The sequence below is a fragment of the Bacillus sp. FJAT-27231 genome, assembly GCF_001183975.1.
Classification (GTDB): domain Bacteria; phylum Bacillota; class Bacilli; order Bacillales; family Domibacillaceae; genus Pseudobacillus; species Pseudobacillus wudalianchiensis.
Window position 1 is genome coordinate 1015777 of the sequence record NZ_LFZU01000001.1, and the last position, 57671, is coordinate 1073447.

At 41.8% G+C, this 57671-nt stretch carries 61 protein-coding genes and 3 riboswitches (1 of these 64 running past the window's edge); of the genes, 43 read left to right on the forward strand and 18 right to left on the reverse strand.

The features are described 5' to 3' along the window. Positions 1-10: 10 nt before the first annotated feature. The 7 genes from AC623_RS04795 to AC623_RS04825 all read left to right on the forward strand — a co-directional run bounded on the left by AC623_RS04795 (position 11) and on the right by AC623_RS04825 (position 4467). Positions 11-799, forward strand: coding sequence for a basic amino acid ABC transporter substrate-binding protein (locus tag AC623_RS04795; RefSeq protein WP_156187102.1), 789 nt, complete (start codon positions 11-13; stop codon positions 797-799). 72 nt (positions 800-871) lie between these two features. Next, complete coding sequence (locus AC623_RS04800; RefSeq protein WP_049661037.1) at positions 872-1528, forward strand: amino acid ABC transporter permease; 657 nt, start codon at positions 872-874, stop codon at positions 1526-1528. Continuing rightward, positions 1525-2247, forward strand: a complete 723-nt coding sequence (locus tag AC623_RS04805; protein ID WP_049661039.1) for an amino acid ABC transporter ATP-binding protein — start codon at positions 1525-1527, stop codon at positions 2245-2247. The genes AC623_RS04800 and AC623_RS04805 overlap by 4 nt, the downstream gene beginning before the upstream one ends. Before the next feature lie 170 nt (positions 2248-2417). Further along, positions 2418-2840, forward strand: a complete 423-nt coding sequence (locus tag AC623_RS04810) for a PaaI family thioesterase (RefSeq protein WP_049661041.1) — start codon at positions 2418-2420, stop codon at positions 2838-2840. Continuing rightward, positions 2837-3601 carry a 3-oxoacyl-ACP reductase FabG gene (fabG, locus tag AC623_RS04815; RefSeq protein WP_049661043.1) on the forward strand — a complete coding sequence of 255 codons (765 nt, stop codon included), beginning with the start codon at positions 2837-2839 and terminating at the stop codon, positions 3599-3601. The genes AC623_RS04810 and fabG overlap by 4 nt, the downstream gene beginning before the upstream one ends. Before the next feature lie 15 nt (positions 3602-3616). After that, the gene (locus tag AC623_RS04820) at positions 3617-4066 is read left to right on the forward strand and encodes a MaoC family dehydratase N-terminal domain-containing protein (RefSeq protein ID WP_049661046.1); all 450 of its coding nucleotides are present in this window, start codon (positions 3617-3619) and stop codon (positions 4064-4066) included. Further along, on the forward strand, positions 4063-4467 hold the full coding sequence (locus AC623_RS04825; protein WP_049661051.1) for a MaoC/PaaZ C-terminal domain-containing protein: 405 nt from the start codon (positions 4063-4065) through the stop codon (positions 4465-4467). Before AC623_RS04820 ends, AC623_RS04825 begins: the two co-directional genes overlap by 4 nt. A 61-nt stretch (positions 4468-4528) precedes the next feature. Here the strand turns inward: AC623_RS04825 and speD are convergent, their stop codons facing one another. The 6 genes from speD to AC623_RS04855 all read right to left on the reverse strand — a co-directional run bounded on the left by speD (position 4529) and on the right by AC623_RS04855 (position 7774). Then, positions 4529-5341, reverse strand: a complete 813-nt coding sequence (gene speD, locus AC623_RS04830; protein ID WP_049661053.1) for an adenosylmethionine decarboxylase — start codon at positions 5339-5341, stop codon at positions 4529-4531. 209 nt (positions 5342-5550) lie between these two features. Further along, positions 5551-6108 carry a hypothetical protein gene (locus AC623_RS04835; protein WP_049661057.1) on the reverse strand — a complete coding sequence of 186 codons (558 nt, stop codon included), beginning with the start codon at positions 6106-6108 and terminating at the stop codon, positions 5551-5553. 62 nt (positions 6109-6170) lie between these two features. Further along, positions 6171-6614 carry an Hsp20/alpha crystallin family protein gene (locus AC623_RS04840; RefSeq protein ID WP_049661062.1) on the reverse strand — a complete coding sequence of 148 codons (444 nt, stop codon included), beginning with the start codon at positions 6612-6614 and terminating at the stop codon, positions 6171-6173. Between the two features lie 43 nt (positions 6615-6657). Beyond that, complete coding sequence (locus AC623_RS04845) at positions 6658-7143, reverse strand: Hsp20/alpha crystallin family protein (RefSeq protein WP_049661065.1); 486 nt, start codon at positions 7141-7143, stop codon at positions 6658-6660. Between the two features lie 21 nt (positions 7144-7164). Further along, positions 7165-7407 (reverse strand): spore germination protein, encoded by a 243-nt coding sequence (locus tag AC623_RS04850; protein WP_049661067.1) that lies wholly within the window; start codon positions 7405-7407, stop codon positions 7165-7167. A gap of 124 nt (positions 7408-7531) precedes the next feature. After that, positions 7532-7774: a spore germination protein gene (locus AC623_RS04855; protein WP_049661069.1), complete on the reverse strand. Its 243-nt coding sequence runs from the start codon at positions 7772-7774 to the stop codon at positions 7532-7534. Between the two features lie 1030 nt (positions 7775-8804). Between AC623_RS04855 and AC623_RS04860 the strand changes: the two genes are divergently transcribed. The 4 genes from AC623_RS04860 (at position 8805) to megL (ending at position 13054) form a co-directional block, all read left to right on the forward strand. Then, entirely contained in the window at positions 8805-9599 is a 795-nt protein-coding gene (locus AC623_RS04860; RefSeq protein WP_049661071.1) for an NUDIX domain-containing protein, read from the forward strand. 30 nt (positions 9600-9629) lie between these two features. Beyond that, complete coding sequence (locus tag AC623_RS04865) at positions 9630-10175, forward strand: cysteine hydrolase family protein (RefSeq protein ID WP_049661073.1); 546 nt, start codon at positions 9630-9632, stop codon at positions 10173-10175. Between the two features lie 21 nt (positions 10176-10196). Then, on the forward strand, positions 10197-11663 hold the full coding sequence (locus AC623_RS04870; protein WP_049661075.1) for a nicotinate phosphoribosyltransferase: 1467 nt from the start codon (positions 10197-10199) through the stop codon (positions 11661-11663). 191 nt (positions 11664-11854) lie between these two features. Next, positions 11855-13054, forward strand: coding sequence for a methionine gamma-lyase (gene megL, locus AC623_RS04875; RefSeq protein WP_442853558.1), 1200 nt, complete (start codon positions 11855-11857; stop codon positions 13052-13054). A 73-nt stretch (positions 13055-13127) separates the two neighbouring features. On the opposite strand, the gene AC623_RS04880 is transcribed toward megL, so the two are convergent. Together AC623_RS04880 and AC623_RS04885 are read right to left on the reverse strand one after the other, a co-directional pair. Then, on the reverse strand, positions 13128-13265 hold the full coding sequence (locus AC623_RS04880; RefSeq protein ID WP_049661079.1) for a zinc ribbon-containing protein: 138 nt from the start codon (positions 13263-13265) through the stop codon (positions 13128-13130). 92 nt (positions 13266-13357) lie between these two features. Then, entirely contained in the window at positions 13358-14917 is a 1560-nt protein-coding gene (locus AC623_RS04885; RefSeq protein WP_049661081.1) for a sensor domain-containing diguanylate cyclase, read from the reverse strand. A 346-nt stretch (positions 14918-15263) separates the two neighbouring features. Here AC623_RS04885 and AC623_RS04890 point away from each other — a divergent pair, with 346 nt between their 5' ends. The 3 genes from AC623_RS04890 (at position 15264) to AC623_RS04895 (ending at position 17618) form a co-directional block, all read left to right on the forward strand. Beyond that, positions 15264-15989, forward strand: coding sequence for a DsbA family oxidoreductase (locus tag AC623_RS04890; protein ID WP_049661084.1), 726 nt, complete (start codon positions 15264-15266; stop codon positions 15987-15989). Between the two features lie 137 nt (positions 15990-16126). After that, complete coding sequence (locus AC623_RS20915) at positions 16127-16315, forward strand: Na+/H+ antiporter NhaC family protein (protein ID WP_082174329.1); 189 nt, start codon at positions 16127-16129, stop codon at positions 16313-16315. A gap of 136 nt (positions 16316-16451) precedes the next feature. Then, positions 16452-17618 carry a saccharopine dehydrogenase family protein gene (locus tag AC623_RS04895; protein ID WP_049661087.1) on the forward strand — a complete coding sequence of 389 codons (1167 nt, stop codon included), beginning with the start codon at positions 16452-16454 and terminating at the stop codon, positions 17616-17618. A 69-nt stretch (positions 17619-17687) separates the two neighbouring features. Here the strand turns inward: AC623_RS04895 and AC623_RS04900 are convergent, their stop codons facing one another. The 4 genes from AC623_RS04900 to AC623_RS04915 form a co-directional block, all read right to left on the reverse strand. Further along, positions 17688-18854, reverse strand: a complete 1167-nt coding sequence (locus AC623_RS04900) for a Ger(x)C family spore germination protein (RefSeq protein ID WP_231603373.1) — start codon at positions 18852-18854, stop codon at positions 17688-17690. Next, positions 18851-20362, reverse strand: a complete 1512-nt coding sequence (locus AC623_RS04905) for a spore germination protein (RefSeq protein ID WP_082174330.1) — start codon at positions 20360-20362, stop codon at positions 18851-18853. Before AC623_RS04905 ends, AC623_RS04900 begins: the two co-directional genes overlap by 4 nt. Further along, on the reverse strand, positions 20328-21452 hold the full coding sequence (locus tag AC623_RS04910; RefSeq protein ID WP_049661091.1) for an endospore germination permease: 1125 nt from the start codon (positions 21450-21452) through the stop codon (positions 20328-20330). The genes AC623_RS04905 and AC623_RS04910 overlap by 35 nt, the downstream gene beginning before the upstream one ends. Before the next feature lie 123 nt (positions 21453-21575). Then, a complete protein-coding gene (locus tag AC623_RS04915; RefSeq protein WP_049661094.1) occupies positions 21576-21830 on the reverse strand; it encodes a hypothetical protein in 255 nt (84 codons plus the stop codon). Positions 21831-22049: 219 nt separating this feature from the next. Here AC623_RS04915 and AC623_RS04920 point away from each other — a divergent pair, with 219 nt between their 5' ends. The 7 genes from AC623_RS04920 to thiW all read left to right on the forward strand — a co-directional run bounded on the left by AC623_RS04920 (position 22050) and on the right by thiW (position 29069). Then, positions 22050-22895: a MurR/RpiR family transcriptional regulator gene (locus tag AC623_RS04920; RefSeq protein ID WP_049661099.1), complete on the forward strand. Its 846-nt coding sequence runs from the start codon at positions 22050-22052 to the stop codon at positions 22893-22895. A 68-nt stretch (positions 22896-22963) separates the two neighbouring features. Continuing rightward, a complete protein-coding gene (locus AC623_RS04925) occupies positions 22964-24094 on the forward strand; it encodes a M20 peptidase aminoacylase family protein (RefSeq protein WP_049661101.1) in 1131 nt (376 codons plus the stop codon). 6 nt (positions 24095-24100) lie between these two features. Then, positions 24101-24916, forward strand: a complete 816-nt coding sequence (locus AC623_RS04930) for a GNAT family N-acetyltransferase (RefSeq protein ID WP_231603375.1) — start codon at positions 24101-24103, stop codon at positions 24914-24916. A 16-nt stretch (positions 24917-24932) separates the two neighbouring features. Further along, positions 24933-26042, forward strand: coding sequence for an o-succinylbenzoate synthase (gene menC, locus AC623_RS04935; RefSeq protein WP_049661104.1), 1110 nt, complete (start codon positions 24933-24935; stop codon positions 26040-26042). A gap of 98 nt (positions 26043-26140) precedes the next feature. Next, entirely contained in the window at positions 26141-27214 is a 1074-nt protein-coding gene (locus AC623_RS04940) for a YkvI family membrane protein (RefSeq protein WP_049661109.1), read from the forward strand. A 201-nt stretch (positions 27215-27415) separates the two neighbouring features. Beyond that, positions 27416-28327, forward strand: a complete 912-nt coding sequence (locus AC623_RS04945; RefSeq protein ID WP_049661112.1) for a superoxide dismutase — start codon at positions 27416-27418, stop codon at positions 28325-28327. Positions 28328-28397: 70 nt separating this feature from the next. After that, positions 28398-28506, forward strand: a riboswitch (TPP riboswitch). Between the two features lie 65 nt (positions 28507-28571). Then, entirely contained in the window at positions 28572-29069 is a 498-nt protein-coding gene (thiW, locus tag AC623_RS04950; protein ID WP_049661115.1) for an energy coupling factor transporter S component ThiW, read from the forward strand. On the opposite strand, the gene AC623_RS04955 is transcribed toward thiW, so the two are convergent. Further along, positions 29066-29461 (reverse strand): hypothetical protein, encoded by a 396-nt coding sequence (locus tag AC623_RS04955; protein WP_049661118.1) that lies wholly within the window; start codon positions 29459-29461, stop codon positions 29066-29068. The genes thiW and AC623_RS04955 overlap by 4 nt on opposite strands. A 149-nt stretch (positions 29462-29610) precedes the next feature. Continuing rightward, positions 29611-29715: riboswitch (TPP riboswitch) on the forward strand. Between the two features lie 109 nt (positions 29716-29824). Between AC623_RS04955 and AC623_RS04960 the strand changes: the two genes are divergently transcribed. The 10 genes from AC623_RS04960 (at position 29825) to AC623_RS05005 (ending at position 39776) form a co-directional block, all read left to right on the forward strand. Continuing rightward, positions 29825-31174 (forward strand): acetylornithine deacetylase, encoded by a 1350-nt coding sequence (locus AC623_RS04960; protein WP_049666257.1) that lies wholly within the window; start codon positions 29825-29827, stop codon positions 31172-31174. A 53-nt stretch (positions 31175-31227) separates the two neighbouring features. Next, the gene (tenA, locus tag AC623_RS04965; protein WP_049666260.1) at positions 31228-31902 is read left to right on the forward strand and encodes a thiaminase II; all 675 of its coding nucleotides are present in this window, start codon (positions 31228-31230) and stop codon (positions 31900-31902) included. After that, positions 31874-32671, forward strand: a complete 798-nt coding sequence (locus AC623_RS04970; RefSeq protein ID WP_049661122.1) for an ABC transporter ATP-binding protein — start codon at positions 31874-31876, stop codon at positions 32669-32671. Before tenA ends, AC623_RS04970 begins: the two co-directional genes overlap by 29 nt. Then, positions 32668-33420 carry an ABC transporter permease gene (locus AC623_RS04975; protein WP_049661125.1) on the forward strand — a complete coding sequence of 251 codons (753 nt, stop codon included), beginning with the start codon at positions 32668-32670 and terminating at the stop codon, positions 33418-33420. Before AC623_RS04970 ends, AC623_RS04975 begins: the two co-directional genes overlap by 4 nt. Further along, positions 33417-34424, forward strand: coding sequence for an ABC transporter substrate-binding protein (locus AC623_RS04980; RefSeq protein WP_049661129.1), 1008 nt, complete (start codon positions 33417-33419; stop codon positions 34422-34424). Before AC623_RS04975 ends, AC623_RS04980 begins: the two co-directional genes overlap by 4 nt. A gap of 95 nt (positions 34425-34519) precedes the next feature. Then, on the forward strand, positions 34520-35332 hold the full coding sequence (locus AC623_RS04985; protein ID WP_049666263.1) for a uroporphyrinogen-III synthase: 813 nt from the start codon (positions 34520-34522) through the stop codon (positions 35330-35332). A 185-nt stretch (positions 35333-35517) separates the two neighbouring features. Then, on the forward strand, positions 35518-36327 hold the full coding sequence (gene thiM / locus AC623_RS04990) for a hydroxyethylthiazole kinase (RefSeq protein WP_049666267.1): 810 nt from the start codon (positions 35518-35520) through the stop codon (positions 36325-36327). A 14-nt stretch (positions 36328-36341) separates the two neighbouring features. Then, positions 36342-37166, forward strand: a complete 825-nt coding sequence (gene thiD / locus AC623_RS04995) for a bifunctional hydroxymethylpyrimidine kinase/phosphomethylpyrimidine kinase (protein WP_049661135.1) — start codon at positions 36342-36344, stop codon at positions 37164-37166. Then, on the forward strand, positions 37150-37812 hold the full coding sequence (gene thiE, locus AC623_RS05000; RefSeq protein ID WP_049661140.1) for a thiamine phosphate synthase: 663 nt from the start codon (positions 37150-37152) through the stop codon (positions 37810-37812). The genes thiD and thiE overlap by 17 nt, the downstream gene beginning before the upstream one ends. 146 nt (positions 37813-37958) lie before the next feature. Next, positions 37959-39776 carry a PAS domain S-box protein gene (locus AC623_RS05005; protein WP_049661146.1) on the forward strand — a complete coding sequence of 606 codons (1818 nt, stop codon included), beginning with the start codon at positions 37959-37961 and terminating at the stop codon, positions 39774-39776. Positions 39777-39814: 38 nt separating this feature from the next. Here AC623_RS05005 and AC623_RS05010 read toward each other — a convergent pair whose 3' ends face one another. Beyond that, positions 39815-40549, reverse strand: coding sequence for a YqjF family protein (locus AC623_RS05010; protein WP_049661149.1), 735 nt, complete (start codon positions 40547-40549; stop codon positions 39815-39817). Positions 40550-40715: 166 nt separating this feature from the next. Between AC623_RS05010 and AC623_RS05015 the strand changes: the two genes are divergently transcribed. Further along, positions 40716-41483 (forward strand): TraR/DksA C4-type zinc finger protein, encoded by a 768-nt coding sequence (locus AC623_RS05015; protein WP_049661154.1) that lies wholly within the window; start codon positions 40716-40718, stop codon positions 41481-41483. After that, the gene (locus AC623_RS21355) at positions 41483-41647 is read left to right on the forward strand and encodes a hypothetical protein (protein WP_156186995.1); all 165 of its coding nucleotides are present in this window, start codon (positions 41483-41485) and stop codon (positions 41645-41647) included. The genes AC623_RS05015 and AC623_RS21355 overlap by 1 nt, the downstream gene beginning before the upstream one ends. A 66-nt stretch (positions 41648-41713) precedes the next feature. On the opposite strand, the gene AC623_RS05020 is transcribed toward AC623_RS21355, so the two are convergent. After that, on the reverse strand, positions 41714-43282 hold the full coding sequence (locus AC623_RS05020) for a sodium/solute symporter (protein WP_049661157.1): 1569 nt from the start codon (positions 43280-43282) through the stop codon (positions 41714-41716). Next, complete coding sequence (locus AC623_RS05025) at positions 43279-43647, reverse strand: hypothetical protein (RefSeq protein WP_231603377.1); 369 nt, start codon at positions 43645-43647, stop codon at positions 43279-43281. Before AC623_RS05025 ends, AC623_RS05020 begins: the two co-directional genes overlap by 4 nt. A gap of 136 nt (positions 43648-43783) precedes the next feature. Between AC623_RS05025 and AC623_RS05030 the strand changes: the two genes are divergently transcribed. The 3 genes from AC623_RS05030 (at position 43784) to AC623_RS05040 (ending at position 48413) form a co-directional block, all read left to right on the forward strand. Beyond that, positions 43784-45022: a helix-turn-helix domain-containing protein gene (locus AC623_RS05030; protein ID WP_049661160.1), complete on the forward strand. Its 1239-nt coding sequence runs from the start codon at positions 43784-43786 to the stop codon at positions 45020-45022. A gap of 313 nt (positions 45023-45335) precedes the next feature. Further along, positions 45336-47507, forward strand: coding sequence for a malate synthase G (locus AC623_RS05035; protein ID WP_049661163.1), 2172 nt, complete (start codon positions 45336-45338; stop codon positions 47505-47507). Between the two features lie 138 nt (positions 47508-47645). Further along, the gene (locus AC623_RS05040; protein ID WP_049661166.1) at positions 47646-48413 is read left to right on the forward strand and encodes an IclR family transcriptional regulator; all 768 of its coding nucleotides are present in this window, start codon (positions 47646-47648) and stop codon (positions 48411-48413) included. A 53-nt stretch (positions 48414-48466) separates the two neighbouring features. Here AC623_RS05040 and AC623_RS05045 read toward each other — a convergent pair whose 3' ends face one another. Continuing rightward, the gene (locus AC623_RS05045) at positions 48467-49972 is read right to left on the reverse strand and encodes a DHA2 family efflux MFS transporter permease subunit (protein ID WP_156186996.1); all 1506 of its coding nucleotides are present in this window, start codon (positions 49970-49972) and stop codon (positions 48467-48469) included. Positions 49973-50156: 184 nt separating this feature from the next. On the opposite strand from AC623_RS05045, the gene AC623_RS05050 reads away from it, so the two are divergent. Next, positions 50157-50993 (forward strand): TetR/AcrR family transcriptional regulator, encoded by an 837-nt coding sequence (locus tag AC623_RS05050; RefSeq protein ID WP_049661174.1) that lies wholly within the window; start codon positions 50157-50159, stop codon positions 50991-50993. A gap of 46 nt (positions 50994-51039) precedes the next feature. Then, complete coding sequence (locus AC623_RS05055; protein ID WP_049661181.1) at positions 51040-51849, forward strand: pirin family protein; 810 nt, start codon at positions 51040-51042, stop codon at positions 51847-51849. 58 nt (positions 51850-51907) lie between these two features. Here the strand turns inward: AC623_RS05055 and AC623_RS05060 are convergent, their stop codons facing one another. After that, complete coding sequence (locus AC623_RS05060) at positions 51908-53164, reverse strand: NAD(P)-dependent malic enzyme (RefSeq protein WP_049661183.1); 1257 nt, start codon at positions 53162-53164, stop codon at positions 51908-51910. Positions 53165-53390: 226 nt separating this feature from the next. Here AC623_RS05060 and AC623_RS05065 point away from each other — a divergent pair, with 226 nt between their 5' ends. The 5 genes from AC623_RS05065 to metC form a co-directional block, all read left to right on the forward strand. Then, positions 53391-54176: an ABC transporter ATP-binding protein gene (locus AC623_RS05065; protein WP_049661186.1), complete on the forward strand. Its 786-nt coding sequence runs from the start codon at positions 53391-53393 to the stop codon at positions 54174-54176. Then, on the forward strand, positions 54160-54918 hold the full coding sequence (locus AC623_RS05070; protein ID WP_049661189.1) for an ABC transporter permease: 759 nt from the start codon (positions 54160-54162) through the stop codon (positions 54916-54918). The genes AC623_RS05065 and AC623_RS05070 overlap by 17 nt, the downstream gene beginning before the upstream one ends. Before the next feature lie 26 nt (positions 54919-54944). Further along, complete coding sequence (locus AC623_RS05075) at positions 54945-55946, forward strand: aliphatic sulfonate ABC transporter substrate-binding protein (RefSeq protein WP_049661192.1); 1002 nt, start codon at positions 54945-54947, stop codon at positions 55944-55946. Positions 55947-56015: 69 nt separating this feature from the next. Continuing rightward, positions 56016-56119, forward strand: a riboswitch (SAM riboswitch). A 69-nt stretch (positions 56120-56188) separates the two neighbouring features. Beyond that, positions 56189-57295: a methionine biosynthesis PLP-dependent protein gene (locus AC623_RS05080; RefSeq protein ID WP_049661195.1), complete on the forward strand. Its 1107-nt coding sequence runs from the start codon at positions 56189-56191 to the stop codon at positions 57293-57295. Positions 57296-57300: 5 nt separating this feature from the next. Further along, positions 57301-57671, forward strand: the 5' portion of a protein-coding gene (gene metC, locus AC623_RS05085) for a cystathionine beta-lyase (RefSeq protein ID WP_049661197.1). The gene runs 799 nt beyond the window's last position; the window shows 371 of its 1170 coding nt (coding positions 1-371); the start codon lies at positions 57301-57303; the stop codon falls past the right edge of the window.

Here is a 57671-nt window from a genome sequence, read left to right on the forward strand (position 1 = left end):
TCTCTTCTATGTGGCGGGTTGTGCACTTTTATTATCCGCATGCGGAGGACAGGAAGATTCAGCTGGCAAAGAAAAATCAGAAGACAAAAAGGTTTTACAAGTAGGAACAGAAGCAACCTTTGCTCCGTTTGAATTTATGGATAAAGGGAAGGTAAGCGGTTTTGATGTGGATCTTTTAAATGCAACGGCTGAAGAAGCCGGTTATGAAGTGAATATTGAAAATACCGGCTGGGATGCTATGTTTGCCGGACTTCAAAGCAAACAGCTCGATATTGGTATGGCTGGGGTAACGATTAATGATGAGCGAAAGAAATCCTATGATTTCTCTGTCCCTTATTTCGAATCTACAAGCATGATTGCTTTTAAAGAAGGGACAAAAATTAAAAGTGCCGAAGACTTAAAAGGCAAGAAAGTCGGCGTTCAAAACGGCACAACTGGACAATTCGCTGCGGAAGCGGTTGTTGGAAAGAACGCATCTTCTATTTCTAAATATGAAACAGCGGCACTCATGTTCCAGGCTTTACAGAGCGGTGATGTAGAGACAGCGGTTACCGATATTGCAGTAGCTCTTGAATATGTGAAGAATAACCCGGATAGCGGTATTAAAACGGTTGGGGATGACAAGCAATTCAAGCCAGAGTATTACGGCATTGTATTCCCTAAAGGCAGCGAATATAAAGAAGACTTTGATAAAGCATTGAATGAGCTGTATGACAATGGCAAGTATACAGAAATTTATAAAAAGTGGTTTGGTAAAGAGCCAAACGTAGATACATTAAAAGAAGCAGCTAAACAATAAGGAAAAATGCGGCTGTCCACATAGGCCTGAGCCTTTGGACAGTCGTTTTTGTCCCAGAAAGGGGGAAATAAATTGGATTTTCGTACAGATATCATCGTAGATTATATGCCATTTTTTATTAAAGGAACCCTTTTAACACTAGGGTTGTCCCTAGCCGGAATTTTTATCGGACTTATTTTAGGGTTACTGATTGGATTAGGGAAAATGTCAACAAACAAGTTAGTGCGGTTTCCCTTTGTCTGGTATGTGAACTTTTTCAGAGGAACGCCGTTACTCGTGCAGATTTTGCTCATTCACTTTGGGATAGTGCCACTATTCATGTCACCATCTAACCCAATTGTATCGGCGATTATCGCCCTTTCACTAAACGCATCTGCTTACATTGCAGAAATTTTTCGAGCAGGTATCCAATCCATTGATAAAGGACAAATGGAGGCAGCACGTTCACTCGGTATGAGCCACGTTCAGGCTATGAAGCTCGTTATTTTGCCGCAGGCTGTAAAACGGATGATCCCGCCGCTCGGCAATGAATTTATCGTTTTATTAAAAGATTCATCTCTTGCCGCTATTATTGCCGCGCCGGAATTAATGTATTGGGGCCGTGCCGCTCAAGGGCAGTATATTAGAGTATGGGAGCCGTACATTACGGTCGCAGCCATTTATCTTGTCTTAACGTTGTCGCTAACCTATTTAATGAACTACGTTGAAAGGAGAATGAAAACAGAATGATCTCCGTCAAAAATCTTAAAAAGTCATTTGGTGACAATGAAGTATTGAAAGATATTTCTCTCGAAGTAAAGCCCCAAGAAGTGGTAGTCGTCATTGGCCCATCCGGTTCAGGGAAATCAACTTTTATCCGTTGTTTGAACTTGCTGGAATCTGTTACAGGCGGTCACGTGTACGTAACAGGAAAAGATTTAACAGACAAAAAAACAAACATTAATGAAATCCGTAAAGAAGTCGGTATGGTATTTCAGCATTTTAATTTATTTCCTCATAAGACCATTCTTGAAAACATAACTCTTGCTCCGATGAACGTAAGAGGGATAAAGAAACAAGAGGCTGAAGAAAAAGCAATGGTGCTCTTGAAAAAGGTTGGTCTCTCTGATAAAGCTAAGGCTTATCCAGATTCTTTATCCGGCGGTCAAAAGCAGCGGGTGGCGATTGCCCGTGCTTTAGCGATGGAACCGAAAGTCATGCTATTTGATGAGCCAACATCCGCTCTCGATCCGGAAATGGTCGGCGAAGTTCTTGAAGTGATGAAGCAGCTGGCAAAAGACGGTATGACGATGATCGTGGTGACTCATGAAATGGGATTTGCCCGTGAAGTTGGCGACCGGGTGATTTTTATGGATAACGGTTATATTGTGGAAGAAAATGAACCAGTTGAGTTGTTTTCTAATCCGCAACATGAGCGGACGAAAGCATTTTTAAGTAAAGTACTTTAAACGAAAACGTATCCTGTTTCGCGATAGGGTACGTTTTTTATTTGTTTAAGGTTCCGCTAAATGTTTTTAATTTCCAAAAAAATTAGGTACTATGAGGAGGAAAAGCAGAGTACTTTCAACAGAATAGAGCCCATTTTTTATTTGCTAGATTTCGTGAAGGGGGGAGCAGGTTGCTGCTTGAGGAAATTGTAAACGAGTTTGAGGAATGCCCGTTTCTTCACCATCTTGGGTTAGAAGTGATACGATTCGAAGAAGGGAACGTTCGCATTAAACTCAGTATGAAAGATTGCTTGTTAAATACAAATAAGACTTTACATGGCGGTGTATATGCATCTGTTTTAGATTTTATTCAGAGCATGCAATTACGTTCCGTGACGAAGACTCGTTGTGTAACCACTACTTCGACGATTCACTATATAGCTCCGGTAACGGGAGGCGTCCTGTTTGCTGAAGCAGAGATTATATCAAAGGGGTACAAAACAGCATTCGTTGAAGGGACAATTACAGATCAAGAAGGAAAGTTAGTCGCAAAGGGAACAGGGACATTTAAGTTGATTTATCCTGCTAATACGGATAAGGGGGAGAAGAGATGACAGGGAGATTTATAGGGAGAACGGCTTTTATCACCGGCGGAAGCCGTGGAATCGGCAAAGAAATAGTTCAGCAGTTTGCCAAAGAAGGGGCCAATGTTGCAATAATTGACGTGAATGAACAAGCAGTCAGTGAAATAAAAAACGAGCTGACAGAGAAAGGGTTTCCCATTTTTGCAAAGGCAGGGAGCGTGACGGAACGCGATCAACTAGAGCAGGCTATGCAGGAGGCTTATGAAGCGTTTGGCTCTCTTGATATTCTCGTTAATAATGCGGGGGTGCTTAGAGACAATTTATTATTTAAAATGACAGATGACGATTGGCTGACAGTAATGGATGTTCATTTGAAAGGGGCCTTTTACGCTTGTCGTGCTGTCCAGAAGTATATGGTTGAGCAGCACTATGGAAGAATTGTCAATATATCTTCTACTTCTGCTCTCGGCAATAGGGGGCAGGCTAACTATGCAGCGGCGAAAGCTGGAATTCAGGGGCTGACCAAAACATTGGCTATTGAGCTTGGAAAGTTCGGTATTACAGCTAATGCAGTAGCACCAGGATTTACGGAAACCGCGATGACAAAAGCAACAGCCGATCGAATGGGAATTCCGTTTGAAGAATTAGCGGAAGCCGCCAGCAAACAAATTCCAGCTGGCAGAATTGGAAAGCCCGAAGACATTGCCCACGCTGTTACTTTTTTTGCGGATGAGCGTTCTTCCTTTATTAACGGACAAGTGCTTTATGTAGCGGGCGGACCAAAAAATTAAAAAGGGGATAACAGAATGTTGCGTGAATATATTGGCAAGCAGTCAATAAAGATAAAAAATTATGTGGAAAGAGGAGCAGTTAAAAAGTTTGCTGAAGCGATCAAAGATTTGCATCCCCTTTACCTGGATGAGGCATACGGGAAGCAATCGAGGTATCGTGAAAATATAGCACCTCCTACTTTTCCTATCACATTTGATTATGGAACTATTGCCGACTTACGGTTACCCGATAAGGGGCTGATTCATGGAGAACAAACTTTTCGCTATGAACGCCCGCTTCTTATGAATGAGGAGGTCTATTGCTGGATGGAAGTAAATAACTATGTGGAAAAAAGAGGGGATAACGAAAAGCTAGGGTTTTTATTTTTAACGAAGCATGGCGAAAATGCCTCTGGAAAGCTTCTTTTTTCGGCTAAACAAATTATTATCCTTAATGAAGCTGTCAGAAGGGAGATGCTCGCTTGAAACCGATAGCTGATTATTCACTTAACGGGAATCTTACAGATATACAGCTCGCCCCTGTTACGAGGCTAGACCTTATTCAATATGCTGGTGCTTCAGGAGATTTTAACCCGATTCATACGATTGATGAAGAAGCAGAAAAAGCTGGGCTGCCCGGCGTTATTGCTCACGGCATGTGGACGATGGGCAACCTATCAAAGCTATTCACCCCTTATTATGAGGAAGGATTCATTGAGGAATATTCTATTCGCTTCAGAGACATTGTCCGTTTAGACGATGTTCTCACACTAAAAGCAACATTCCTGAAGAAGGTGCAGAATAAACTGTATTTTGAAGTAATAGCCGTTAACCAGGAGGAGAAAATCGTAGTGAAGGGCCGGGTTGTTTTTACGTTGTATACGTAAATAGGTGCTTCCATATTAAACAAGCCGCTGCTTCATTCTAAGAAGCAGCGGCTTGTTTTCATTATGGCTGGGGGATATTTTGCCCATAAAAGATTTCATCCATCTCAATCTTTAACTTATCGGTAATTTCTTTTATCTCCTGTTCGGAAAGTTCGTCCGGAGAGTGTCCAAATAAATAATTGTCTAAATCAAACTCTCTCAGTTTACATTTTGTATGAAAGATATTCTGCTGATAAACATTCACATCGATCATATCATATTGCTGTTTGACTTCGTCAGGAATATAATTTTGGATCGAGTTAATATCATGGTCAATGAATAGTTTATGACCGCTTTTATCACGGGTAAAACCACGCACCCGGTAATCAATCGTCATGATGTCTGTATCAAAAGAATGAATTAAATAATTTAATGCTTTAAGTGGTGAAATCTCACCGCATGTAGAAACATCAATATCCGCTCGAAATGTGCTAATGCCTTCATAAGGGTGAAATTCAGGGTAAGTATGAACCGTAATGTGACTTTTATCAAGATGCATAGCAACAGAATTAGGCAGCGGACCCGGAGATTCATCGAGTGATTCTGCCGGCACTTCAACGACTGGCCCTTCCGAGACGAGCAGAGTGACGCTCGCTCCTTGAGGAACATAATCTTGCTTAGCAATATTTAATACGTGGGCACCGATCATATTGGCGACCGTTTTTAAAATATTCGTTAAACGCTCTGCATTATATTGCTCATCAATATATTCAATGTAAGCATTGCGTTCTTCTTCTGTAGTGGTGTAACAAATGTCATACATATTAAAGCTCAATGTTTTCGTTAAGTTGTTAAAACCGTGCAATTCAACACGCTGCTCGGGTGTGAGGGACATAACTTTAAGCTCCTTACCTATTAATAGTTAATATGTGATTTGCTGAACTAGCAAATGTGTTTAGTTCTCGTCATCATTAAATTACCCTTTTTCATTTAAATAAAACAGTATATCTTTATCGTCCTGCTTAAGAATTGAAAGAAGAGCTTATTTTGCCGCCTTCGAAGAGTGATATCTGTTTAATTAAGCTAAGGGGTAAGGCTGGCGAGTCATTTTTCAGTGTCTTCGTGTTCTTGTGTGTCTTCAGATTGTCCACTATTTTGCGATTCTTCTTCAGATTGTGTAAGGTCGGAAGCCGTAGTGTAAGCATTGCCAATATGTAGCTTGCCGGTTACCTCTTTAATTCCTAATTGGCCTAAATTAGTGGTCTGTTCATATTTATCTAAAAACACCTGCTCAATAGAGAATTCTTGGAAAACGATGGGATGAGAGGCGGGAGTATTTGGCATGCCGTGTTTTTGAAGGAAGGTGATTTTGTCTTCCAGCTGCTTTATTTGATTTTGAAGGTGGGGGATTTGCACAGTTTCCAGTTCCGCCAATTTTTGTTGGGATTGTTCTAACTGTTGGATCAGTAGCTGATTTTTTTCCAATAACCTTTTTTCTATTCTAGCGGCAATCAGCTTTTCCCAGCCATCAGGAAGGGAGTGGGAAATAATAATTGGATCAGCTGTTTGTTGTTTGATCTTATTCACTTGATTTGTGACATGCTGTATTCGTTGATCAAACCAATGAATGATTGTTGAAAGTTCATGAGGTATATTTGTCACATGCAATCCCCACACTTTTCTTATAGTAAAATCGATCGTGAAAGCTCCTTAATTAAAAGTAACTATTCAATAAACACTCTTTCTTCTTGTATCTTGACACGAAAGTAGCTTAGAAAAAGCAGGCCATTATGAAATCTGGCAGAGACATTTCTGCTTTCAACTGGCTCAGGAAGCTGGATCGTTCTTTTAAATTCACCGTAATAGCGTTCTTTCATTGTATGCTGCATCTCAAAAGGAGCAGAAGACGTCCCTTGAATTGTAAGTGTATTTCCGGAAACGAGCAAATGTACTTCTTCTTTTGTAAATCCAGGCAGTTCAATCACCAATATCACCCTAGATTCATCGATGAACATGTCAACAGGCGGAAATGGCTGTTTCGGTTGTTTCGCAGGAAGATCCCTGTTCATCAATTCTGCCTTGGACGGGTCAAAAACGGAATTCCAGAATTCTCCTGTTTGATAATTTTGGGCAAATTCCATCCATTGTTTAAATTTGTCAATATCCAAAGCGGCCTCCCCCTTGTTTAAAATAAAGGATCAAATGAGAACGCTAATCTAAATGACGAATGTCGATCTCGGTATATTGGAAGTCAACTTCTTTAGGAATCATAATTTGTAAAACCCCATCTTTATAATGAGCCGTTGCTCCTTTTTTCTTAACAATGGCTGGCAGAATAATGACTTTTTCGGACGCAGTCCCAGGTAAGCCTTCCAATATAGCTTGGTTGGACGTATGAAAAACCTTTAAATTCTTAAAGAGAGAAGGATCGGAAATCGGAATCCTAACATATACGGCTTCATGTGTTTCAAAAACTGAGGACTGCAATGAAACAGGTTCTTCCACTGTAGGTGAGATAGTTTGCTGCCTAGGTTCATTTTTTGCTCGATCACCTTCGTTTTCATTCATCTGCCATGATGGAGGCAAAGAAGATGATAAAACGTTTTGAACATATTTCTCTACGTCCCGCTCGTGTAGGTGCTTGAGCCATTTCTGCCAATCATTCGCAGAAGGGAAGGAGGATTGAAAAGGAAACATAGCCGTACCCCTTTCTTTTAATTAAAATTGATTCGTCACAGGCATGGAAGGGTTGGCGATTTGATCTTGATCGCTTATATCACTGTCGAGCATCCCGTTACCCATGCAAGAAGAAGAAGGTGAAAAATCTCCTAATGATATATTGCCGCCAACAAATTTAGTATTGGCCGTATGGCTATTATGGACAACGCCGCCGACATCAATATTGCCATTTTGAGTTACCCCGTTTGTTTTGAGGTTAAAGATGTTAATAACGAAAGGCATCGATTTTCCTCCTTTGGCGCTCTACTAAATACTATATGAGATAAAACGGAAAGAGGTACAGATTATAGGCACACGCTTGATTTTTTAGTCGCTTCAGAAAGCTTTCCTATTTAAAGGCCATTTTTTACATTTGAGCGGAATTAACATTAGCTGGGTTCGCAATATCTCCCATGTCATTTACATCAGGATCAATAAAGACATTTTCCATGTTAGCTTCTGTAGGAGAAATGTCGCCATAGGATGAATTTGATCCTTGCGCTTTTGTGTTAGCTGTGTGGGCGTTATGGAGGGCATCGCCAATATTAATGGAGCCATTATTAGAAACATTGTTAATTTTTAAGCTGTAAATATTAATAATAGAGGGCATAATCACTCCTCCTATTTTAAAATTTGACTTATCTTATGCGTTAGAAAGAAAAAGTATGATAATTGGCAAGTGAGCGGGAGAGAAGACGAGAATATAGGGGGAATATTTACAAAAAATTCTTCTAATTAGTTACAAATATCGACAAACGAGAAAAGCACGCTCCATTCGGAACATGCTTTTCTCGTCCCCATGACAGGGAGTTGCACGCGGAAAATTTTATCCATTGAACAGTCTTTAAAATTTGTTCATCCCGACGAGAAGACTCATCGTCAGATCAACTTACATTACCGATGCAGTTTGTTCATCCGGTGAAGGTGTTTGTAAACCGTTGTTTACTATCCGCTTCGGTGGATTCCCATTAACCTGCACTCCACTTGCACTTTCGCAAAAAACTACACTTACTGATTCAACACTTGCTAATGGAACCTAAATATATCGGTTCCCGACGAGTGTGCCTTTCGTCAGTAAAGCAAATTTTCCGCCAAGGCCGTGCAATTCATCCTTTGAAGTCGCTTGTAAACGCATGTTTACCAGTCCCTTCTTTTGGTAGTTCCGCCTTGTGTTTTTTATTTACCCGGTGTTTTTTATTATAAACCTATTTTAAAAATAAATTTTTTGCGGATTTTGGTCATTTTTTGGGGAACGAATTTTGTTTTATTTTTACTGAAAAACGGTAATTATAGAATAAGAGAATGAAATAATAGTCGAGTAGCCAGAGAGTACTTAATGGAACGTTAAAAATAATTTAACATCATATAAAGGTGGGATTCAACATGAAAATAAAAGTGAAAAGTTGGAGAATGTTAACCGCTCAAGATAAGATGTCTATATTAAAAGCTATCAGTCAACGTCCGAAAGTAAAAAAAGGTGCATAAAGCAAACGACAATATCAGGGGCAGGAGAGCCTCGTTTTTTTTTGTTCTTTTTAGGAAAATAAGAGTTGTTCCGGCTGTTTATTTCGTGTATATTTTGATTAACGATTGATTAATCATTAATAATTTACAAACTATTATCGGGGTGAAAAGCGAGAGTGGTTAAATTTGTTTCCCACAAAGAGGCGTTAGAGGAGTATGATAGTAAGAAGTATCGTACTCCAGATGGTTATACGAGTGATATTGTCATTTTTACAATTAAACAAGATGAAAAAGCGGAATTTTCCGGCTCTCTTCATCTTCTTCTTATTAAAAGATCAATGAAAAACAGCGAAGGCCAGCCAAATGCAGAAGGCGGTAAGTGGGCATTGCCCGGTGGGTTTGTAGCACCGCATGAAACGGCAGATGAAGCAGCTAGGAGAGAGTTGGAAGAAGAAACAGGTTTAAGCGGCATTTATTTAAAGCACTACGCTGTATACGATAAAGAAGGCCGGGACCCGAGAGGATGGATGATCTCGAATGCCTATTATGCTGCGGTACCTGAATATCTATTAGAAAAAAGAAAAGCCGGTGATGATGCGATAGATGTGCAATTATTCAACGTCACAGAAGCCCTTGAATTGCCGCTAGCTTTTGATCATAAAATAATAATTAAAGATGCGTTGAGAAAAATTCAGCTTGAGATGTTACAAACAACACTTGCGAAGGAATTTTTGCCAAAGGAATTTACATTATCCGAGCTTAGGCATATCATTCTATGTGTATCAGGAGATTTAGTCGAAGAGGTTGTGAAGTCTGAACCATTTTTTTGGCGTAAAGCACCAAAGTTTCCTTTCCTTGAAAAAGCGCTTAACGAAGATGGTAGTCCAAAAACAACACAAAGAAATTCAAAGTTCAAAACAACGCTTTATCGGTTTAATGATTACAATCCAATTAAGAGCATTTATAAGTGAAAAACATCACATGAGGAGGAATGGGGAAACATGGTCAAAAAAGCGTTAATTAATGTTGATTACACAATCGATTTTGTGAATGGGGCACTGCCTGTTGGCGAGCCGGCAATCGAAATTGAAGAGGCTATCACTTCGTTAACGGAGGAGTTTCTGGAAAACGGAGATTACGTTATACTAGCTATTGATGTACATATGAAAGAGGATCCTTATCATCCGGAAGCAAAATTATTTCCGCCTCATAATATTGCTGAAACGGAAGGAAGGCGGCTGTATGGGCGGCTTGAAACGGTCTATCAGCAAAACAAGGAAAATGAGCAGCTTTACTATATGGATAAAACTCGTTATTCCGCTTTTGCGGGAACGAATCTGGACATTAAACTTCGGGAACGAGGAATTACTGAAATTCACTTAGTTGGTGTTTGCACAGATATTTGTGTATTGCATACGGCTGTTGATGCATATAACAAGGGGTATTCAATTGTCATTCACCAAAATGCGGTTGCAAGCTTTAATCAGGCGGGTCATGAATGGGCCTTGCATCATTTTCAAGATTGCTTAGCTGCAAAAGTGATTTAATTGTGGAGGGAACAAACAGACATGAACAAGCGTTTTGAAGATGATGGAATGGCCTTGCATACAGATCTCTATCAAATTAATATGGCTGAAACCTACTGGTATGATGGCATCCATAACAAAAAAGCCGTCTTTGAACTTTACTTTAGAAAAATTCCGTTTGGCAATGGGTATGCGATCTTCGCAGGCTTAGAAAGAATTATTGATTATCTAAAAAACTTTCGATTCACAGAAAGTGATATTGATTATTTGCGTCATGAGCTAGGATATAAAGAAGACTTTCTTGCTTATTTAAAAGGAATGACGTTCACCGGCACGTTGAAAGCGATGCGTGAAGGAGAGACGGTTTTTGGCAATGAACCGATCTTAAGATTAGAGGCTCCGCTCGCAGAGGCTCAAATTGTCGAAACGGCTTTGTTGAACATTGTTAACTATCAGACCCTTATTGCGACAAAAGCTTCTCGGATTAAACAAGTTGTCGGCGAAGAGCCAGCAATGGAATTTGGCAGTCGGCGCGCTCATGAGCTAGACGCTGCGATTTGGGGAACGAGAGCAGCTTACATTGGGGGATTTGATGGTACAAGCAATGTACGAGCCGGTAAATTATTCGGTATTCCCGTTTCCGGCACGCATGCTCATTCACTTGTCCAAACGTACAAAGATGAATATACAGCTTTCCATAAATATGCTGAACGACATAAAGACTGTGTGTTTTTAGTCGATACCTATGATACGCTCAAGTCAGGGGTGCCGACAGCTATTAAGGTAGCAAAAGAATTAGGCGATCGTATCAATTTTATTGGTATTCGACTTGATAGCGGCGACTTAGCTTATTTATCAAAAAAAGCAAGAAAGATGCTGGATGAGGCCGGATTCCACAATACAAAAATTATCGCGTCAAATGATTTAGATGAATATACGATCATGAATCTAAAAGCACAAGGCGCTAAAATTGATAGCTGGGGCATTGGCACAAAATTAATCACTGCGTTTGACCAGGCTGCTTTAGGAGCTGTCTATAAGCTAGTTTCCATCGAAAATGAAGAAGGCGTCATGGAAGATACCATTAAAATTTCAGGAAACCCAGAAAAGGTAACAACTCCCGGATTGAAACGTCTATATCGCATTATTAACAAACAAAACGGCAAGTCAGAAGGCGATTATTTAGCAATGGAATATGAAAACCCGGCAGAGGAAGAACGGCTGAAAATGTTTCATCCTGTGCATACGTTCATTAGTAAATTTGTGACTAATTTTGAAGCGCGCGAGCTGCACGAGCCTATTTTCCAGGAAGGCAAGCTCGTTTACGCACAGCCGGATGTTCAGGAAATACGGGCATTTGCTAAAGAAAACCTTCAACTTCTATGGAAAGAACATAAACGTTCTCTCAACCCAGAAGAATATCCCGTGGATTTAAGTCAGGCTTGCTGGGACAATAAAATGAGAAACATCGCAGAAGTTCAGGAAAAAGTAAAAACGACCAGTCAGTAAGCAGCACAGTTAATGTGCTGCTTTTTTATTTAAATGATTCTTAAGACTTAGAGTCGCCATTCTCTCTTTTCTTATCAAGTGGAAATCGCTGTCAAAAATCTTGATTTATTATAAAATAATAGAGACTGACGTTTACAAAAGTATACGACTGAATGAAAGGAGTGGAAAAAGTGAAGGAAAAGTTTACAAACATGGAGACAGCGGTTATCCATTCAGGCTATGATGCAAAAGAGCATCTAGGCAGCTTAGCTACCCCTATTTTTCAAACTTCTACTTTTACCTTCGAAAGCGCTGAGCAAGGGGAGAGGCGTTTTGCGGGAGAAGAGGATGGTTATATTTATTCGAGGCTTGGCAATCCCACGGTAAAGGCTTTGGAAGAAAGGATTGCTGAACTAGAAGGAGCAGAAGCTGGGCTTGCATTTGGTTCAGGTATGGCTGCTGTATCAGCTATACTAATGGCTTTAACAAAGAGCGGTGATCATATCTTATGTTCACAAGGTGTGTATGGATGTACGTTCGGTCTTCTGCAGTTAATGGAGGAAAAATATCAGATCACGCATGATTTTTGCAGCATGGAAACAGAAGAGCAGTTAGAGGCATTGATTCGTTCAGAGACTGCCTGTATTTATGTGGAAACGCCCATTAATCCAACGATGAAATTAATTGATTTAGAGCTAGTTGCCAAAGTAGCTAAAAAACATGGCATTCCAGTTGTTGTCGATAATACCTTTTCATCTCCTTATTTGCAGCAGCCTTTAAAGGCCGGATGCGATATTGTACTCCATAGTGCAACCAAATATATCGGCGGGCATGGAGATGTCATTGCTGGACTTGCAGCTGGAAAAAAAGAATTGATTCATACGATTGCCATGACGACATTAAAGGATGTCGGAGGTGTAATGTCTCCTTTTGATGCGTGGTTATTGCTGCGAGGAATGAAAACGCTTGCAGTTCGCATGGATCGTCATTGCGAGAATGCAGAATACATTGTGGAGCAATTAAAAGAACATCCGGCTGTGCATCAAGTGTTTTATCCTGGCGACGCAGCAGGCGGGGACTATGAAATCATGCAGAAGCAAATGAAAAAAGGCGGAGGGCTCATTTCCTTTGAAATTAATGGCAGCAAGCAACATGCCCAGCAGCTTCTTAATTATCTATCGCTTATTAAAATTGCTGTCAGTCTTGGTGACGCGGAAACACTCATCCAGCATCCGGCCACGATGACACATTCGGGCGTTCCTGAACAGAAAAGAGAGCAAATGGGGATTTCAGACCAGCTGATCCGCTTGTCTGTCGGGCTTGAGGCGAAACAAGACATTTGGGCAGACTTACAGCAAGCGCTTGATCAACTAATGGAAGTGAAAATGCCGATTCGATCTAAGCAAGCATAAGTCAGGAGGGCGTTTCCCTTTCATAACAAGCATGATAAAGCCTCACTCTTCTCCCAGAGTGAGGCTTTATCATTTACACGGCTTCGTATTCAGTTTTATGACATTCCGGACAAGGAGGAAGACGATCTTTATCCTCATCAAGAGTAAGAACTTGTCCGCATTCTTCACATTTATAGTCGCCTTTTCCTGGTGTTTCTCCTGTATGTGGCATAAAAAGCACCTCCTAAATAATCGTTGCTTTGTTTATACCCGAATCGCTTAAAAAGAAACAAGGACCCTCACCTTCAAACTATTTCCTTTTGTTTAACTCAGCGTATGAGAGGTGATTACTTTATTTCTCCCCGTTTGTTTAGCTTTGTAAAGACATTGGTCAGCTAGATGAAGGAGTTGATCTGAAATAATGGCATCGTCAGGAAAGGAGGCTGCCCCAGCGGAAATGGTAATAGCTTTACCGAGAGGACTCGTTGTTTCCTCTAAACGCTTTCTTAATTTCTCAGCTATGTGTTGGGCTAATGGAAGTTCAGCCTGCGGGAGAACAATTAAAAATTCTTCTCCGCCGTAACGGCAGCAAATATCTTCTTCTCGAGTTGTTTCTTCCATCAAATTGGCAAGAAAAATAAGGACTTCATCTCCGGCTGCATGGCCATGCGTGTCATTCACTTTTTTGAAATGATCGATATCAAAGAGAATGATAGAGAATGGCAACTCATTTGCAACAAGCTGTGCAAGACAGTCGTTCATAGATCGGCGGTTATGCAGCCCGGTCAGCGGATCGGTGGAGGATTGCTGCTGAAAGTCGCTTACTCGCTCATGAAGAATATGAAAGCTCGTCATTAGGGACTTTTTGAGCTGAATAGCTTCATAATACCAAGCGTGGATGTTTTGAATATCTTGCTGCCGATTGTTCTCTGAACTATTCTCAGCTAAATGAGCAAGCTGCTGTAAAGGCTGGGTAATTTTTGTTAAGATCAGCCAGATGATGACAAATGAAATAAGAATGAGAGGCAAAGAAGTCCAAAGCATTCGTTCGATCATCGCATTCGAAGGAGCAAGGGCGTTAAAAGTAGGACGCTGTGAAACGACTCCCCAATGAGCGACAGGGATTGTAGCATATCCCGCCAGCATATCCTTTCCTTTTGTATTGATGACTCGTTGAGCGCCACTTTGTCCTTTCATCAATTTTTGAACGACGGGATTTTCAGAAACAACGTCGTTAATCCGGTTGGAGGACTGATGATAAATGATCCGGCCATCTTCGTCTACAACATAAACATAGGAGCCGTCATGGTAAAAGTGTTCCCCTAGCAGCTGATTTAAGATGCTTCTTTCTCTTAAATAAATCGTTCCAGCTACAAAGCCAAGGTACTCATCTTGCTCACTAACAATGGGATAGGAAATCATAATGATGAGTCGTCCAGTAATAGAGATAAACGGTTTAGAAATAAGCGGTTTCTTCTCCTGCAATGCTTGAATCGAGCCGGAAGATGAAAATATTTTATCTTTTAAATTAAGATGTTCAGGTGAAACAGCCAGAATTTTACCAGTATGATCGACTACAGCGACGGAATTAAATATATTTGAGTGGTTTTTTAAACGATTCACTTCGTTTAGGAGCATTTCTTCATTTGTATTCATTGCAGGAGCGACAGTTTGAGCGCTAGTACGCAGAGTCTGCAAAGTAGAATTTAAATAGTCTTCGGTCGTGCTTGCCAACTTTTCAGCATACGATCGGTTCGTTTCGAGTGTGTTCTCCATCAGGGTTTCTCTTTCCATTTGATAGCCGGCATACAGGCTGATAGAAAGAGTAAACAGTACAGCGATAAGGGCAACGAATAGGATTAACCTTTTTAAAGATAATGTCATTAAAAAAATTCCTTCTTTCAGGTTGTTGATGAAAAAATCAGTGTCGTCATTGTTAGCCTGCCTGAAGTATTTATGCTCCTCTTTTCCAATCAATCTATTTCTTATTCACAGTTTTGAAGTTGGACGTTACATCAATAGTTCGTTCAACACGAATAAAAAGATTTACTCTAACTGTCATTTTTAGTAAGAGATTAGTAGAAGAATTCCAAAATAAAATAATAATTGATTTTTTACAGTTTGCCAAGAAGAAATTAAAAGTAGATGAAAATAAAGGGTTATGCTTTTTATTGTCACGTTTGTTAGGTATGATAGGGACTGAAAAGCTGATCTAGAAGGAGTGAGGAAAATGGAAATTAGCATATGGTCAGATTTTGTTTGTCCGTTTTGTTATATTGGAAAACGCCGCTTGGAAGAAGCATTGGACAAGTTTCCGCATAAAGAGAAAGTAACGATTCGTTTTAAAAGCTTTGAGCTTGCACCAGATGCACCGAAAGAAACCTCTAAAACTATTCATGAAGTGCTTGCTGAAAAATACGGAATGAGCATTCAACAAGCAAAGGCGGCAAACGCAAATGTCGCTGAACAGGCAAAAGCTGTCGGATTAACATTTAATTTTGAACGTATGAAGCCGGCAAATACGCTGGCTGCTCATCGTCTCGCCAAATTTGCCGTGGAAAAGGGAAAGGGAGCAGAGATGGCGGAAAGATTATTCAAAGCGTACTTTACTGATTCATTGCCGATAAGTGATGTTGAGACATTAACAGAAATTGCTGAGACAGTCGGATTGAACAAGGAAGAGGTACGGTCGTTTCTAAAAGAAAATCGATTAACTGAAGAAGTGAGAGTGGATGAGGCAGAGGCGCGCCAAATCGGTGTCCAAGGAGTTCCATTCTTTGTGTTCAATAACAAATATGCTGTGTCCGGAGCCCAGCCAGTGGAAGCTTTCACAGCTGCTTTGCAAAAAGTATGGGAAGAGGAAAAGGATGATCCGACATTAAAGACATTATCAGAAGGGGCCAATAATGGAGCCGTTTGTACGGATGAAAGCTGTGATCTTTCCCCTGAAAAATAAAGTTTGCATATTGAGAGCATGACAGCATGCTCTCTTTTTATTTCAGATTACTTATGAAACGGAAAATACAGCTGAAACTTTTGTGAGTTTGACATCCAATTAATTTGCATGAATGATGATATTTTACAATATTTGATATGACCATTCTTTCCTCAACAGGAGCAGGCTGCAATCACATTGATTACGTTATGACACAGCTGCCATATGCTCTTCTGGTTGCCATTTTTACAGGAATTGGTTACATTGTTCTTGGATTGACAGACAGTGTTTTTCTCGGAATCTTAACGATTGCTGTTGAGCTGCTCGTCCTTGTTTTAAGAAAGTGAAAGCTCTAGATCACCACAGCAGATAATCGAGTCATAAACTCAGATATGGTTGAATAATTCTGTTGTTTTAAATCAAGAAATCCGGTTTTGCCTCATATACTTTTATGTAAAAGTAAACAATGAGGAGGGAAGCAACATGCGCGTCTTAGTACTAGGGTCTGGGCTAATGGGAAAAGAAGCGGCAAGGGACTTGGTACAATGTAAAGAGGTCGTGAAAGTGACACTGGCTGATTATGATCTTAAAAAAGCAAAACAGACGTGTAACGTTTTACAATCTCTAAAATTAACCGCAGCTTTTGTGGACGCCTCCAATAAAGAGCAGCTTATTCAGTTAATGAAAGAACATGATGTAGTCATCAATGCCTTATTTTATTCATTTAACGTAGCTGTAGCAAAAGCAGCTATTACAGCGGGGGTGCACTCGGTAGATCTCGGTGGCCATATTGGCCAGGCGACGGACCGAGTGCTGGAAATGATGGAAGAAGCGAAGAAAGCAAGAGTTACACTGATTCCTGACCTTGGTGTGGCGCCGGGCATGATTAATATTTTAGCGGGACATGGTGCAAGCAAACTCGATACAGTAAATTCGATTAAGCTATACGTCGGGGGGATCCCGCTTCGTCCGGAGCCGCCGCTTGAATATAACCATGTATTTTCAATGGAAGGCGTATTTGATCATTATACTGATCCTTCCTTTATTATTAGAAATGGGAAAAAACAAGAAATCCCATCTTTATCAGAAATCGAAACGATTCATTTTGAGAAATTCGGACCGCTTGAAGCCTTCCATACTGCAGGAGGAACATCGACGCTTTCGTATTCTTATCCTGATCTGGATTGCCTGGAGTATAAAACCATTCGTTATCCAGGCCATGCAGAAAAATTCAAGCTGCTTGTCGATCTTAACTTAACCCGCTCGGATTACTTTATTGAGGTGAATGGTGTCCAGGTCAGGCCGAGAGATGTGTTATTAAAAGCGCTTGATCCTATCGTTGACTTAAGAGAGAAAGAGGATGTCGTTCTGCTAAGAGTAGAAACAGAAGGGGAAAAAGCGGGAAGTAAAGCAAGCTATGCATATGAAATGATCACCTATAAAGATACGATTCATCATGTAACGGCCATGGCGAGAGCGACAGCGAACACAATTTCAGTTGTGGCACAGATGATTGCAAATGGGACGATTAAGCAAACAGGTGTTTATCCACCGGAGCAAATTGTTCCTGGTGATCTCTATATTCAAGAAATGGCCAAAAGGGGTGTTATGATTAAGGAAGCAGGACAACAAGAGTCAACCGTACAATAACAAAAGAGGCTGCTATAACGCTTGCTCATTTTTGGCTTTATAGCAGCTTTTTTATTTTAGTCCATACTTTTAATTCAAGGTAGGCTCTTTTCGCTGTTTTTCTCCTTTGACAACTTTAACATGGACGTTTACTTTCGCGAGTGATTGTTCTGTTAATGGAATGGAACCTTGCTGTTGAACTCTTTTCCATGCTTGTACATCCTTTCGATAAAGCGTTTCCGATAAACGCAGCACATCTGCGTCCGCCTTCACACCCGTTTTAAAGGTGTCCTTTACTTCTTTTGCTATTGTTTTCTCTGCTTCATGGGTAATTTCTCTCAAATTGACAGAGTGGCTTATCTCTCTTAAATTAGCTTGTGCCTTTATCTGTATTTCAAAACGAATATCCTCTTTTCTAATAATTGGTTCAATATGTACAGCGAGGTGATGAATTAATATACTCGTATTCTGATGTTTCCCTTTTTTTATCCGCAGATCTTCTCTATTTAAATCCTTGTTTATCCACTTTAAACCTGCTGCCTCCTTTGGGGATAAGCTGCGTTTAAATGAATTTGCAGTAACGATCGCTGCTCCTTGCCATTGGATCGTATTTCGTTTTCCACTGTTTGTTTTCCAGTCCTTTTCATCGACGCCGACCAATGGAATAACAGCTTCATGCGGCGGTTCATTTAAAAATATGAGGAGCTCTCTCAAATCTACTGGTTTTAATAAGGAACGCTGGTCATAAGTCGCATAAGGGTCACTTAATCTAGAAAGAGCGGTAGAAAGCTCCATTACCGGTACGGCTGTCAATAATTTGTCGAGCGGTTCTTTTGTGGCATACATCCACATGCGATAGCGAGTCTCACGGTATCTGTCAAATAAATCAACAGCATGGCTTAAGCCTTGGGCGCGCAAGGCTTCTTCCGTGAAAACAATAACGGCTAAATGCCCCCAGAAAATCCGACGCTGAGAAGAGCGGTATAAATTAAAGATCGCTTCATCCACTGTTTTGCCAGTGGCTTTTCCAACCTCTACCTTTGTTTCCTCTGTTCCTCCTCCAGACTCTTTTTTAGCGAGCATCCCTAAATTAATTAGCTGAAGATAAACGGTATAATAGCCATTCTTGTAATCAATCCCTATTCCATGTACATACACCATGCGGTCAGGCTCGTAGGAATCCCAGCAGCCTGTAAGCAAAAGAAGAGGAAAGACCATCACTATGATACATATAAAAGATTTTATTCCTCTTTTCATTTTGACCCGCCCTCTTTCGTCCCATCGATTGGGTTTAGCATACTTGCCCGTTTCGTTTCTTCCCGAGCGGGCAAACGGATCATGGCCTTGAGAATGTTCTTCCAGTTCAAACGAGTCGCTAATTCTAAATAAGGAACACCAAAGATACGAATTCTTGCGACGGAAATCCCAACAAGGAAGATAGAAGCAAAAAAACCAAAAAAACCGAATAGGGCAACGAGGATAATAACAAAGAAACGAATAAGTGAGATAGCTCCCATAAATGATTGGTTCACAAGTGTCGTCATGGCGACAAAAGAGCCAGCGATAATCACGAGCATGGAGGGACTTGTTAATCCTGCCCGAATGGCTGCATCTCCAATAATCAAGCCGCCGACAACGCTCAGTGTCTGTCCGATTGCCAGCGGCATTCGTAAGCCCGCTTCTCGAAATAATTCAAATAAGAGCATCATTAAAATGGCTTCCAAGGATGTCGGAAAGGGCACCCCTTTTCGTGACTCTACGACGGTTGCCAATAGTGTTAAAGGAAGCTGGTTTTGATGAAAGGCTGTAAGAGCTACCCAAAAACCGGGCAGGAAGGTAGCGATGGATATGCCAGCGACCCTGATAAGCCGCTCAAATGAATTGAAAGCATAAGGATATTCTTTGTCCTCTGCGCTTTTTAATAAAAAGAACAAATTGACTGGTGTAATGTAGGCGTAAGCGACTCCGTCAATTAAAATAATAAACCTTCCTTGCATTAAGGACTGAACAGCAAAGTCAGGTCTTCCGGTATAAGAGTGGCGCGGGAATATAGCATAAGGGCTTCCACTCATTAACTCTCCAAGCTGTGTACCGCTTAGTAAGGCATCAATATCGATCGTGGATAGCTGTTGCTTAATTTGCTTTAAAGTATCTTTATTAGAGATATCCTCCATATACAAAAGAGCAACTTTTGTTTTAGACCTTCGCCCAATTTCAAATGACTCACTTACGAGTGAAACAGTTCTTAGCCTTTTCCTAATTAAAGCATAATTGATGGTAATGTCTTCAATAAAATTATCTCTTGGTCCTTTAATGCTTACTTCTGTATTCGTTTCTTCCGGTTTGCGCTGTGGCCGGTCAGCGATATCCACAGAGACAACGATATTCTCAATTGGAAAAACGATAAGAAGCATTCCTGAAAAAATATCTTCTATCACTTTTTCTTTTTTCGTCACCAATTGGAGAGAAGGGACTTGCAAAGAAAGAATATTTTCCTTTGTCGCCTCATGATGAGTTTGAAAGAACTTTTCTAATCGTTTGGGGATCGTCGATTTCAGCAGGTCAACATTTACTAATCCGCTGCAATAAACGAGTGTAATCAAATGATCGTTAAATGCTAATTCCGTGAATTGGACGTCTCCATTCTTTTGAAATAAATCTTTTAAAGCATCAATAGACAAGGAAGAACGTTTAAGTAAGGATGTTCGTTTTTTTTGTTTTCCTAATTTTTCAGCTTTCTTTAATTGGATCTTTTTTATTTTCATTCGTAGACCCCCGTTTTTTTCTTCCATAAAAAATGGCAAGTATGACGGACAAAATAATAGCTGTGGAGAAAAACCAGAAGCTGGCCGGTAAAAAGAGGGCCTTCAGCCACTTTGAAAAAGTAAAATCAGTGATAGGAATAAGAACAAGACCGGCAATTCCAAGAGAAAGAAAGATAAGCATTATATTTTTCTTTCTTGCCGTTTCGATCAGCAGGAGTTCTTTTATTAAAATTAAAATGAGCGATATCCGAATAAACGCACCAGCTAGCCATTGGTAGATCGATAAAAAATCCAGATGTTCGATAAAGGAGCCTAGAGATACAAGCCCCCATTCTTCATAGGCGGGAAATCGCTGTTTCGCAGCCTCTATAGGACCGAATTCAACAATCGCTCCGATAAGCGGCCCGGTCGTAAGCACCGTTAAGATGATCATCATGGCCACATAATGGCGAACACGGAGAGAGACGGTTAGTTTGTGCTGCAGCAATAAAAAAATAAAAATCTCAGCAATTCCTGATGCTTGGAAGGTGAGGCTTTTCATAATAGGAGCATAGCCGTGCTCTAAAACTGGCAGCAACAAAAAATAATTTTTATATTGGATGTTAGCAATAGCAACAAAGAACCCGAAAATAGTAATAAAGAACAATAAAAAGATATTAAGGATACTTAATGTTCTCAAATTAGTCGCTCCCATTACCCAGCAAACAAAGATAAAAAGAATGACGAGAAAAAAAGCAGGCGTTTCCGGCAAAAACATGATATTTGCCCATGTGATCGTTTCTCGCAGAGTTACGGCTGCCATGACAATTAAGTAACCGATGAACACAAATGCCAAAACAATCGTCGCTTTGTCGCCAATTGTGACTCTTAACCAGTGAAGTAATGGCTGCCTGTTCGTTTGTTTCTGTACGTATAAAAAGAGCGGAATCCATAAAAAAGCCAGAATCATCGTAATCAGAACAGCTATCCAGGCATCTCGTCCTGCTGTTTGAATTAAAGGGGAAATCGCAAATACATGATTCTTTAAACCGATCGCCGTCATGGCCAGCAAAATAAGTTGAAAAGGAGTAATGGAATCGGCTTTTTGCATAGAACCACCTTTAGCGTCATTTAGTAGTGAAGCTTTTAGCTAGTTTTTCTTGCCTTCTGCTTTTTATACTAAAAAAGCGCTGCACGATGTTTTTTATGAAAACATCGTGCAGCGCTTTATCCATTACTGGCCATCCATTTTGGTATCTTCTTTATCGATGCCTGGGTCTTCTTCTTTATTTTCTTCTGAAGGATTGCCATCATTTTCAGCATTTTTTTCTGTGGAGCCACCTTGATTATCTTCATCTTCCTCTACTTTATCTGTCGGTTCCTCCATAACGGGTTTTTCCTCTTTCTCTGATTCATTACTAGCACATGCTCCAAGAATCATCGCAGCGAAAAAGGGACCGACTGCAAGTTTAGCCCATTTTGATTGCATAGTCTCTCTCCTTTCCAACTAAGCTCATTACGCTTCCTTTTCCCTGATTGCAAAAAATTAAGCTTCTAGCCTTTATGTTTATTAAATGACTTTTTACGAAATAGTCAGAAAAAAACTTGTTAATAATTAAAAATTATGATAGTTTATATTCTATTATGAAGTTGAAACTTCGTTTTATTAAAATATGTTGTCTTTACTTCATATCAAGGAGAAGCAAACATGGAAATATTAGATAAAGTGAAAGAAAAATATGCTTCATTATCAAAAGGGCAGCAAAAGGTAGGAAAATATGTTCTCGACTTTCCTGAAAAAGTCGCTCTGCTATCGGCAGGAGAAGTAGGAAGACAAATTTCAGTCAGCGAAACGACTGTGATTCGTTTTTGCTATTCACTCGAATTAAACGGCTATGCTCACTTGCAGTCCATTATCCGTGAATATTTAATTCAACATAAAAGCAGTTTGAACCGTTACTACTCTTCTAAAATGGAAATGGCACAGAAACCCCATTTTTTTGCTCAAGTAATGGAGAAAGATGCAGAGAATATTCGGCGGGTCATTGACACGATCGATGAGGGGGATCTTCAGCAGACTGTAGACAAAATGATGAAAGCAAGCAATGTTTTTTTAGCAGGGATGAGAACTTCGTTTGCTCCCGCTCAATGGCTGGCTTTTGCACTAGGGCTTGTGCGTCACGAAGTAAGATTAGTACAGCCAGGAATAGATGACCTAGTAGCTATTTTGCAAAATATAAATGAAAGCTCCGTATTTATTGCCATTACATTCCACCGATATGTAAAAGAAACCGTACAGCTTGCCAAAATGGCAAAGGAACGAGGTGCCTTTGTTATTAGTTTAACCGATTCACCTTTAGCCCCCATTACGGAATATAGTGATATTACTTTTGCGATTGGCAGTCAAGAGAAATCTACACTGGATGTTTTTCCGCCGCTTTTTTCCTTGCTTAATGCGATGATGGCTAGCTTGTATATTCAATATCCGGAGAAAGTGAACGAGCGGCAGCAGCAATATGAGCAGGTGAATGCGGATCATTTATTTTATTTTTAATGATCGGACACATATGAAAAAGACAGAATCTTCATTGTTTTACATCTTGGCAGAAAGGAAGTCTTTCCATGAAAAAGCAGCTTGAACAATTGAAACCAACTATCCAGCAACTCTATCAATATCTACACGCACATCCTGAAGTTAGTTGGCAGGAAGTCAATACGACCGCCTTTTTAGCGGATTATTTAGCAGAAGAAGGTTTTGCGGTTAAGACCTTTAACGATTGTACAGGACTCATTGTAGAAGTGGGCGAGGGAAAGCCAGCGGTTGGACTACGGTGTGATATTGACGCTCTTTGGCAAGAAGTAAACGGTGAGTTTCAAGCCAATCATTCTTGTGGGCATGACGCTCATATGGCGATGTCTGTTGGGACTTTGCTGCTGTTAAAAAGTTTAGGCTATCAGCTTCCGGGCCGGTTAATGGTTATTTTTCAGCCAGCTGAGGAAAAAGGAACGGGCGCATTGAAAATGATCGAAAAAGGCCTTATTGACGACTTGGATTTCTTGTATGGTGTTCATTTACGGCCCATTCAGGAACTCTCCTTCGGTCAAGCATCAGCAGGAATCCAGCATGGAGCAGCCAAGTTTATCGCTGGAGAAATTATCGGAGAAGAAGCTCATGGAGCAAGGCCGCATCTTGGTAAAAATGCGATTGAAATTGGGTCGTCTCTTATCCAAGCTTTGCAGCAAATCCACATGGACCCATCAATTCCTTATTCAGTGAAAATGACGAAGTTTCAAAGCGGGGGGGAGTCCAGCAATATTATTCCGGCAAAAGCAACGTTTTCAATTGACGTTCGGGCGCAAACAAATGAAGTCATGTCGTCATTAACGGAGAAAGTTGTGCAGGCTTGCAAAGGAGTTGAAATGATCCACGGAGCAACGATCCACCTCGAAACAAAAGCTGAAACAGCCGCCGCCATTATTTCAGATGAAGCCTCTGCGATCATGAAAGCGGCAATCGGTAAAGTATTGGGAGAAGAACATGCTGTTTCACCTATAGTCACGACTGGTGGAGAGGATTTTCACTTTTACACAGTAAAAAGACCGGAAGTGAGAGCGGCGATGCTCGGGCTTGGCTGTGATTTAAAGCCAGGCTTGCACCACCCTGACATGACGTTTCAATTAGAGGCGCTTTATTCAGGAATTGAAATTTTAACAGAAACCATTATCCAAACATTTGAACAGAGGAAAGGGTGAGTCAGCGTGCTCAATTATCAAATTCGGCTATTTAACGACCGTACAGACTTTGAAAAAATGCAGCAGCTGGAAAAGGATACGTGGGGCATGGAGCCACTCCCTATTCACCAAACACTGACTGCGCATAAAAATGGCGGGTTATTGCTGGGAGCTTTCCAGGAAAACCGCTTAATTGGATTTAGCTATGGATTTGCCGGCTTTGCGAATGGGTCTGCGTATTTATGCTCTCATATGCTCGGCATTCATCCTGACTATCAAAAGCAAGGAATTGGTGAAGCGCTGAAACAGGCTCAAAAGCAAGAAGCGGCCTGCCTTGGCTATAAGCAGGTCACATGGACATTTGATCCGCTTGAAAGTGTCAATGCTTATTTGAATTTAACAAAATTAAAAGCTGTTTGTTCCACATATGAAGTAAATTGTTACGGTAAAATGGAGGATGGATTAAATGCCGGCCTTCCAACGGACCGTTTAAAAGTAGACTGGTGGATACAAAGTGACTATGTGAACCATTCTTTCGCCTTTTCAGAAGAGAAGGCAAAAGTGTTCGCAGACTATGAAAAGACAAGAGAAGGGTTTCCGAAGATATCTCTTCATCATCCAGAGTATTTAGAGGGGGAAGAAGCGCTAATTGTTCCGATTCCTAAAAAATTTCAGGAGATTAAAAAGCATTCCTTCGATTTAGCTTTAGACTGGCGGATGAATATACGCACGATCTTTTTACAGCTATTTACGAATGGTTATACGGCTGTTAAGCTGATTCAACGTCCCGATGAACCAGTGAATCATTATTTGTTTGTTAAAAGCTCTCAATTAGCGATATAGGAAAGGAAGAGAAAGAATGAAATTGAAAGAAATTATTTTACGGCACTTGCAGATGGAAATGAAGTTTCCATTCACTACTAGCTTCGGAACGATCCAAAATAAAGAGTTCATTTTAGTAGAGGTAAAGGATGAAGAAGGAGGATCCGGCTGGGGAGAGTCGGTTGCTTTTACCTCTCCCACTTATAATGAAGAAACATTAAAAACAAACTGGCATATGATAGAGGATTTCTTAATTCCTTTATTGAAAGGCAAAGAGATCACTCACCCGGATGACGTTTCGGCTATATTTGAACCGATTCGCAAAAACAATATGGCAAAATCAGCGATTGAAGGAGCGGTTTGGGATTTATATGCGAAACGGGAGGGAGTTCCACTCTATCAGGCGTTGGGTGGGGAAAATACAACCATTGATGTCGGGATCAGCATTGGGATTCAAGACACAGTGGAAGATCTTTTAGCCATTATCAAAAAGCATGTCGAAGAAGGATATAAACGAATCAAAGTGAAAATCAAGCCGGGCTGGGATGTCGAGGTTATGAGAGAAATTCGTCGTTCTTTCCCAGACATCCAGCTGATGGCGGATGCCAATTCAGCTTATCGTTTAGAAGATCTTCCACAATTAAAGAAGCTGGATGAATTCAACTTAACGATGATTGAACAGCCGCTTGCCTCTGATGATATTGTTGACCATGCTGTTATCCAAAAAGAATTAAAAACACCTGTTTGTTTAGATGAAAGTATCCATTCTTATGAAGACGCGCGAAAAGCTTTGCAGCTCGGCAGCTGTAAAATCATTAACATTAAAATTGGCCGCGTCGGCGGATTAACGGAATCTAAGCGAATTCACGATCTATGTAAGGAACACAATATTCCTGTTTGGTGCGGCGGAATGATTGAGGCAGGTGTCGGACGAGCCCATAATGTTGCTTTAACAACGTTAAGTAACTTTACGCTTCCGGGTGACACGGCTGCGTCCTCGCGTTATTGGGAGCAAGATATCATTACACCAGAGGTAACGGTGCAGGATGGAGTGATCCAAGTTCCAGATAAACCGGGAATCGGCTACGATATCGATCTCGAAGCTGTTGAGAAATTTACTTTAAAAGAAAAAGTGTATTCATTGTAAATTCAGTGGATATTAGCCGGAGAGAAAATCTGGAAGGGAGAGATTTTCTCTCCTATACATCATGAGTTCAGAATATTCAAACGAAAGAGGAAGAAACAATGAGAAAAGCTTTTCAAATTGCAGGTGCTTATATTGGCGTGATCGTAGGGGCAGGATTTGCTTCTGGGCAGGAAATTCTTCAGTTTTTTACGAGTTTTGGCTGGCTTAGTATTGTAGGAACATGCCTAGCCACTGTTTTATTTGCTTTTTTAGGGATGCAGCTGCTGCAAATTGGCTCCCGCATTCAGACAGATTCCCACAAAAATGTTATTTATCTGATCTGTGGAAAATGGGTCGGGGTTTTTGTAGATGGACTGATTACTTTTTTCTTGTTTGGAGTAGCAGCCGTTATGATTGCAGGCAGCGGGTCCATTTTTGAGCAGCAATTTGGCATAGCGCCTTTATATGGCAGCATGGTAATGACTGTCCTTACGGCTGTCACTTTATGTTTCAATTTTCAAAAGGTGATTTCAGCGATTAGTTTCATGACACCGTTCTTATTTATCATGATTTTTATCGTCTTTATGTATTCGGTCATTCATTATGAAGGAAATCTATCTGATATTTTACAACTAAGAAAAACAGAAAACACGGCAGCCTCCCATTGGCTGATAGGAGCTATATTATATGTTTCTTACAATATTGCGGCCGGCGGAGCTATTTTGGCTTTGATGGGCGGGGCAGAGAAAAGTGAAAAAACAGCTGGACTTGGAGGGATTTTAGGAGGAATCGGTCTCGGCTTATTAATTTTATTTATTAATCTTACGATGCTTTTAGATTTCGAGGCTAGCCAGCAAGCCGCGATGCCTATTGTGCACATTGCCAATGAAATTTCGCCGATTACCGGATACTTCATGTCGTTTGTTTTGTTGGCGATGATTTACAATACATCTGTTGGCATGATTTATGCTTTTGCGGCTAGAATCGTTCCAGCAAGGGGCAAATCTTTTACCCTAACCGTTATCGCCTCTACATTGGTCGCTTTTCTCGCGAGCTTCGTAGGGTTTGTCAAATTAGTCGGTACTCTCTATCCAATTGTAGGCTATCTCGGTTTAATTTTAATTATTGGCGTGATTGTGGCGTGGTTTAAGTTTAAGAAGCCGCTCCAAAGCAGAGTAGAAATATCTAGTTGATAGGAGAGCTGTTCAGCAGTTAAGGAGACTTTAGCTGTTGGACAGCCTTTTTGTGTAAGCAAACTAGCGAAAACGTTTTATTCTCATCTAATCCTTGTCTTCTTCATTCTTTCTTTTACGTGATAAGACGAGCGTTTGGAATAAGAACGTAAACCCAAAGCATGCATATGTTGAAATGAGCAGCTGGAAGGGGGAGCGGGAATGGAGAAATATTTCAGCTATTTGAAAGAAGCAAAAAAATGGTGTGACGCGTTGTGCGCGCTGCAGCATGAAAACCTGGATCTTAACCAAGTAGAAAAGTGGAAAGAACGAGTCGAAAAGATCAATGACCGCCTATTAAAGGTGGAAGATGAAGAGGAAGCTCACTCGATTCAGGAAGAGATTCAAGCATTGGATCAGGAGTGGCGGCAGCTTCACGAGCGCTTGTTTGCTGAAAAAGACATAGAAGAGAAAGAGGATGAACAGGAAAGAGCGGAGCAGGTTCCAATCGGAGGGCACAAACTTCCGCCACTTCCTTATGCGTATAATGCATTGGAACCTTACATTGACGAAGCCACTATGAGGCTTCATCATGATCGGCATCATAAAGGGTATGTAGATGGATTGAACAGGGCAGAGCTGGAACTGCAAAAAGCAAGAAATAACAATGACTTTCGGCTCGTAAAGCATTGGGAAAGAGAGCTTGCCTTTAACGGTGCCGGCCATTATTTGCATTCTATCTTTTGGAAAGTTATGTGTCCGCACGGAGGGGGAAAACCATCAGGAGAATTAAACCGTGAGATTGCACGTTCGTTTGGCAGCTTCGACCAGTTTAAAAACCATTTTTCAAAGGCGGCTGAGAACGTGGAGGGCGGAGGGTGGACGATTCTTGTATGGGCACCTCAAGCCCAGCGGCTGGAAATATTACAAGCGGAAAAGCATCAAAATTTAAGCCAGTGGGATGTTGTACCGCTGCTTGTACTTGATGTATGGGAACATGCTTATTATTTAAAATATCAAAATAAGCGGGCAGATTATATTAATAATTGGTGGAATATTGTTTGTTGGGATGAGGTGAATAGACGTTTCCAAGAAGCAAAAGGAGAAAGATGTCGTCTGGCGGGGAACAAATGAGTAAAAAGCTGCATAGAAAGGTGCTTCCCATTTAACCGGATTCCCTCTATAATGGAAAGTAAATTTAATAAAAAGCTACTAGAGGTGCCTGTTACAGGCTGAGAGAAAAGCACAGGGCTTTTCAACTCTTTGAACCTGATCTGGTTGATACCAGCGTAGGAAAGTAGAGCGTTTATTGACTATTTTACTTACATTAGCCGTATCCAGATGAGGATTCGGCTTTTTTGCATTGGAGGAAGAGGAAATGAATCAAGTACAGAAGCTGGCGTATATGGCTTTATTTACAGCCGTTGCAACATTTGGTTCGTCGCTTATTTGGTTTCCTGCCGGGGCAGCAAAAGCATATCCTGTCCAGCATGACGTAAACGTCATGGCTGGGGTTCTGCTTGGCCCGGGTCCAGCTGTTATCATTGCGTTTGTGACCGGACTTCTTAGGAATTTGATGGGGACGGGGTCGTTATTAGCGTTTCCAGGAGGAATGATTGGAGCTTTTCTTGCTGGTTATATGTATCAAAAAACGAGCCGGTCATGGAGCGCTTCTATTGGAGAAGCCGCAGGTTCGGGCATCGTGGCTCCTTTATTTGCTGTACCTTATGCGAAAATTTTAATGGGGACGACTGCGGGTGCTTTCTTCTTTTTGCCTGCTTTTCTCATTAGCAGCTTGTCTGGATCTCTCATCGGTCTCCTGCTCGTAAGACGGCTTATTAAATTAAAAACGTGGAAATACCGTCTAAATCATTAACGCCAGCGAAGTGAAATCGCGAGTTTGCAGCATTCTGCATTTGCTGTAGTGGTTCTCAGTTCAATCCGAAAAACATCAGGGGTAAAGGAAATAATCGCTTTTCTAGGTATTCCCGTTGATCGGACAAGCCGTTCTACCTCTCGGTGGTTTGCCGCTTGGGCGGCCGTCATTAATCGAAAGGCAAAGTCGCTGTTATCTGTTAGTTTATTGAGCAGCAAATTACTCTCATGGACGAGCTGTTTAATGGATTGAGCAGATTGTTTAAATAAAGTAACGTCTACTTTAGGATAAGGCCTGTAGGATGGCGGCTGGGTTAAAGCCTGTGGCTGAACGAACGGGTAGCCCATAAGAGGAATAGCATAAAGCCGTTTAAATGGGTCAGGATGATACAAGACAGCGTTCCTCCTTCCAAATAGAAGCTTTTTATCAATATACGGTTTTTTTTTAAATAAATACCGGATTGTATTTGTTTAAAAATTCTGAATTGTATTGCTGAATTCTGCTAAGTATGTTACAACTAGAATGAAAGACTAATTGAATAATGTGTCCTTGGGGGTGCTTGCAAAAGCTGAGAGAGGTAGATTGCCTTAACCCTTATCACCTGAACTGGATAATGCCAGCGTAGGGAAGAGGTCGTATAAATGATGCCAAGCTGCAATCTTTTTTATTGTTGCAGCTAAATGAAAGCTTATACAGCCGCTTCTCTTTGGAGAAGCGGCTTTTTTGCATGTATCTTCTAAGGGAGGGAGAAGATGATGGTCAAAGAACTGAATACGATTTTGCAAGAAGTAGAGCATCGGCAGGAGGAGCTCATTTATTTAGTAAAAACGCTTATTGCTTTTCAAACACCTGCTCCACCTGCACGGAATACAAAAGAGGCGCAGTCATTTGTAGCAGATTTTTTAAAGGAGCTAGGTTTTTCTATTGATATGTGGGACGTATATCCAAATGATCCGAATGTGGTCGGAAAATGGAGGGGAACGGATTCTGAGACATTCCAAAGCTTAATCATTAACGGGCACATCGATGTGGCAGAAGTGCAGGAGGATGAGGAGTGGGAGATCGATCCGTTTCAGGCTGTTATAAAGAACGATTCTATTATTGGCCGTGGAGCAGCTGATATGAAGGGGGGACTGGCTGGCGCTTTGTTTGCGCTGCAGCTTCTCCGCGAAGCAGGCATTTCACTTCCAGGAGATGTGATTTTTCAATCGGTGATTGGTGAAGAAGTAGGGGAAGCGGGAACGCTTGAATGCTGCAGACAGGGATATAAAGCAGATTTTGCGATAGTAGTAGATACGAGCGATTTACATATACAAGGGCAAGGCGGGGTGATTACCGGATGGATCACGCTCAAGAGCAGCCAGACATACCACGATGCTACGCGAAGAAACATGATTCATGCAGGCGGAAAGTTGTTTGGGGCTAGTGCTATTGAGAAGATGATGAAAGTGATAGAAGGGCTGCAGGAATTAGAGCGCTACTGGGCCGTTACAAAAAGCTATCCTGGAGTTTTACCGGGGACGAATACGATTAACCCGGCTGTGATTGAAGGCGGCAGACATGCGGCTTTTATTGCAGATGAATGCCGGCTTTGGATTACGGTACATTATTATCCGAATGAAACATATGAACAGGCAGCGAAAGAGGTAGAAGAGCATATTCGCCGCATTGCGTCCGGAGACATATGGCTAAGGAACAACCCGCCACTGTTTAACTGGGGAGGCTCATCGATGATTGAGGAAAGGGGAGAAATTTTTCCTTCCTTCGAGGTGGAAGAAAACCATGCAGCTGTGCAGACCCTTATTCATTCTCACACAACTATTTTACACCAGCCGCCCGTTGTCGACGTATCGCCAACCGTGACAGACGGAGGCTGGCTTGCTGATGCTGGCATTCCGACTGTTATTTACGGTCCTGGAGATTTAAACAATGCCCATTCTGTCAATGAGCAGTTGTCCATCGAACAACTCGTAAGTTACACAAAAGTGCTTTTATCCTTTATTTATCGCTGGTGTCATACACCAAAGTCAGAATATGCAAGCAATGAAGGGCAAGCAGTGAAAGATGTTCTAGAAATCCCGACAACTGCCAGCCCATTGAAATAGGCGTCTACTATCTGTTGAGGAGTGATATATCGATGAAAACGAGTGGAACAAAAGTGAAATTCAGCGAAAGGTTACATGAAAAATTACAGCCGATCTGGCGGAAGAATCATAACCATCCTTTTGTTAGAGGAATTGGGGATGGCACGCTAGATCAACAGAAATTTCGTTTTTACATGATTCAAGATTATTTGTATTTAATCGATTATTCTAAAGTATTTGCTCTTGGGGCTGTAAAAGCAAATGATGTAGAGACGATGGGGAAATTTGCTTCGCTGCTGAATGAAACGCTTAATTTTGAAATGGCCCTTCACCGCCAGTATGCAGCGCGTTTCGGCATTTCAGAGGAAGAGCTGGAACAAGCAAAACCTTCCCCAATTACACTGGCTTATACGCATTACATGCTTCACGCCAGCCAGAACGGCACGCTCGCGGAGCTGATTGCCGCCCTTCTCCCATGTGCGTGGAGCTATTGGGAGATCGGCAAAGAATTAAATGAGATTCCAGGAGCCAGTGAACACGAACTGTATGGAGACTGGATTAAAATGTACTCTTCTAAAGAGTTTGGTGAGCTTGCCGCTTGGTGTATCGACCTTTTAGATGAGCACACAGCCGGAAAAAATGAAAGAGAGCTTGCAAGATTAGAAGAGATTTTTTTAAATACAACCCGCTACGAGTACATGTTCTGGGAGATGGCATATAATGAGCAAATGTGGCCAGGAGAAGCGTAAAAAAGTTCTAGAGTTTCAAAATATGACGTTTTCTTATAAAGATAAACAACAAACAGAATCTATCCCTATTCTGCAAAGGGTAAATACGGCTATTTATGATCGAGAGTTTATTACGATTATCGGGGCAAGCGGATCCGGCAAAAGCACGCTTTTTCGGTTAATTACAGGATTGGAAAATCCGGATGAGGGTCATATTTTATTGAATGGAGAAGCAGAGGAACATCGGCTCGGAAAGGTAGGCTACATGCCTCAGCAAGATTTACTGATGCCTTGGCGAACTATTCAAGAGAATGCTGCTCTTCCTCTCGAACTAAAAAGGGTCCCAAAAGAAGAAGCCTATAAACGGGTTCTCCCTCTCCTCAAAGAGTTTGGGCTTGAGGGAATGGAGAACCGTTTTCCCCATGAGTTATCAGGCGGAATGAGGCAGCGGGTTTCTTTCTTACGTGCCACGTTAAGCGGATCAAATATCCTGCTGCTCGATGAACCTTTTAGTGCCCTTGATGCGATTACAAGGCTTTCCATGCAGGAATGGCTAATGGAGCAGTGGGAAAAACAAAAAACGACTGTGGTGTTCATTACCCATGATGTGAACGAGGCGCTTTTTTTGTCTGACCGTATTTTTGTTTTCGGGGAAAAGCCTATCCATACTCTGCAAGAAGTGGATGTGCCGCTCGAAAGGCCAAGGAGCTTAAAAGACTTGAATCAACCTTCTCTTATTGAATTAAAGGATCAGTTACTTGAACAGTTGAGAGGGAAGGTGATGAGATGAACAATCGCAGGGGATCGCTTTCGGCAGTCTTATTCATTTTAGCCTTCTTGATTATTTGGGAAGTGGCAGCGCGCGCCGTTAATATGGTCTTTATTCTGCCGCCGCCGACCGGTATTATCGGAAAGCTATGGGAACTAAAAGGGCCTTTATTGATCAAACATTTGCCTGTAACCTTGTCCATCATTATCATCGGTTTAGTCATTTCTATTTTATTAGGAGTCGGAATCGCTGTTTGGATGAATGTAAGTCCTGCTGCTGAAAAAGCCATTTATCCGATCATTATTTCTTCGCAAATGATTCCGATTATTGCTTTGGCGCCTATTTTTGTTCTTTGGTTCGGTTATTCGATTTGGAGCAAGGTTGTTGTGACGGTTTTAATTACGTTCTTTCCTATTACGGTGAATACATATGATGGGCTGCGATCTGGCAGCCAGGAATTGAAAGAGCTGCTGCTCACGATGGGGGCGGGGAAAAAGGAAATCTTTTTTAAGCTGCTCGTTCCCTCTGCCTTGCCCCATTTCTATTCAGGATTGAAAGTAGCGGTGACGTTAAGTGTCATCGGAGCGGCCATTGGTGAATGGCTTGGCGCACAGGCCGGTCTCGGCTATTTTAGCAGGCGCATGATGACTCAATTTGATGGAGCGGCCGTTTTTGCCCCGATTGTGTTGTTGTCGCTGATCGGAATCATCTTATTTGTGATTGTAAAATGGATCGAAAATAAATCCTTAAAATGGAGGAAATCATCATGAAGAAATGGTTATTCCTATTGCTGGCCCTTCTGCTGGCCGGCTGTAATGCAAACAGTGCAAGCGAAAAGGCACAAACGGCGGAAGGGAAAGAAAAGAAGAAAGAAAAAGTTTCGATTATGCTCGATTGGTATCCCAATGCTGTCCATAGCTTTCTATATGTAGCGGAGGAAAAGGGCTATTTTGATGCGGAAGGAATCGATGTAGACATTCAATTTCCAGCAAATCCGACTGATCCAATTCAACTCGCTGCTGCCGGAAAAGTGACATTAGGAATTTCTTATCAGCCCGATGTCATTATGGCACGAACAGACCAGGGAGTAAAAGTGAAGTCGGTAGGGGCCATTGTCCGTTCTCCGTTAAATCGAGTCATGTTTTTAAAGGACAGTCCTATTCAAAGACCTAAAGATTTAGAAGGAAGAACAGTTGGTTTTACGGGCATTCCGTTAAATGAAGCCATTGTTGAAACGATGATCGCCAAAGATAAGGGAAATCCCAAAAAAGTAAATATGATTGACGTAGGATTTGAACTAAATTCAGCTGTCGTAACGAAAAAGGCAGATGCCGTCGTCGGAGCGTATATTAATCATGAAGTCCCGCTGTTAAAACATGAAGGCCATGAAACGCGTAATTTTGATCCAACAAAATATGGTGTACCTAATTTCTATGAACTGGTAGCGGTGACAAGTGATGAAACGTGGGAAAAGCAGCAGGATGCGATCAAAGCATTTTGGCGAGCTGCAGAGAAAGGCTTTGATTTTACGGAACAACACCCTGATGAAGCGTTAAACATCTTATTAAGCAAGCAAGATGAAGCGAATTTTCCGCTGATAGAGGAGGTAGAGAAACAAAGTCTGGATATTCTTCTTCCGAAAATGAAGTCAGAGAAAGGGTTCGGCAGCCAAACGAAAGAATCGTGGGTAGAAACAGCCGAGTGGATGAAGGCTTCAGGACTTATTAAGAAAGAGCCTAAACTAGAAGAGCTGTTTGTCAATATTGCTGACTAATCAAAGGCTTCCCCTAAAAACATAAAAGTCTAGCGATTTAGTGGGTTTTTTATGTTAGGATAAAGAAAATGGCAAGTTTGAAAGGGGAATATGGAGTGGGAAAAGGGTTAGAAGGCAAACGTATTGTGATTGCAGGCTCTAGAAAAACAGAAGAAATGAGCTTGATTATTGAAAAGCAAGGAGGACTGCCGCTTGTTCGTCCGCTGCAGGGAACGGTGTTTTTAGCGGAAGAAGAAGTGGGAGCCGAGATAAAAGAGCTGATCAGCCAGCCGGCTGATTGGATGATTTTTACGACTGGGATTGGGACGGAAGCGTTAGTAAATGCTGCCGAGAAGCTTGAAATAAAGAGCGAATTTTTACAAGTTATCGAGCAGGCCAAGATAGCTGTTAGAGGGTATAAAACAATCGCTGCTTTAAAGAACCTGGGCATCACTCCCGACGCCGTGGATGATGATGGCACGACGGCTGGTCTGATTCGGGCGCTCTCAAAGGAAAGTTTTATGAATAAACGAGCAGCGGTACAGCTTCATGGCGAAAAGGCTCCGTCGTTAACAGCGTTTCTAAACGAAAAAGGAGCTACTATCCATTACTTGCTGCCTTATCGCCACCATGCACCGGATGAAGCAGTAGTAGAAACATTACTGGATGAAATGGTACACAAAGAAGTAGACGCTGTGTGCTTTACAACAGCTGTCCAAGTGCGTTCACTATTTGAGTATGCGAGAAAAGAAAATCGTCAGGCAGAACTTCTCGCTGCCTTTGCCTCCAGTACGGTAGCTGGTGCAGTAGGGAAAGTAACAGCCGAGGCGCTGACAGAAGAAGGGGTTACCCGAATGATCGTACCAGAGCTTGAGAGAATGGGTGCGATGATTATGGAGTTATCCAAGTATTATCAAAGTGAAAAGTAACTAAAAATAGATGATAAATCGGGAGCTGGCGGATGTCGGCTGAGAGTGCAGCAATGCCGCTGCAGACCGTGCGAACCTGTTGGATAATGCCAGCGCAGGGAATGTGACGATGAAAAGAGCACGTGCGCCGGTCCCGTGCTCTTTTATGTATTTTTAAGGAGGCTATTTTGAAAGGAGTGGAGGAAATGAATACCGAAACGATTACTCAAACACTTATACAAGTAAGAAGACAACGTCCGCTTGTACACAATATTACCAATGTCGTTGTTACTAATTTTACAGCAAATGGATTGCTTGCTCTTGGTGCTTCCCCCGTTATGGCTTACGCAAAAGAAGAGGTGGCAGACATGGCCAGGATTGCAGGAGCGCTCGTATTAAATATTGGCACGTTAGACGAGGAAAAAGTAACCTCTATGATTCTAGCAGGAAAAGCGGCTAATGAGGCGGGAGTGCCAGTGATCTTTGATCCGGTCGGCGCGGGGGCAACAGCTTACCGGACAGCGACGGCTGCTAGAATTATGAACGAAGTGAAGGTTGACGTATTGAGAGGAAACGCTGCGGAGGTAGCCAATGTAACTGGAAAGCAATGGGAGATTAAAGGAGTAGACGCTGGAAGCAGCGCTGGGAATACGAGAGAACTCGCAAAAGAAGCAGCTAGCAGATGGCAAATGACGACCGTTATTACGGGAGAAGAGGACGTCATTGCTAGTCAGGATTCATTGCTCCTTGTTCGCAATGGTCATCCGATGCTGACCAAAGTGACAGGAACTGGTTGCTTGTTAAGCTCTGTCATCGGTGCGTTTTGTGCAGTAGAACAAAACACTGCTGTAGCAGCGGCAAGTGCGGCGGCGGTTTATGGCATAGCAGCCGAGGCCGCAATGAAAATGAACGGCGAGGAGGGACCGGGCAGTTTTCAGGTACAGTTTCTAAATCAGTTGGCCAAGGTAGACGCCGAGAAGATTGAAGCCTTTGCTAGGATAGAAACATTTAATTAATGGAGGTGGAGAAAATGAAAGTAAGCAAGGCGTTGACGATTGCCGGTTCTGACAGCGGCGGAGGGGCCGGAATTCAAGCAGATTTAAAAACTTTTCAGGAGCTTGGTGTATTTGGAATGTCCGCCCTAACAGCTGTAACAGCTCAGAATACACTTGGTGTACATGGAGTCTATCCAATGACTGCCGCAGCCGTGGAGGCGCAAATCGAAGCAATTGGACAAGATATGGGAACGGATGCTTTAAAAACAGGTATGTTGTTTAGTGGGGAGATTATACAGTCTGTAGCGAAAAAAATTGAAGAGTTTAGCTGGAAAAAGGTTGTCATTGATCCTGTCATGATTGCTAAAGGCGGCGCTTCATTGCTTCAGGAAGAAGCGATTAGAGCGATGAAAGAATCCTTAATACCGCTAGCTGCGGTTATCACGCCTAATATTCCAGAGGCGGAAGTGCTGACAAACATGCTTATTCAATCAATTGAAGATCGTAAACGTGCAGCCAAGAAATTATATGAACTAGGTGTGAAGAATGTCGTCATTAAAGGCGGACACTCTGATGATGGGGAGACGTTGATCGACTTGCTTTATGATGGAAGAGACTTTCTTTATTTCACGAGCAGAAGAATTCAGACTAAAAATACCCACGGAACAGGCTGTACATTCGCTGCAGCTGTCACAGCTGAGCTGGCTAAAGGACAGGATGTAAAGGAGGCGGTCGAATTGGCAGTAAACTATGTACATGCGGCGATTGAAATGGATCTACAGATCGGAAAGGGACATGGTCCTACAAATCATTGGGCATTTAAAAGAAAAGAGGCAGCTGCTGATGCAATATACAGATAAAAAAAATTTAAAAGATCAGCTGCAAGTTTATTTCATTATGGGCAGTCCTAATTGTTTGAAAGACCCAGTCCTCACTCTTAAAGAAGCGATTGCAGGCGGTATTACGTTTTTTCAGTTTCGTGAAAAAGGAACCGGTGCTTTGACGGGTGAGGAAAAAATAAAGCTCGCTTCTGAACTTCAAGAGATTTGCCGTGATCATTCAATCCCATTTATTGTAAATGACGACGTAGAATTAGCCGTCAAATTAGAAGCAGACGGTGTACATATCGGTCAAGGTGATGAAGCACTTCATGTCGTTCGTGAAAAAATGCCTGGAAAGATTATTGGCCTATCAGCTCATACGATGGAAGAGGTAAAAGCGGCAATCCGAGAAGGAGCAGATTATGTAGGAATTGGTCCTATTTTTCCGACTTTAACTAAAACAGATACGAAGCCGGTGCAAGGAACAAAACTAATCGAGGAAATCAGGTCATCCTCTCTATCCATTCCGATTGTTGGGATTGGAGGCATTCATGCAGGGAACGCCGTAGAGGTAATAGTAAATGGGGCGGACGGCGTTTCCGTTATTACAGCGATCAGCCAGGCGGCATCTCCAAAAGAGGCAGCAGCACAACTAAAAAAAGTTGTTTTAGAAAAAAGAAAATAAATCATATCACTGCTTTGAGTAAAGAGTTTTCCTTATTCAAAGCAGTTTTTTTAAGAGAGGCTCGACGCCTATGTATAATTTTGTCGAATAATTTTTGCTGATATCAGATACCAACTCCTACATAATAAAGAAAAAAGGGAACGGTGATGGTTGAAATGTGTGCGGAACAGGCTGCCGCGAAGTGGTTTGCGGATAAGGCAAGAACGATATTGCTGCTATTAGATGAACAGGGGAAGATAAAGTACGCCAATCGAGCTTTTAGACAGCTTATGACAATTCCTTATGCCACTCACACCGACCAGTCTCTTTTTCATTTTATCCACGAGGAAGATAAAGAAGAAGTGAGAAAGCGCCTTTTGCTTTTTGGTGAAGATTTGCCGTTTGCACCATTTACGAGCCGACTTCGCCATGATAGTGGAAGATACGGACATTTATTTTGGCAACAAGCTGAAAAAACAAAAGAAGGATGGATACAAGTGATGGGTGAGTCAATTCAGGAAAACAACAGAGGCTGCCAGAAGGAAGGAAGCTGGCTGCATTTTATCGCGAATCATACCGAAGATCCGGGATATATAGTTGATTTACGCGGACGAGTTATCCTCATAAATGAATCATTTGAACAGTTATATGGGTGGAAGAAGCATGATGTAATGGGCAAAATTTCTCCGATTGTACCGGATGAGTGCAGACAAGAATGGTTTGATAAGATTGAAAGCGTATGCCAAAGCAAAAAGCCTATTACATTTCAAACGATAAGGAAAAAAAGAGATGGAACTACCTTTCCAGTATCTGTCACACTATCTCCTATTTACGAGCGAACTGGCCGCGTTTTCTTATGTCTAGCTTTAACGAAAGACTTGACTGAATATTTCGAAACAAAACTTTTAGTCGAACAACAAAATAAAGTAATTGCTGAGCGGGAAAAACTGTTATTAGATATTACAGAAAACATTACGGAAATGATCAGTCTGTTTGATTTGAAATTGAATAAATTTCTTTACATCAGCCCGTCCTATGAACGGTTTTTTAATACGCCTCTCGAAAAGTTATATGAGAATCCTGGAATTATTCTGGAAAATTGTCATCCGGAGGACTATGAGGGGGTGGTGAAGTTCCTCTGTCATCCGACCAATGAAGTAAAAGAGCTTGAATATCGAGTATTACGGAATAAAGAGGGAGAGCCAGGATGGTTACATACTAAAATCACCCCGATTTGGGATGAAGATGGAACGATCAGTCGCTGGATTAACATCAGCCGAGATGTCACAGACTTAAAGAAAAGAGAACTCATGATCAGAAAGTGGGATAAGTTAAGTGCTGTTGGCCAATTAGCAGCAGGGATTGCCCATGAAGTTAGAAATCCTCTTACGTCAGTGAAAGGATTTATGCAGCTGCTAGCCCAGGAAACGAATAATAAATACACGGATATTATTTTATCAGAATTGGAAAGAATCGAGTTTATTATGAATGAATTTCTAGTGCTGGCCAAACCACATCAGGATATACAGATGAAGCTAAGTAATATGAATGAAGTGCTAAGGGAAGTTGTAGAGTTTATGAGGCCGGAAGCACTTTTATACGGTGTCGATATTCATATGCATTTCGATGAGTCTCTGCCTTTAGTGTATTGTGAATCTAAGCAGATTAAGCAGGTGATTATTAATTTAATAAAGAATGCGATTGACGCGATGTCTGCAGGAGGGAATATTTACTTAAAGACAGGCATGACTGATAATGAACAAGCGGCTATTGAAGTGAGAGATGAGGGAGCTGGTATGTCAACTGAGCGATTAGAGCGTCTAGGTGAGCCGTTTTACTCAAACAAAGAAAAGGGGACAGGGCTGGGCTTAATGATGTGTTATAAAATCATTGAAAATCACCAAGGCACAATTCAATTTGCAAGTACGGAAGGAGAAGGCACAACTGCTACCGTTCTTCTGCCGTTTTCTCATAGTGATCAATAAATAGGGGCCTGAATAAAGGCTTCTGCCTTTTTATTTTTTCACATTTCTTGCAGCGGCCAAAAGAATGCCTGTTTTTCTTTTGAAAAATGAAGAAGCGGCTCTTGTTGAAAATAAGCGCGTGACAGAAAAGCGGCTGTTGTATGATGAAAAATAACGGCTTCTGCTTTTTGTAATGTCCATTTCGTATGGTGAATATCTCCCCGGTATAATTTTTTTCTCCTCTCAGCAAAGAGGCAGTAGCGCTCTGCTGCCCAATACTCAAACGTTCCCCTATCTGCTAAATACGGAGGGGGCGATGGTTTGTAAGCTACATCTAATTCTTCTTGATTTTGTCCAAAAGAATAAGAACTCTGAAAGTGGCAGCTGTTATCCATGACAGCTGTCATATTTGCTTGGCGAAAAGGTAAAGAATAAAAAAGCCGGGCACCCAAAACAGATGGCAAATGGTTCACATCTAGATTAAAAAAATAAACACCTGGAACACCCTTATAGATCACATATGTTCGAACATTTAATTGAAGAAATGAGCGTAAGAATGGAAGGGATGGCAATCCGCGAAAACGCATATCGAATACCGTAAACGGAACAATCCCCAGCCAAGCCTTTCTATCATATACATCAATTTGCAGAGAGGCAGGAAGAAAGGGTTTTAGAGCCTCAGGATGAATCGGCCAGTGCATAAACAGCAAATCAGCCCACGTTTGCGTCATGACCCAAGGAGAAGAAGGAAGCGGAAACGGCCGGTGTTTCAAATGGAGGAAGGCTTCATGCATCCGGAATGCTCCTTTCAGTGAACGAATGTTTTATCTTTAGTATTGCCCCAGTGACGATTTTTTGAAACGCTATTTCCTTTTTGTTCTCCTTCAACGTTTAGGATGAAGTAAATCATTTTTACTCATACTACATAATGAATCAGCATTTTATAGAAGGGGGTGCGACATGCTGACAGCAGAACAGTTATCAAAGCTGCGTCTTCAGCTCGAAAGAGAAAAACAAGAGCTGGAGGAACGCTTTGCAACCAATGAACATTTTGGTTTTGAAAGAGCCCACTCTCACGAATCAATGGGAGAGTTGTCATCCTATGATAATCATCCGGCTGATGAAGGAACGGAGCTATATGAAAGAGGAAAAGACCTAGCACTAAATGAGCATGAGGAAAATCAATTAAAGAACATTGTGCGGGCACTTGAAGCGATGGATCGAGGGGAATATGGAAAGTGTGAAGTTTGTGGAAAAGAAATCCCGTTAGAGCGTCTTGAAGCAATCCCTACGACCGCTTACTGTATTGATCATTCACAGAACAAAATCATCTCTCATGATCGTCCGGTAGAAGAAGGAGTGCTTATGCCGCCGTTTGGCAAGTTTGATTTTGACGACAGTGCCGATGAATCGGTCGCTTTCGATGCAGAGGATTCGTGGCAGGAAGTAGCCAGATGGGGAACATCTGAATCTCCATCCGATTTTATCGATCCGCCTGATCATTATAATGACATGTATATTGAATCAGACGAAAACATTGGCTACGTGGAAGACTATGAAAACTTTGTTGGAGTCGATATTGAGGGAAAAAATATTACCGTCTATCCAAACGAACAACATGAAAAATATGAAGAAGAGCTAGATGAAGAAGACATTATGACGACCTTTGGCGATTTGCCAGCATTTGAGCATGACCCTTACGTAGAAGAAAGAGAGAGGCGAGAATAGTGGTTAATTGGAATTTTGACTCATTTAGAAAACAGCAGGCAAAACATAAATCCGTATATGTGGGAAGTACAAAAGAAAGCCCGGCTATCAACGATGAACAGGCGAATGGCCAGGGCAATACGGATAGATCACCAGGGGCTACAGGCAGAGAGCTCAAAAGATAATAAGAAAGGGCTAGGCCAACAGCATCGAAATAGATGCTGTTGGACAGTCCTTTTTTATGATTTAACTTAAGCCACTTCACTTTCCTTAGAATGCACTTTTTTCATAAAAGCATTTACATCTGCTGGCACTTTCCGATCAAGCTTCGAGACAATGTATACGGTTAGAAAGCCAACTGGCACTGTGATAATACCAGGTACTTTAAATTGCAGGGCCGGCGGAAGGAAAGAGGCAAAGAAAATCATGAACATGGAAACGATAAGCCCGACAAGAAGTCCCGCAATCGCTCCTTTTTCTGTCATTCCTCTCCACCAAATGCCAAATAAAAAGATCGGTGTAAATGTACTGGCTGCTACCGTGAAGGCGAGAGCAACAAGATGTCCGATAGAAGCTTCTTTTACTAGCAAGCCGAGTAATCCGTATAAAACCCCTAACACTAAAATAGCCATTTTTCCGGCAGCGACACGTTGCTTTTGTGTTAATTCCTTTTTAGAAAAGGAAGCATATAAGTCATGGGCCAGAGCACCTGAACTAGCGATAAATAATCCAGAAAGGTTTGAGAAAATAGCTGCAAATGCGCCAGCAATAACGAGACCGAGCAGCCACTTGCCGCCGAGCACCTCGGCAATGGACGGTACAACCATATTGTCGCCGCCTGTTACGAGGTTTTTCATCACTTCTGGATTTAAGTTTCCATCCAAGAAAAGCGCGCGTCCGACAACACCTAGATAAACAGCAAATAAAAAGAATACACTGGCAATCCCGATCGCCATGAGAGCGGATTTACGCGCTGCTTTCGCACTAGGGTTTGTGTAGAAGCGCAATAAAATATGCGGGAGCCCAATCGTTCCAAGCGACAGACCAATAATGAGAGAGACCGTATGCAGAAAGTTAGGTGTTAATACACCGGAAGTAGCCCAAGCCTGACCATTTGCAGCTATGTCTTTACCATCTTCGGTAAAAGCCGCTGTGTTAGAGACTGAACCGGTGAAATTAGTAATGGCAGACAAGATTTTATCATAGTGCAATCCTCCATAAATGGCTGCACCGACCATTAAAATAAAGGCGCCAAGACGAATCCACAGCTCGAGAGCCTGGTTTAAAGTTGTTCCTTTCATTCCACCGACTCCGACATATAAGATCATTACAGAGCAGGTGAAAATAATGCCAAATTCATAGGAAGTCCCAAAAAACATGCTTAAAATTTGAGCAGCGCCAAGCAGCTGAGGAGCAGCATAAAAGCCAGAAATAGACAGGACAACAAGAACAGCTACTAACCGAGCGCGCTTACTGTGGAAACGGTAAGCAACAAAATCGGCTACTGTGTAAGCGCCAAATCGTCTAAGCGGTCCGGCAACAAAAATAGCGAGAAGAGTTAAACCGATTGAAAAACTGAACGTATAAAAAGCCCCATCATATCCGATGGAAAAGGTTAAGCCGGCAAGCCCCAAGAAAGTCGCGGCACTTAAATAATCTCCGGCGATAGCCGAACCATTTGTGAACCAGCCAAAGGAACGTCCGCCGACGAAAAAGTCGCTGGCACTTGAATTTTTCTTCGATAGGTAGGTAATGTACACAATGGTCCCCATTAAGATGAAGGTAAAAAAATACTTTGGCTCCAGAAAAGTCGATATCATGCGCTAGTACCTCCTCTATTGTTTGCCGGCTCCTCTAGATGAGAAGCTGCATCATAAAGAGCGAGTCTCTTTTCATAGCGTTTTGTATGAATATAAGCAATTAAAAAGGCCATCACCATTCCGACGATCGTAGTTAAAAACCACGTAACCGACATGCCGCCCCAAAACTGGCCAAAAGCAAAATCTTTTAAATACCAGTTAATGATGGGGATGAAAAAAATAAACACATAGTAAATCGTTGAAAGGCCGATTCCCGTTCGAAGTTCAGACTTCATAATATGACGCGTTTCCTTATCAAGCGGCGGCAGACTATCTGCATCCATTGTGCCCAGCGGCTGATCTGTCATTTCATACTCTTTATTCAAATCGCATCCCTCCTTGCCATTAGTATACTAAGGAGAAGGATGTAATCCCTTACAATTTGTTGTCTGAATATTATAAAAAATTGCTTGTTTTTGATAATATTGGATGCTAGAATGTGGGGGAGAAGGGAGATAGCGAATGAAATACACGATTTGTCTTGAAAATATCGATTCAACATCTTATCCTTTGTTAAAAAAATGGCTTAAGGAAAAATACGAACAGCAATTTTTTATTCAGACGGACTCTTATAGCGGCAAAGCAACACATATTAAAATCTTCCAAATAAGCGAGTTAAACGATTGGCTGAAGGTATATCGCCTAATGAAGCGGCAAAATTGTTTTTACATACTATTACTAGATCAAAGATGGCAGCATACTTCACCATTAGCTATCCGGCTGCAAGCACATTCTCTCGTATTCAATCCCGTAAAAAAATCAGCTTTTATTCGGAGCATGGATGATGTATTAAAGCTGCTGAAGAAAAAGCCGGCTGTACATTTTCAATTAGAGGGAGAAAAAATCATCTCCGCAGGTCATACAGTGGAAAATGAACCGCTGGAGAACTATGTTCTGAGACAGCTTTTACATCAAAATATTCAATCTGAGAATGTCATGATGGATGCCCTCTCTATTTTTAAGAAGAATACATTTCCTAATGCTGTCTGCTATGTGGAGGGCTTTGCTCATTTAGACTGTGACCCCGCTGATGAAAATCATTCTAGTCAATTAATTTGCTCCTATTTCAATCAGGTTTTTGCTGGAAAAGTATCGCGTTTATATTTTATTCCCCTCCGTAAATCTATGCTTGTATTGTTTCGGCAGCCCGAAAGCATTTGTTCCTTAAAAGGCTGGCAGGAAGGAAGAAAGTTATTCGAAAGAATTATAGAAATTCTATTAACAAAGCATCGGATCCAAATTTATATAGGTGTCGGTTCCCTTTACAATGATCCCCATCTTCTTCACCACTCTTTTAGAGAAGCGGAAATCGCCAGGAGCTTGCCGCCATTCCATGAGGTCTCCCTTCGTTATTACGAAGAAATTTCTAAGGAACCGGACATCAAAAAAAGCACAGCTTTTATTCATACTCATTTTGGTGAAGAAATGACAGCAAAGGATGTAGCAAGGCACGTAAATTTAAGCTACTCCCACTTTATCCGATTGTTTAAAAAAGAAACAGGAAATAATTTTTCAGGATATGTTACGTTTGTTAGATTAAGAAACGGAGTACGAATGCTCAGACAAACAGGTTATACAATAGAGGAAATTGCCGACATGACGGGATTTAATACACCTAATTATTTTAGTTCAACATTTAAAAAGTTTGTTGGAGCAACGCCAAGAGACTTTAGGCTGACGAAAGAAATCGTTTTTGTATAGAAACCAACTGGTCGGTTTGGGGGTGTTTCAATTAGCTTAGCAATGTGTAAGATAAGAGTACGATAAGGTTCTTGGTTGGAAGCTATCCTGTAAAAGGGCGGCTTCTTTTTTTATGTTTTTATTGTTCATCTCTTGCTTAATTTCTATTTTTGTTGGTTAAGAGGTATGGAAAGGCAAAGGCAGGCTTTTCCAGGTTATTTAGTGACTATTCATAGAAAACTAGTTGTAATTTTCAGACTTCTATGCTAATCTTTTTTTAAAGAAATTTATAGAAACGCTGTTGCGTAATAAGAAACAAAGGAGCGGTGTGAAAATGAGTTACGTAAAAGTTGGGTCCTTGCAAGTTGATCAACAGTTGCTTCACTTTATTAATAATGAGGTACTGCCAGGAACAGGGGGAGAAACAGAAGAGTTTTGGGAAGGTTTCAGTAAAATTGTAGCTGAACTAACACCGAAAAATCAGGCATTATTAAAGAAACGGAATGAATTACAGAGAAAAATTGACCAGTGGCATAAAGACCATTCATTTCAGTCAGATCAATATAAGGCTTTCTTAAAAGAAGTTGGCTACATTGAGCCAGAGGGGGAGGATTTTCAAGTAACAACAGAAAATGTTGATGAAGAAATCGCTCTCCAGGCTGGACCGCAGCTTGTTGTACCCGTAAACAATGCCCGCTATGCGATTAATGCAGCCAACGCTCGTTGGGGAAGCTTATACGATGCGTTATACGGAACAGATGCGATTTCCGAGGAAGATGGCGCTGAGAAAAAAGGAAATTACAATCCGATAAGAGGAGAAAGAGTCATTGCATTTGCACGTGATTTTCTTGACAAGGCCGCACCGCTTGAGAGCAATTCCCATAAAGAAGCTGCTAAGTATGCAATTACAGATGGAGAGCTAGTTATCACGTTAAAAGACGGCAGTGAAACGAAATTAAAAAATAAGGAGCAGCTGCAAGGCTTCCGTGGACAAACGGATGCTCCTTCTGCTGTACTCTTAAAAAATAACGGTCTTCATTTTGAAATTCAAATTGATCAAAATCACCCGATTGGGAAAACCGATGCAGCAGGCGTAAAAGATATTCTCATGGAGGCGGCCCTTTCAACTATTATGGACTGTGAAGATTCGGTGACGGCGGTTGATGCAGAAGATAAAGTGCTTGTGTATCGTAACTGGCTTGGGTTAGCCAAAGGTGATTTAAGTACTTCATTTGAGAAAAATGGCAAGAGCATGACACGTCAAATGAATGAAGACCGTTGTTATACAGCAGTAGACGGAAGTACCTTCAAGCTTCCGGGCCGTTCATTAATGTTTGTCCGCAATGTCGGCCACTTAATGACGATTAATGCGGTACTTGATGAAAATGGCAACGAAGTATTTGAAGGCATTCTTGACGGAATCGTGACAAGTGCAATCGCTAAGCATTCTATTTGTAGTAACGCTAAGCTAATCAATTCTCGCAAAGGCTCTATTTATATCGTTAAACCAAAAATGCATGGATCCGAGGAAGTAGCGTTTGCCTGTGAATTATTCGATCGAATTGAAGATTTATTAGACTTAGAAAGAAACACAATAAAAATCGGCGTAATGGACGAGGAGAGACGGACGTCTCTGAACTTGAGAAACTGTATTCGGGCATCTAAAGACCGAATTGCTTTCATAAATACAGGCTTCCTTGATCGAACAGGAGATGAGATTCATACTTCAATGGAAGCGGGACCAGTCATTTGCAAAGGAGATATTAAATCTTCTGTCTGGCTTTCGGCTTATGAGAAGTCCAACGTTGCTGAAGGGCTTGCAGCAGGCTTGCAAAACCATGCTCAGATTGGCAAAGGCATGTGGGCTATGCCGGATCTGATGGCTGCTATGTTGGAGCAAAAAATCGGCCACGTAAAAGCAGGAGCCAATACAGCATGGGTTCCTTCGCCAACAGCCGCTGTACTCCATGCCCTTCATTATCATCAAGTAAACGTAAAACAAGTACAAGATGAAGTAAAACAAACGAAGCAAGATTACACCGATGATATTCTGCAAATCCCGCTTGAGAAAAATCCAAGCTGGAGCAAAGAAGAGATTCAACGAGAGATTGATAATAATGCACAAGGCATTCTTGGTTACGTAGTCCGCTGGGTTGAACAAGGGGTTGGTTGTTCGAAGGTGCCGGATATTAACAACATTGGCTTAATGGAAGACCGGGCCACGCTCCGCATTTCCAGCCAGCATATTGCTAACTGGCTGCGTCATGGCATCTGTACAGAAGAGCAGGTGATGGAAACGATGAAGAGAATGGCCCTTGTTGTTGATAAGCAAAACGAGGGAGATGCCGGTTACCGTCCAATGGCGCCAAATTACGAGGATTCCGTAGCATTCCAGGCGGCATGCGATCTTGTATTTAAAGGCTGTGAGCAACCGAATGGATACACAGAGCCTATCCTGCATCAGCGTCGCCTTGAGGCAAAAGAGAAATATAGTGTTACTCAATAAAATCTCCTGTATACAGGGTTTATTATTTAGGAAGAATAAGAGATAATAAGAAAGGGCTGGCCTGTCGGAGGCCAGCCTCTTTGGCGAATAAAAGAGGTTTATTAGCATTTTTTATTTTTATTGAAAGGAGCCTGTCAATTGGAAAGAGAAAATGTAGTAAAGTCGGTTGCACGGGCCCTTGATATTATCGAACTTGTAGGTCGATCAAAACAGGGGCTTGGCGTGACAGAAATCTCCAAACAAATCGATATTAATAAGAGCTCTGTTTTTCGTACGTTAGCGACTTTAAGCCAGTATGGTTATATAGAACAAAATGACGAAACCGGAAGATACCGGCTTGGTTACAAATTTCTTGATATCAGTTCAAGATTGCTTGACTCACTTGATGTCCGAGCTGAGGCACAACCTATACTAAGGGAGCTTGAACTGGAGACAAATGAAGTGGTGCATCTAGTTGTATATGATCAGGGAGAAGTGGTATACATCGAGAAGCTGGATGGTAACGAAACGTTACGCATGCATTCTAAAGTCGGTAAGAGGGCACCTGTTCATTGTACTTCAGTTGGCAAGGCTATCCTTTCTCATTTGCCAATGGCTGATGTGCTGTCTACGATTGAGAGAAAAGGGTTGCCGGCACATACTTCTCACACTATTGTCGAAAAGGAAGTTTTTTTAAATGAGCTGGCAAAGGTGAAAGAAAGAGGATATGCGCTTGATCTGGAAGAGAATGAAATCGGCATTCGCTGTATAGCAGCCCCTGTTTTTGATCATACAGGAAGTGTAGCAGCAGCTGTCAGTATTTCCGGTCCGACACTGCGAATGACAGATGAAAGACTGGGAGTTTTAAGTAAGCGGATGATCCAGGCTGGAGAAGCGATTTCCAACCGGCTTGGCTATCAGCATTAATCGATAAAAAAGCATCCAGAAGTTAGGTTTCTGGATGCTTTTTTATGTTTCTATTACATTTCAAGAGAATGCTCTTTGTGAGGCTCTTTTGCTGGTTTGACACGCTTCATAAAGAAGGCAAGAATGAGCGCCACGAGAGCGATATACACGGAAATCGTGAAAGAAAAGTTAATGCCGTGAAGCATCGCTTCATTCATAATGTGTGCTTTCATCTCAGCCATTTGAGCAGGATCTGGCTGGGTCCCAGCAGGCATTTCTTTCATCGCTGCTTCAGCTAACTTTTCAGCTTCTGACTCCGTTCGATTTTGCATCAGTGTGACGAGAAAAGCGGAGCCTACCGCACCGGAAACTTGTTGAAGCGTGTTATTCATCGCTGTGCCGTGCGGATTCATGCTTTGTGGAAGCTGATTTAAGCCATTCGTCATGACAGGCATCATTACCATCGACATACCGAACATCCGCAAAGTGTAAAGTATCATTAAATAGCTATAGGACGTATCAAGAGTTAGGTTACTGAACAAGTGAGTGGTGTAAATTGTTACAATGAGTCCGGTTACCGCTAAGATACGCGCACCAAACTTATCAAACAGCTTACCGGTAATAGGAGACATGAGTCCCATCACAAGCGCCCCCGGCAGCATAAGCATGCCAGAGTGAAGCGGAGAGATTCCACGCAATGTCTGTACATAAATAGGCATTAACAGCATGGCCGAAAACATCGCCATGGATAGCACGACAGATATCGCTGAAGAAAGGGCAAACATAGGATAGCGATAAATTCGAAACTCCAAAAGCGGTTCATCTAGACGAAGCTGACGGAAAATGAACAGCAATAAACCGATAAGACCGACAGCAATAGGAATGTCAACATAGACAGAGTCCCATCCTTTTTCCCCGGCGGAGCTAAAGCCATACAATAGTCCGCCAAAGCCAATACTTGATAAAATTAATGAAAGAATATCAAGCTTAATGTTTCGCTGAGGAGTAACATTTTTCAATTTAAAGATGGCAAACAATAGGGTGATGGCTGCGATTGGGATGACAACATCAAACAAGGTGCGCCATGAATAGTGTTCAATCAGCCAGCCTGACAAGGTAGGGCCGATAGCTGGTGCTGTAATCATCACAAGTCCGAATAGTCCCATAGCGGCTCCGCGGCGTTCAACAGGGAAACTAAACAGCATAACATTCATTAACAATGGCATCATGATGGCAGATCCCGATGCTTGAATCATTCTAGCGGCAAGTAATACGCCGAGCGAAGGAGCAAAAGAGGCAAGCACGGTTCCAACTGTAAACAAGCTCATCGCTAAAATGAAGAGCTTTCTATTTGTAAATTTTTGAATAAAAAAAGCACTGGCTGGAATGAGGACACCGTTCACTAGCATGTAACCGGTTGACAGCCATTGAACAGCTGATGCCGATGCATCAAACTCCTTCATAATAGATGGAAGTGCGACGTTCAAAAGAGTCTCGTTTAAAATAGAGACGAACGCACCAACAAATAAAATGGCAATCATTCCATACGGAGGCTTTTCCAAGGCTCCTTGTGTATTCATACATTTTCCTCCCATACAAGGTGTATAATTTTTGAACTATAGTTCTAACAGATTTCAATCATATACCGATAGTCCAAAAAAATCAATAAAAAATATTACTTTATTAGAGGGTTTGATTCTTTTATTCATATAAGATACGATGGAATTATACAGGTAGTACAACTAAAGAAATTCAGGTGATGAAATGAATGATCGTAAGCGTCAAGTTATGATAGCGGCTCACGCACTTTTTGTAGAAAAAGGGTTTAATGCTACTTCTATTCAAGACATTTTAGATGAAAGCCATATATCTAAGGGTACTTTTTACAATTATTTCACTTCTAAAAGTGAGTTGTTAATTGATATTTTCGAAAGTATTAAGGTCGAAATAAGAAAGCGTCGGATGGCCATACTTGCGGGGCGGCCAGTGTCAGACTGTAAAGGGTTCAGCGATCAACTTGCTGTTACGATGGAAGTAAATAAGCGGAATAATTTATTTGCCCTATATCAAGGGGTGTTCGCTTCTCAAGAGGAAGAGCTAAAACAATTTGTGAAGCGCCATTATTTAGAAGAATTGAAGTGGATGCAAGGCCGTGTAATTGAGCTTTACGGTGAGGCAGTGAAGCCGTATTCTCTAGATCTTACACTTGTTTTTTTAGGAATGATCCAGCAGATTATTCATTTATCGATGGTCACGAAGAATGAGTTAATTGATCTCAAGGAGATTATCGCTTATGGACTGCGTCGGATGGATACAGTAATAGAAGACGTGCAAAGGAATGAAGATATTTTGATTGGCGTCCATTTCATTGAGAAATGGTTTCCTGAATCCACGCTTTCTAAGGAAAAAAAGAAGAGAGCCATTATGAAGCAAATCAGCTCGATGCAAAAGGAAGCTGCCCCGAAACAAAGTGAACTGCTGACTTTTGTACAAAATGAAATAGGCAGTCTAGAGCCTCGCATGGCGATCATAGAGGCGGTTGTTCAAGCAATGGATGGCGGGGAGACGCTGGCAGGATTGATTACCGACTATTTAAGGTAGTCCAGCAAACTCCTTATATTAAAAGAAAGGAAGGGAGGAGCATACAATGCGCAATGTATTTGAATCATGGAAGGTAAAGTTTAACGAAAGAGGGTTTCCGCATATTCAACAGGCCTTCGTTCTGCCGCCGGATAAAATGTATGAAATGGATCCTTTTATTATGCTGGCTGAAGATTGGTTTAAGAGAGGAACATTCTCTGATCATCCGCATAAAGGATTTCAAACGGTGACATATGTGATCGATGGCCGGCTAGAACATATTGATAACAAAGGTGGAAGAGGCATTCTTGGACCGGGTGATGTTCAATATATGAATGCAGGGGCCGGAGCACGGCACGCTGAAGAAGCGGTCGGTGACGATATTGTTCATTCCCTGCAACTGTGGCTGAACTTGCCGGCTGAACTGAAAGAATCGAAACCATTCTATCAGGATATTTATGCAGAAGACGTGCCAGTAAAAAAGATAGGATCTGCCGCTGTTCGTCTTTTTGCTGGAGAAGGAGGCCCAATGAAGCCGCTCGTTCCTTTTTCTATGGTGGAAATCAACCTGCCTGCCAATGAAACGTATACCCATGAGCTGCCGAATGAAGACACGGCTTTCCTATACGTGCTGGGTGGACAGGCATCATTTGGCGAAACAAAAGTGATTCTCAAACAAGGACAGGCAGCTAATTTAACAAAAGGAACAGCTTTTCGGATAGAAGCTTTAGAGCGAACGAGGGTCCTTCTTTATTCTGGTCAGGCACATGGTGATCCTATCGTAGCACATGGGCCATTTGTGATGAATTCCCGCGAAGAAATTCGTCAGGCTTTTCAGGATTATCAAGAAGGGAAGTTTGGCCCGCCAGCAAATTGATAAAAAGAAGCAGCCCGCGCTCTGTATATAACAGAACTGTGGCTGCTTCTTTGTTCCATTAAAAAACAACTTCAGCTGGCTGAACTTGAATAGCAGAAAGCTGATAGGTTTTCGTGCGTAAGGAATCAATATCAATATTTTTGCGGGCAACGCCTGATTCGATCGCGGCACGTGCCACAGCCGCTGCTACTTCAGGAGCAACCCGGGCATCAAAAGCAGATGGAATAATATAATCTGCTGCCAGCTCATTGTCAGAAATAAGTGAGGCAATAGCATAGGCTGCCGCTACTTTCATCTCTTCATTAATGTCGGAGGCACGCGTATCAAGTGCTCCTCTGAAAATGCCTGGGAAGGCAAGGACATTGTTTACTTGATTCGGAAAGTCTGACCGGCCTGTACCAATCACTTTTACACCCGCTGCCTTCGCTTCATCAGGTGTAATCTCTGGATTCGGATTCGCCATCGCAAAGACAATTGGATCTCTTTTCATCGTACGAATCATGTCAGGAGTTAATACTCCTGGGGCGGAAACACCGATAAAGACATCACTGTTTTTCACTACTTCCTCTAAAGTACCCTCTTTCCGGTCAGGATTCGTAAAGGCGGCTACGTCTTCTTTGATTGGATTCATTCCGTACGGGCGTCCTTTATAAATAGCTCCTTTCGTATCACACATGATGATTTCTTTTACCCCGAAATTGTTTAACAGCTTGGTAATAGCAATCCCAGCTGCGCCTGCTCCATTAATAACCACTTTAATCTCATTAAAAGACTTGTTAATGAGTTTAAGTGAATTAATCAAGCCAGCGAGTGTTACAATGGCCGTACCGTGCTGATCGTCATGAAACACAGGAATGTTCAACTCTTCTTTCAAGCGCTGTTCAATGAAAAAGCAGTTAGGTGCTTTTATATCTTCAAGGTTAATTCCGCCAAAAGATGAGGTGAGCAGCTTCACTGTCTTAATGAACTCTTCAGGGTCGCGCGTGTCAAGGCACAGAGGAAAGGCATCCACACCAGCAAAGTTTTTTAGAAGTATGGCTTTTCCTTCCATAACTGGCAAAGAAGCATCTGCTCCGATATCTCCAAGCCCCAATACAGAAGTACCGTCAGAAATTACAGCTACAGTGTTCGCTTTCATTGTGTAATCGTAAATTGTTTCGCTGTTAGTTTGAATGGCAAGACAGGGCTCAGCGACTCCAGGGGAATAAACGAGGCTCAAATCCTTTAAATTTTTAACGTTTAATTTAGCCTTCGTTTCCAGCTTTCCCTGATGGCTTCGATGAATTTCTAGTGCTTCTTCTTTTAAATTTCTCATAATCTCCTCTTCTCCTTAATTAATAAGCCGTGATGTTTTTCAGTTCGTTTCAAGAAGTAATGTGTTTTATTCTATAACATCCCGAAAGGATAATCAACGGAAAAATCAGAAAATTTAATTAAATGTAAAAAATTTTTAGTAAACAATTGACTTTCTATGCATACAGTATATAATACAAATAAATCCGATTAGATAAATATGATTAATTTAAAAAGACGGTGATCTTATGTTCTTACACATAGATGGTATTAATAAGCAGTTTGTTAATAATAAAGTAGTTAATGATGTACTGGTTGATGTAAACACTACGATAAATGAAGGGGAGTTCGTCTCCATACTTGGTCCTTCAGGCTGTGGGAAGTCAACGTTGTTATCGATGGTAGCGGGCTTAAGTGAAGCGACTTCCGGTGAAATTAAGCTCGAAGGGAAACCAATTAAAAAGCCGGGGAAAGACCGGGGGATGGTGTTTCAGCAAGCCGCCTTATTCCCGTGGCTGAACGTAGAAGAAAATGTCATGTTTCCTCTAAAAAAGGAAATGAGCAAAAAAGAGGCGAAAGAAACGGCGCGTAAATTTTTACAAATGGTGCAGCTTTCTCATTACGCCGGCCATTATCCTCATGAGCTGTCAGGAGGAATGCAGCAGCGTGTAGCTATTGCCAGAGCGCTGGCTATGAACCCAAAAGTACTGTTAATGGATGAACCATTTGGTGCATTAGATGAGCAGACACGGGCGCGCATGCATGCAGAGCTTGAAAAAATTTGGATTGAGACACGAAAAACGATTTTGTTTGTTACTCACAGCATCTCGGAGTCTATTAAGTTATCAGACCGAATCATCGTCATGGGTACACAGCCAGGAACAATCATTGCGGATATTCCAGTAGATATCCCAAGACCAAGAAGGTTTGATCAAAAAGAAGTGATCCAGCTTGAAAAGAAAATTAGCTTGCTATTAAAAAATGAAATTGACAAAGTAGTAAAAGAGGAACTAGCCTATGCAGCGAATCATTAAACAACTTGTTTTCTTTATCGTTTTATTAATTGCTTGGGAAGGAATCGTGCGGGCAGGCGGCTGGACGCCGGATGTCATGCCAAAGCCGACAGATGTTTGGCAGGCACTCGTTCGCGGATTTGAAGACAAAACATTAATTTATGACTTAATAGCAAGCTTTGAGCGTCTATTTGTCGGGTTGCTTATTTCTCTCGTATTGGGAATTGGCATCGGCATTTTATTAGCTAAATCAAAAACCGCCGATGAAACACTTGGTTCACTTATTTTGGCTCTCCAAAGCGTACCGAGCATCGTATGGCTGCCGCTTGCTATTATGTGGTTTGGCTTAAATGAAAAATCAGTTATTTTCATTGTCGTTCTTGGCGGTACACTTGTGATGACGATCAATATGCGAATGGGCATTAAGAGTGTAGCTCCGCTTTATATTCGGGCGGCGCAGACAATGGGATCACGGGGAATTGACTTGTTCATGAGAGTGATCTTCCCAGCGTCTATTCCTTATGCTGTCACTGGAATAAGGCTTGCCTGGGCATTTGCGTGGCGGGCGTTGATGGCTGCTGAAATTTTAAGTACAGGGCCAGGACTAGGCTATACGTTAAAGTATGCCTCTGACTTCGGGGACATGAGCCTCGTGATTGCTGTCATGATTTTAATTGGCGTCATTGGAAGCATCGTCGATTATGCATTCTTCCAAAGAGTGGAGAAAAATGTTATGCGGCGCTGGGGACTTGAAACAAATTAATATTTTTAGTTAATGGGGGAAACAACATGAAGAAGAAGCTTGGCTATGTTGGCTTCATTATGCTTTTGCTAGTTGGTGTATTAGCCGGCTGCAACTCGGCAGAAGAGGGAAAATCAGAAGGCAAAAAGAAAGTGGTCATCGGTTATTTTCCAAACCTTGACCATGTACCGGCTATGATCGCCAGAGAAAAAGGGTACTACGAAGAAGCGCTTGGCAAAGACGTGGATGTTGAATATAAATCTTTTCCAGATGGCGGAGCCTTTATGGTGGCATTGAAAACAGGAGACGTTCAGGCGGGGCTTGTTGGGCCTGGTCCGGTTATGAATAACTTTACGAATGGAGCCGACGTGAAAATTGTGGCCGGCAGCTCTTCAGGCGGTACGGTTATCGTTGCTCGTAAAGGCAGCGGCATTAATTCAGTTAAAGACTTTGCCGGTAAAACATTTATCACTCCTGGTGTGGGTTGTACACATGACGTGCAAATGGAAACATTTATAAAAGATTTTGGGCTTGAATCAAATCGTATTGGCGGCAGCTTAAAGCACACGACTGGAAAGCCAGCTCAATATGCCGGTTTATTTGAATCTGGTAAAGTCGATCTTGCGGCTGTTCCTGAACCTTGGGGCTCTTTGCTCGTGAAAGAAGAAGGAGCAAAAATTATTGTAGATAGCGACGAAATTTCTTTTGGTACAACACTGCCTAACTCTGTACTTGTGACAAGCGGCAAATTAATTAAAGAGGATCCAGAGCTTGTGCAGCACATTGTAGATGCTCATAAAAAAGCAATCGATTTTATTAACAGCAATCCTGAAGAGGCGAAGAAGCTAACGATTGCAGCGATTAAAAAGGATACGAAGCAAGAACTGGCAAAAGACGTTGTCGATAGTGCATGGGAAAGAATTACGTACACAGCAGATGTGAATGAAAAAGTTGTGCAAGAGTTTGCTAACTCTTCTTATGACTTGAAATTCTTGAAAGAGCAGCCTGATTTCGATGCATTGATCGATAAACAATTTGCGAAAAAATAAAATATTAGAAAAACTCTTGTCATTTCGATCTTTTTACTGTACATTTAAAAAAAGTCAAAATTTTATAAGTTCTTATCAAGAGAAGCGGAGGGACTGGCCCGATGATGCTTCAGCAACCGGCTGCGTAAAGTCAAGGTGCTAATTCCAGCGGGATCCATCCCGAAAGATGAGAGGAAGATATTAAAAAGCCTTCTTCTTAAGAAGGCTTTTTATTTTTAGGCATACATAAAGGAGAGAAGAACATGTCACATACACACATCGATACAGTGCTAGCACAAATTGGAAATCGCAGTGAAACAGCAACAGGAACAGTCAATGCACCCGTTTACTTTTCAACAGCTTACCGTCATGAGGGAATTGGACGTTCAACGGGTTATGATTATATCCGCACAGGAAATCCAACACGGCAAATTGTAGAGCAAGCCATTGCAGATTTGGAAGGCGGCGATGCTGGGTTTGCTTTTTCATCGGGGATGGCGGCGATCCAAACTCTGCTGGCATTGGCTGAACCAGGGGATGAGTGGCTTGTTTCCGCCGATTTATATGGCGGGACGTATCGCTTATTTGAGAAAGGGTGGAAAAAGTTTGGACTGTCATTTGTCTATGACAGCTTTCAAGATATCAACGAAGTGAAGAAGAAAATAACAGAAAAGACAAAAGTCATCTTTCTTGAAACACCTACTAATCCGCTCATGCAGGAGGTAGAGATCGAGTTGGTGGCAGGATTAGCGAAAGAGCATGGGCTGCTGCTCATTGTGGATAATACGTTTTACACGCCATATTTGCAGCGTCCGTTAACGCAAGGAGCTGACATTGTCATCCACAGTGCGACGAAATATTTAGGCGGGCACAATGATGTGCTGGCCGGCTTGATTGCAGTGAAAGGAGAAAAGCTGGCCTTGTCGGTAGGAGAAATGCAGAATGCTATTGGAGCCGTTTTAGCACCGCTTGATTCCTGGCTGTTAATCCGCGGTATGAAAACACTGAGCCTGCGTATGAAGCAGCACGAGCAGAACGCAAAACAAGTCTCAGAATTTCTGCGATGTTGTCCGGAGGTGACAGATGTTCTCTATCCGGGACGAGGAGGAATGCTATCATTCCGCTTAGAGTCGGAAGTGTGGGTGGATGACTTTTTAAGAAGCTTGAATCTAATTACGTTTGCTGAAAGCCTCGGTGGAGTAGAGAGCTTTATTACGTATCCAGCGACACAGACACACATGGATGTCCCGGAAGAGATGCGGATTCAAAACGGTGTCTGTAACCGGCTGCTTCGTTTTTCAGTAGGAATTGAACATGCAGAGGATTTAATTGCTGATTTAACACAAGCGTTTAACAAAATGAAGGGGTGAAGATAATGAGTGAGCAGTATTCTTTTCAAACGAAACTATTACACAACAGCCATAAATTTGATGAAGGAACGGGAGCAGTTAGTGTACCCATTCAGCATGCTTCTACCTTTCACCAAAAGGATTTCGATCGGTTCGGCAGCTATGATTACAGCCGTTCTGGGAACCCGACAAGAGAAGCACTAGAAACAGCGATCGCTGAGCTAGAGGGCGGCACGCGCGGATTTGCTTTTTCATCAGGCATGGCAGCGATTTCTACTGCTTTCCTTCTGCTTTCTAAAGGAGATCATATATTGATTACGGAGGATGTGTATGGCGGTACGTATCGCATGGTCACAACTGTACTCAATCGTTTTGGGATTGACCATACATTTGTGGA

Bases quoted from the DNA above. Each gene is read 5' to 3' on its own strand.
- AC623_RS04805 (WP_049661039.1), top strand. From the start codon at position 1,525: ATGATCTCCGTCAAAAATCTTAAAAAGTCATTTGGTGACAATGAAGTA.
- fabG (WP_049661043.1), top strand. From the start codon at position 2,837: ATGACAGGGAGATTTATAGGGAGAACGGCTTTTATCACCGGCGGAAGC.
- AC623_RS04820 (WP_049661046.1), top strand. From the start codon at position 3,617: ATGTTGCGTGAATATATTGGCAAGCAGTCAATAAAGATAAAAAATTAT.
- speD (WP_049661053.1), bottom strand. From the start codon at position 5,341: ATGTCCCTCACACCCGAGCAGCGTGTTGAATTGCACGGTTTTAACAAC.
- AC623_RS04845 (WP_049661065.1), bottom strand. From the start codon at position 7,143: ATGTTTCCTTTTCAATCCTCCTTCCCTTCTGCGAATGATTGGCAGAAA.
- AC623_RS04850 (WP_049661067.1), bottom strand. From the start codon at position 7,407: ATGCCTTTCGTTATTAACATCTTTAACCTCAAAACAAACGGGGTAACT.
- AC623_RS04855 (WP_049661069.1), bottom strand. From the start codon at position 7,774: ATGCCCTCTATTATTAATATTTACAGCTTAAAAATTAACAATGTTTCT.
- AC623_RS04865 (WP_049661073.1), top strand. From the start codon at position 9,630: ATGGTCAAAAAAGCGTTAATTAATGTTGATTACACAATCGATTTTGTG.
- AC623_RS04870 (WP_049661075.1), top strand. From the start codon at position 10,197: ATGAACAAGCGTTTTGAAGATGATGGAATGGCCTTGCATACAGATCTC.
- megL (WP_442853558.1), top strand. From the start codon at position 11,855: ATGGAGACAGCGGTTATCCATTCAGGCTATGATGCAAAAGAGCATCTA.
- AC623_RS04880 (WP_049661079.1), bottom strand. From the start codon at position 13,265: ATGCCACATACAGGAGAAACACCAGGAAAAGGCGACTATAAATGTGAA.
- AC623_RS04885 (WP_049661081.1), bottom strand. From the start codon at position 14,917: ATGACATTATCTTTAAAAAGGTTAATCCTATTCGTTGCCCTTATCGCT.
- AC623_RS04890 (WP_049661084.1), top strand. From the start codon at position 15,264: ATGGAAATTAGCATATGGTCAGATTTTGTTTGTCCGTTTTGTTATATT.
- AC623_RS20915 (WP_082174329.1), top strand. From the start codon at position 16,127: ATGACCATTCTTTCCTCAACAGGAGCAGGCTGCAATCACATTGATTAC.
- AC623_RS04895 (WP_049661087.1), top strand. From the start codon at position 16,452: ATGCGCGTCTTAGTACTAGGGTCTGGGCTAATGGGAAAAGAAGCGGCA.
- AC623_RS04900 (WP_231603373.1), bottom strand. From the start codon at position 18,854: ATGAAAAGAGGAATAAAATCTTTTATATGTATCATAGTGATGGTCTTT.
- AC623_RS04905 (WP_082174330.1), bottom strand. From the start codon at position 20,362: ATGAAAATAAAAAAGATCCAATTAAAGAAAGCTGAAAAATTAGGAAAA.
- AC623_RS04910 (WP_049661091.1), bottom strand. From the start codon at position 21,452: ATGCAAAAAGCCGATTCCATTACTCCTTTTCAACTTATTTTGCTGGCC.
- AC623_RS04915 (WP_049661094.1), bottom strand. From the start codon at position 21,830: ATGCAATCAAAATGGGCTAAACTTGCAGTCGGTCCCTTTTTCGCTGCG.
- AC623_RS04920 (WP_049661099.1), top strand. From the start codon at position 22,050: ATGGAAATATTAGATAAAGTGAAAGAAAAATATGCTTCATTATCAAAA.
- AC623_RS04925 (WP_049661101.1), top strand. From the start codon at position 22,964: ATGAAAAAGCAGCTTGAACAATTGAAACCAACTATCCAGCAACTCTAT.
- menC (WP_049661104.1), top strand. From the start codon at position 24,933: ATGAAATTGAAAGAAATTATTTTACGGCACTTGCAGATGGAAATGAAG.
- AC623_RS04940 (WP_049661109.1), top strand. From the start codon at position 26,141: ATGAGAAAAGCTTTTCAAATTGCAGGTGCTTATATTGGCGTGATCGTA.
- AC623_RS04945 (WP_049661112.1), top strand. From the start codon at position 27,416: ATGGAGAAATATTTCAGCTATTTGAAAGAAGCAAAAAAATGGTGTGAC.
- thiW (WP_049661115.1), top strand. From the start codon at position 28,572: ATGAATCAAGTACAGAAGCTGGCGTATATGGCTTTATTTACAGCCGTT.
- AC623_RS04960 (WP_049666257.1), top strand. From the start codon at position 29,825: ATGGTCAAAGAACTGAATACGATTTTGCAAGAAGTAGAGCATCGGCAG.
- AC623_RS04970 (WP_049661122.1), top strand. From the start codon at position 31,874: ATGAGCAAATGTGGCCAGGAGAAGCGTAAAAAAGTTCTAGAGTTTCAA.
- AC623_RS04975 (WP_049661125.1), top strand. From the start codon at position 32,668: ATGAACAATCGCAGGGGATCGCTTTCGGCAGTCTTATTCATTTTAGCC.
- AC623_RS04980 (WP_049661129.1), top strand. From the start codon at position 33,417: ATGAAGAAATGGTTATTCCTATTGCTGGCCCTTCTGCTGGCCGGCTGT.
- thiM (WP_049666267.1), top strand. From the start codon at position 35,518: ATGAATACCGAAACGATTACTCAAACACTTATACAAGTAAGAAGACAA.
- thiD (WP_049661135.1), top strand. From the start codon at position 36,342: ATGAAAGTAAGCAAGGCGTTGACGATTGCCGGTTCTGACAGCGGCGGA.
- thiE (WP_049661140.1), top strand. From the start codon at position 37,150: ATGCAATATACAGATAAAAAAAATTTAAAAGATCAGCTGCAAGTTTAT.
- AC623_RS05005 (WP_049661146.1), top strand. From the start codon at position 37,959: ATGGTTGAAATGTGTGCGGAACAGGCTGCCGCGAAGTGGTTTGCGGAT.
- AC623_RS05010 (WP_049661149.1), bottom strand. From the start codon at position 40,549: ATGCATGAAGCCTTCCTCCATTTGAAACACCGGCCGTTTCCGCTTCCT.
- AC623_RS05015 (WP_049661154.1), top strand. From the start codon at position 40,716: ATGCTGACAGCAGAACAGTTATCAAAGCTGCGTCTTCAGCTCGAAAGA.
- AC623_RS05020 (WP_049661157.1), bottom strand. From the start codon at position 43,282: ATGATATCGACTTTTCTGGAGCCAAAGTATTTTTTTACCTTCATCTTA.
- AC623_RS05030 (WP_049661160.1), top strand. From the start codon at position 43,784: ATGAAATACACGATTTGTCTTGAAAATATCGATTCAACATCTTATCCT.
- AC623_RS05035 (WP_049661163.1), top strand. From the start codon at position 45,336: ATGAGTTACGTAAAAGTTGGGTCCTTGCAAGTTGATCAACAGTTGCTT.
- AC623_RS05045 (WP_156186996.1), bottom strand. From the start codon at position 49,972: ATGAATACACAAGGAGCCTTGGAAAAGCCTCCGTATGGAATGATTGCC.
- AC623_RS05050 (WP_049661174.1), top strand. From the start codon at position 50,157: ATGAATGATCGTAAGCGTCAAGTTATGATAGCGGCTCACGCACTTTTT.
- AC623_RS05055 (WP_049661181.1), top strand. From the start codon at position 51,040: ATGCGCAATGTATTTGAATCATGGAAGGTAAAGTTTAACGAAAGAGGG.
- AC623_RS05060 (WP_049661183.1), bottom strand. From the start codon at position 53,164: ATGAGAAATTTAAAAGAAGAAGCACTAGAAATTCATCGAAGCCATCAG.
- AC623_RS05065 (WP_049661186.1), top strand. From the start codon at position 53,391: ATGTTCTTACACATAGATGGTATTAATAAGCAGTTTGTTAATAATAAA.
- AC623_RS05070 (WP_049661189.1), top strand. From the start codon at position 54,160: ATGCAGCGAATCATTAAACAACTTGTTTTCTTTATCGTTTTATTAATT.
- AC623_RS05075 (WP_049661192.1), top strand. From the start codon at position 54,945: ATGAAGAAGAAGCTTGGCTATGTTGGCTTCATTATGCTTTTGCTAGTT.
- AC623_RS05080 (WP_049661195.1), top strand. From the start codon at position 56,189: ATGTCACATACACACATCGATACAGTGCTAGCACAAATTGGAAATCGC.